This window comes from Micromonospora sp. NPDC051925 (genome assembly GCF_044548625.1).
Classification (GTDB): Bacteria; Actinomycetota; Actinomycetes; order Mycobacteriales; family Micromonosporaceae; genus Micromonospora.
On the sequence record NZ_JBIUCH010000026.1, the window covers coordinates 1 to 57,671 of the forward strand.

The window sequence follows — 57,671 nt, forward strand, 5'->3', positions numbered from 1 at the left end:
CCGAGTATGAGGCGACGGCCTATTCCCGCAGGCCAGCGAGCAAGGTAGCGTGAGATCAACTTACCGACCCTGTCCGTCAAACCGGGTCAACCCCACACGGTCACGACGCAGCAGCCTCTCCCTCGTCGCCACATTTACGCAGGAGATCGTTTACAAGTGGGTGCACCAATAATGCAGGATAGCCGCCCCCCAAGTCTTCGATTTCGCGCCTGGAAAATAGACAAATCTCGCGCAAAAAATCGTCTATCGAGACGGTCAGCACATTCGTCGAGAAGCTGCATTCGATGCGAACTTCGTCATTAGTCCTCTGAAAATTGATGCTCTGGTCGGCCTCCGTGAAGGTGTACGAGTAACTGGAGTCTATATCAAGACCAAGGGCATCCCGGGCTCCGATCATAGCGGCAACGAAATGAAGCGCCGGCACGGACCCGACCTCGGAAGCCAACACCGTTCCACCAGAGAGTATTTCAATGTCACCTGGAAAAAAGTACCAAAGCAAATCGGCGTTGCTGGCCTGGTCAGGGGAACGACGATGCTCCCAGCCAACCGGATCAGGCCGCGCCTCCCGCCTGTGGTTGATCTTTAGCGACATGCCCTACCTTTCGGCTATAGCGGGTGCATGGTGCGAACGTTACCCTCCGGGTCAACCCAGACGCGCATCCTCGTGCTTCCATTCTCGCCAATTACTCTTCCAGGTCCAAAACCATGATCATGTGCATGATTTCCAGTCACAGAATCGACGCGACTCGGTACCGGTGACCCGCTAACCGCCTCATTCGCAAGCGATCCAAAATCGTCCGGATCGAGATCCTCATGGAATTTCGTACCCGCAGCCGGAGTACCCGGACCGTGCCGCGGAAGAATGTGCGTGTCGATTACGTCATCTGTAAGCCGGACAGGGCCCCCGCAGTTGTGTACGAGGACCGGGGTGTTGCCGGCCACCACATAGTACGTGTGGAGGGTGTCGACGGTGAGGTTGTGTACCACCTCGGGTTGGGTGCGGTGGTGTGTGGCGGCTACGGCTGCTGGTCGGTGGTCGGCGGTCTCGAAGGTGTAGCCAGGTTTGAGGTCCTTGGCTTCTCGCCACTGTTGCTGGTCGGCGATCCAGAAGGGGTGCCCGGCGGTGGCGGTGATCGTCTCGGCGCGGCTGCCCTGCGGGCCGTCGACGGTGACGGTGATGTCGACAAGCTGCTTGGTGCCACTACCGACGATCAGAGCGGTGACTACTCGCGGCGCGGTCCGCCCGCTGGTCGGGTCGGTGGCCAGGACCCTGTCGCCGATCCTCACATCACGGATGGGCTTGTGGCTGCCATCGGCCATCAGGACCTTCGTGTCGCCGGTGAAGCTGTTGCCGAGGCAGCCGCCGCTCCGGCCCATGAGCCCGCGTCCGATGGTGCGCGCCTCACCGAGACCTGCGCTGACAGCCTTACCGCCGGCTGCTCTCATTCCCCCGCCCAGAGCGCGGAGCCCTGCACCGAGGGCCGCGCCTCCGACAGCCCCGGCAGCCCCACCAGCGGCACCGAAGAGCCCGCCGAGCGCGGTCTCGCCGGCGAGATCCCATCCGCGTTTGCCGTTCATGTATCCGGTGACGGCGGAGCCGACCGCTCCCGCCAGGGCACCGCAGGCGACGGCGCCGACACCGGTCCAGCCGATCGCAGCCCCGCAGCCGATGCCGACGACCGCACCGACGGCGATACCGGCGATCTCAGCGGCGTGGTCCTCGACGAACTGAGTCGCCTTGTCCCACATCTCGTTCGCGCCCTCGACAAGTGGGGCAAGGCGCTGAGCTGCCTCGAGGAACAACTTCTGCCGGAACTTGTCCGGGTCACGGATGGCTTGCTGCGTGACGGCGACGACGCTCGCCATGACCTTGATGCCGCCGGACACCAGCTTGACTCCCGCCAACAGCGGCTTGGTGAGCGCGGCCACCACCGGCAGTTTGGTGAACTTGATCGCCTGCCGGACAGCGGCCTTCGCGGCGTTCGTTACCGCCTTCTTGGCTTCGTATATTCGTTGCGCCGCGGCACGGGCTTGTTCTTTGGCCCAGTTGGTGGCGTTGGTACGGAGGTTTGTGACGCCCTCCTTGATGTTGCGGTAGGTGTTTCCGACGGCGGTCTTGGCCTTGTTGTAGAGCCTGGTGGCGCCGTTGTAGAGCATCTTCCCGAATGATCTGAGGGCGGAGATGCCCTGGTTCCAGAGCCGGGTTCCGTAGTTCCATGCCCAGGAGGCGGCGCTGCTGACGAAGTTCGTGGCGGCGTGGTAGCCGTTGCTGACCGAGCGGGCGGCCCGCTTGAGCCAGTTGGGCCAGTGACCGTCAGGGTCGTCGAAGTCCAGGGGTGCGCCGGCGGCGTAGGCGTACCGGTTGGCCAAGATCGAGTCACCGCTGGTGTAGCTGGCGCTGTCGCGGGAGGTGAAGGTGCCGGTTCCCGGGTCGTACCACCGGGCACCCATGTCGACCTGGCCGGTTTGGGGGTCGGTCCAGTCACCCTGGAAGCCGAGGTGGCCGGTGTCTCCGGTGCTGGTGATCTTCTTGCCGAACGGGTCGTACGAGGTGGAGTCGTTCAGGGTGGTCAGGCTGGTGTTGGCGGGGTCGAACGCGGCGACGACGTCGCCGTGGGCGTCGGTGAGTGAGAGCTGCTCGTCCGAGCCCTGCCCGGTGGCCAGCAGTTCGTCCGCGGGACCGCGGGCGAAGTAGTCGACACCGTCGGCGACGACATCGTCACCCAGGCCTGCATAGGTGAAGGTGGTACCGGTACGAGCCACCACCCGGTCCAGGCCGTCGTACTGGTACGTCTGGGTGATGGCGGTGGTGAGACGGTCGAAGGCGTCGAAGGCGTACTGCTCGCTGAGGCCGGAGCTGGTGCGCGACCGGAGGGTGCCACGTGGTGAATAGGTGTAGGTGTAGTCCCCGTCGGTGAGCAGCCGGTTGCGTGCGTCGTAGGTGGCGGTCTTGCTGCCGGCGCGAATCCGGTTGCCGTTGGCATCCCAGGCGTAGGTGACGGTGCCCGCCGGGCTGGTCCAGCCGGTGAGCCTGCCGGCCTTGTCGTAGGTGTAGGTGTTGTTGCCCGCACCAGCGGTGCCGCTGGTGTCCTTGCTGGTCAGATGCCCGTTCAGGTCGAAGCCGTAGGAGACGGAGGCGACGACGGCGTTGGTGGCGTTCTTCAGAGTGTCGCTGTTGACCCGACCGAGGTCGTCGTAGCCGAAGGTGCGGATGCGCCCGGCGCCGTAGTCGATCGTCTTCACCTCGCCTGCGGCGTCGTACGTCAGGTTCTGACGTTGTTCGGTGATCGAGTCGGTGAGGGAGGCGAGGCGGCCCTTGACGTAGCCGAAGGTTGCGGTGCCAGTGACGTCGGTGCGGGTGGTCATCTGCCCGTCGTCGTCGTAGCCGAAGGTGGCGGTGCCGGAGGGGCCTGAGGTCGACAGCACCGCACCGCGGTCGTCGTAGGTGTAGGTGTTCGTGCCGGTGGGGGCGCTGACGCTGGTGAGCCGGCCGGCCTTGTCGTAGCCGAGGCTGCGGGCAGCGGTGGTGGACTCTCCGCCGGAGCCGGTTTCTGCGGTGAGTCGCCCGGCGGCGTCGTAGGTGCGCTGGCGGCTGGCCTCACCGGGGGCGCTGATGCGGGTGGCGCGTCCTTCGGCGTCGTAGCCCACCGTCCAGGTGCGGTCGGGGGTGGTGGGGTGGCTGGCGGTGGATGGCTCGATGGCTGACTCTGGCAGACCGAGGGTGTTGAAGGTGTAGATGGTGGCGTTGCCGCGCCCGTCGGTGTAGCGGGTGCGGTTACCGGCCGCATCGTAGCCGAAGCTGGTGGTGATCGATTCGGTGTCGGTTACCGGTTCGATCTGCCTGACCAGGCGGTTCCCGGCGTCGTACTGGTAGGTGGTGACGACGTTGTAGGGGTCCTTCGAGGAGATCACGTTTCCGGCCTCGTCGTACCCGTATCTCTGGGTGCGCAGCACGTCGCCATCGGCATTGAGATTGGCGTCGCTGGTCAGATTGCCGAAGAGGTCGTAACTGGCACGGGTGGTGCGACCCAACCCGTCGGAGACCCGGACCTTCCGTCCGAAGTAGTCGTATCCGAAGTGGGTGATCGCGCCGTTCGGGGCAGTGGTGCGAATGAGGTCACCGACGGCGTCGTAGGTGTTGCTCGTGACCGCGCCGGTCGGTGACGTTATGGAGGTCAGGTTCGCAGCGTCGTCGTAGCCCAGCCGACGATCTGATAGGTCTACAGCCGTCAGCTGTCGCCTCAGCGCGTCGGGGAATCGTCAGACGAGCAATTCGTCCTCAGCTCAGCCCCAGCGCCCCTGCCCTGAACCGGTCGTTCTCGCATGGCGAGTCCTGGCGCATCCTGAACAGCAGAGCACTACGGAAGGGCGGGACGGGCATCCCCCGAGGGCGAGGGGCCCGGCCCGCCCGTAAGCCGCGTCGGCGCGGCCCGGTCACCCAATCAGCTCGGCTCCCCCGACAGGGAGGTCCGCCGCTGCGAGGCCATGACCAGGGAGTAGACGTACTCGCGGAGTTCACCGAAGAACGGGGTCTGCTTGGTCGCGATCTGGTCGCGGGTTCGGTCGAGGGTGACCGGCAGGTCCGCCACGACGACGGAGGGGCCCTGCGACAGCACGACCACCCGGTCGGAGAGATACACCGCCTCATCGATGTCGTGGGTCACGAACAACACCGTCGTACCCGTCTCCGCCCAGACCTTGAGCAGCAGGTCCTCCAGGCTGGCCCGGGTCTGGGCGTCCACCGTGGCGAAGGGCTCGTCCATAATCAGCATTTCCGGCCGGACGGCGAGCCCCCGGGCGATGGCCACCCGCTGCTGCATCCCGCCGGAGAGTTGCCACGGGTGCAACCCGGCCGCGTGGGCCAGGCCCACCATCTCCAGCGACTCCTGCACCCGCTGCCGGATCTCGGCACGGGGCAGACCCCGGTCCCGCAGGGGAAAGGCGACGTTCTTCTCGACTGTCAACCAGGGGAACAGCGACCGGCTGTAGTCCTGGAAGACGACCGCCACCCGTCGCGGGGGCCGGACATGCTCTCCCCACGGAACATCACCTGGCCGCCGGATATAGGCAGGAGCCCGGCGATGCACATCATGAGGGTGGTCTTGCCACAGCCGGAGGGGCCCACCACCGACACGAACTGACCGGCGTGGACGGCGAACTCGATGCTGCGCACGGCGGGCAACTCAGCGAGTACCTTCACGGCGTAACCGCGCCCCACATTCTCACCTCTGCAAGCTTTTTGGCACCACCAGCCACATAAAACACCAGGTAGTGCGCGGTCCGGACCCGGTTGCCGATCTTGTCGCCCGGGTGGGAGTGTGGGGCGCAACTGTGACCGAATCTGTGACCAAAAGATCAAGAAAAGCGGCATCTCTCAATGAGAAATGCCGCTTGACCTGCAAAAACGCAAGTGGAGCCGAGGGGACTCGAACCCCTGACCCCCACACTGCCAGTGTGGTGCGCTACCAGCTGCGCCACGGCCCCTTGCGGTCGTCCCGGTCACCCGGGCACGGAGAGAACTATACACACGCGGCCGAGCATGGTCATCTCACGGGGGGTCACCCGGATCGGTCCCGGGAGGGTCCTGCGGATCAGTTCAGCGCGACGTCCGGCGGGAAGTGCGCGACCGCCGCCATCATGCCGCCCTGCCGCCGCAGCACCATCGGCCAGAGGTCGTCCGGACGGTCGACGAAGGCGTCGCCGGGCAGTGCGTCGAGCACGAACCAGGACCCGTCCTCGATCTCCTGCTCCAGCTGCCCGGAACCCCAGCCGGAGTAGCCGGCGAAGACCCGGATGCCGCCGATGCTGTCCCGCATCCGCTCCGGGTCGGCCGACAGGTCGACGGTGCCGACCGCGCCGGAGATCGGCTGGAAACCCTTCAGCCGCCGCATCGGGTGGCGCATCCGGGCCAGGCAGATCGCCGATTCCGGCTGCACCGGGCCACCCTCGAAGAGCACCGCCGGGTGGCGGGCGAGGTCGCTCCACTCGCCGAGGACGTCCGCGACGGGGACCTCGGTGGCCCGGTTGAGCACCACCCCGAGCGCCCCACCGGCTTCGTGGGCGACCAGCAGCACCACCGTACGGTCGAAGTTCGGGTCCTTGAGGGCCGGCGTCGCGACCAGCAGCCGCCCGGTCATCGACTCCACGGCACGACCGCTGATCGCCGGTCCCTCCCCCTGCGTCTCGGACATCGTCAGCCGCGCACCGGGTCCGACAACCGGGCACCACCGACCATCCGTGCTGTCACCGCCATGCCTGGCACCATAGCCTGCACCCGGTTCGGTGGCTAAGGTCTGACCGACAGGTGATCGAGGGCGGTCCGGGGAGGGTCGATGGGTCCGACGGCGGACATCGCGGTGATCGGCGGTTCGGGGCTCTACGCGCTGCTCGACGACGCGACGGAACACCAGGTGGAGACCCCGTACGGGGCACCGTCGGACGTGATCACGGTCGCCTCGGTGGGCGGCCGGCCGGTGGCCTTCCTGCCCCGCCACGGGCGTGACCATCGCCACCCGCCGCACCTGATCCCCTACCGGGCGAATCTGTGGGCGCTGCGCGCCATGGGGGTACGCCAGGTGCTCGCCCCGTGCGCGGTCGGCGGGCTCCGCCCCGAGCTGGGTCCGGGCACGTTCGTGGTGCCCGACCAGCTGATCGACCGGACGAGCGGCCGGGTCCAGACCTACTACGACCAGGGCGCGGTGCACGTGGCGTTCGGTGACCCGTACTGCCCGGTGGGCCGGCGTACCCTGCTCGACGCGGCGGCCGGGCGGGACGTGCCGGCGGTGGACGGCGGCACGGTGGTGGTGGTCGAGGGGCCCCGCTTCTCCACCCGCGCGGAATCCCGCTGGTACGCCTCGATGGGCGGCACCGTGGTGAACATGACCGGCCACCCGGAGGCCGTGCTCGCCCGCGAACTGGCCCTCTGCTACACCTCCATCGCCCTGGTCACCGACCTGGACGCCGGGATCGAGGCCGGCGACTCGGTCACCCAGGAGGAGGTGTTCCGGGTCTTCGGCGAGAACACCGACCGGCTGCGCGGGGTGCTGCTGGACGCGGTGGCCGCCCTACCCGGCGACCGCGCCTGCCCCTGCGGCCACGCGCTGGACGGCATCAGCACCCCGTTCCCGCTGCCCTGAGCCGGCCCCCACCCCCACTACCGCACCACTCACCGCTCCCGCGCGTCGCGCCGCACCGCTCCCGCCGGCACGGCCCCGAGGAGATAGCCGGCAAAGAACCCGAAATTCCGCCTATTGCCCGATAGATTCGGCAGGTCGGGGGGCGGGTCACCCGGTCCCGGCAGACAACGGCACGGGCCGGGACACGGAGGCGGGGAGCGATGGCGACCGTCCGGGAGACCACCTACGATCTGCTCCGCGCCCTCGGCCTGACGACGATCTTCGGCAACCCCGGTTCGACCGAGGAGCCGTTCCTCCAGGACTTCCCGGCCGACTTCCACTACGTGCACGCCCTGCAGGAGGCGTCGGCGGTGGCGATGGCCGACGGCTACGCCCAGGCCACCGGGCGACCGGCGCACGTCAACCTGCACACCGCCCCGGGCACCGGCAACGCCATGGGCAACCTCGTCACCGCCTGGCACAACCGGACCCCGCTGATCGTCACCGCCGGCCAGCAGAGCCGGGAGATGCTGCTGATGGAGCCCCGGCTGGCCAGCCGGCAGCCGACCGAACTACCCCAGCCGTACGTGAAGTGGAGCCACGAGCCGAGCCGGGCGCAGGACATCCCGGCGGCGTTCATGCGGGCGTACGCCACGGCGGCGCAACCGCCGACCGGCCCGGTCTACCTCTCCCTGCCCCTGGACGACTGGCACCAGCCGGCGGACCCGCCGCCGCAGGTGCGGACGGTGGCCACCCGGTTCGCCCCCGACCCGCGTCGGCTGCGGGAGTTCGCCGCGCTCCTGGCAGCCAGCCGCAACCCGGTGCTGGTGCTCGGCGCGGCGGTCGACCGGGCCACCGCCTGGCCGGTGGCGGCGGCGGTGGCGGAGCGGCTCGCCGCGCCGGTCTGGTCCGCGCCGGCACCGGAGCGGGCCGCCTTCCCGGAGCACCACCCGCACTACCGGGGGGTGCTGCCGTACGCGATCGCCCCGCTGGCCGAGAAGCTCACCGGGCACGACGTCGTGCTGGTGGTCGGCGCTCCGGTGTTCCGCTACTACCCGCACGTGCCCGGCGACCACCTGCCGCCCGGGGCCCGGCTGCTGCACGTCACCGACGACTCGGACGAGGCGGCCCGCGCCCCGGTGGGCGACAGCCTGCTCGGTGATGCCGGGCTGACCCTGGCCGCGCTGCTGGACCTGCTCCCGGCCGCCGACCGGCCGCCGCCGGCACCCCGTCCCGCCCCGCCACCACCGGAGCCCGGTGATCCACCGGACGCGGACGCGCTCTTCGCCGCGCTGGCCGCCTGCTGGCCCACCGACGGGGTGCTGGTGCAGGAGTCGCCGTCCAACCTCGCAGCGCTGCGTCGTCGGCTACCGGTGACCCGTCCGGCGTCGTACTTCACCATGGCCAGCGGCGGGCTCGGCTACGGGCTGCCGGCGGCGGTCGGCATCGCCCTCGCGGAGCGGGACACCGGGCGGGGCCGCCCGGTGGTCGCGGTGATCGGGGACGGTTCGTTCCACTACTCGGTGCAGGCGCTGTGGACCGCCGCGCGGCTGCGGCTGCCGGTGGTGGTGCTGGTCCCGGTGAACCAGCAGTACGCCATCCTGAAGGCGTTCGCGGCGCTGAAGTCCACCCCGGGGGTGCCCGGACTGGACCTGCCGGGGTTGGATCTCACCGCGATCGCCCGGGGCTACGGCTGCGCCACCAGGGTCGTCGACGCGCTGGACGAGCTGGGCGGCGCGCTGGCCGGGGCGTTGCGCGCCGACGGGCCGACCGTGCTGGCCGTTCCGATCAGCACGGACGTACCGAAGCTCCTCTGAGGTCCCGCGCCTCAGCGGTCGCCGAGGGTGAGCACCCGGCCGCTGGCGACGTCGAGCACGGGGCGCGCGCCGAGGGGTGCCCGCAACGTCACCGTGACCGGCGTGAGCACGGCGAGCTCGATGCACTCCCCGGTGCCCTGGACCACCCCGCCGCCGACCACCACCACGTCGTCCTGCTCCCGCACCCACCCGGTGGTCCCGCTGTCGCAGGCGCCCGTGGCGACCGTGTAGGTCAACCGGACGCCGTCGACCTGCCGGAGCTGATCGGCGCCGACCACGCCGCCCGGCAGGGGTCGGGTCGGGGCGGCCGGCTCGGGCACGGCGGTGACCGCCCGGGGCGCCACCGCGAGCCGGGCCACCGTGCTGGTCAGCTCCGCCACGGTGAACAGCCAGGCCGGCACGGCGGCGACGCCCCGGCTGGTGCGCACCTCGGCGGTGCCGAGGGTCACCCCGGTGACGGTAAGGGGGAGGCAGGCGGTGGCGGCCTGGGTGGAGACTGGGTCGTCCGGCCGGGTGCCGGCGGTCGGTGCGGCGGTCCGCGCCGCCCGGGGCCGCCCCTCGCACGGCGGTGGGTCGCCCCGGTCCAGTTGCCGGTACGCCTCGGCCGCGCTGACCAGCGGGACGGTCAGGGTGCCGTCCGGAAAGCGGATCGCCGCGTCGGCGGGGACGGTGCTCGGCAGCTCGATCTGGTCCCGGTACCAGCCGGAGCGGAAGGCCGCCTCGGTGTCGGCGTTGAAGCCGGGGTCGCCGGTGAGCACCGTGGCGTCCTGCAACGGCAGGTACCCGGTCGACCAGCCGGGGCCGGGCCGCCACGCCCCGGCGACCTCGGCGGCCCGCTGCGCGAACGCCTCCCGAGACTGCCCCGGCCCACCGCCAGACCCCCCACCCCCCGGCCCCGACCCCGCCGGAGCACAAGCAGCCACGATGACCAGGAGAGGCAGAACCATCACCCTAAAACGTCGACCCATCCCCCTCAGACGCACCCCCCACCCACCCGGTTCCCACCCACCCCACCCCATCTCACCCCGCCCCTGCCCCCTCCCGCCCTCACCCCTCCCCACCCCTCCCCGGTGATCAAGAGGTTTGCGTCAAGGATCACGCGGCGGATGACGCAAACCTCTTGATCACCGGAGCGGACGGGAGGGGAGGGGGAGGCGGGGCGGGGGGAGATGCGTGTGCGCCCCGGTCCGGGGGACCGGGGCGCACACGTGGGAGTGGAGGTGCCGGGAATCGAACCCGGGTCCTTCGCCGGTTTGTCAGGGCTTCTCCGAGCGCAGCTCGCTATGCCTCTACTCGGCCCCACCGCTCACGCGAGCAAGTTGGTGTGACGGGCCCAGTCGCTGATTGATCTCGCCGCACGGACCCCGCGACCGGGTCCGATTGGCCAGCCTCCTAACTGATGCCGGTTACTGGGACGAAGGCGTTCCCAGACCGACAGACTCAGCTACTCGCCTCAGGCGGCGAGAGCGAAGTCAGCGCGATTGTTCTTGGCGCTTATAAGTTTCCGACGACCGATTCTCGAGACGACGTCGGCTTCCTCGGCTCGCTTCCCCTGTCGCTGCGTACGAAGTCGAAACCAGTCACCCCCTCGACGGGCCGCCGATGTGGCGGCACTGACAAGACTAACGCCTGCCGCAACGGGTTTCATCCCGAGGTCCGCGCCGACGCGCCGACCCGGACAAACGGGATGAACTAGTCGTCGATGCCCTTGCCGCGTCGACCGGACACCCGGGCGATCTCCCGGTCGGCGTCCCGCTTGGCTAGGTCCTGCCGCTTGTCGTACGACTTCTTGCCCTTGGCCAGGGCGATCTCCACCTTGGCCCAGCCGTCGTTGAAGTAGACCTGCAACGGGACCATGGTCAGGCCGCCCTCACGGGTCTTGCCGATCAGCCGGTCGATCTCCAGCCGCTTCAACAACAGTTTGCGGGTACGCCGGGGCTCGTGGTTGGTCCAGGTGCCCTGGGTGTACTCCGGAATGTGCATGCCGTGCAGGTACAGCTCGCCGTCGCGCTCCTGGGCGAAGGCGTCGACCAGCGAGGCCCGCCCCGCCCGCAGCGACTTCACCTCGGTGCCGGTCAACGCCATGCCCGCCTCGTAGGTGTCGAGGATGGCGTAGTCGTGGCGGGCCTTCCTGTTGGAGGCGACCACCTTGCGACCCTTTTCCCGTGGCATCCGCCCGCCACCTCCCTCCCGTTACGCCCGCCGGCCGTCCGGCCGGTGAGCGGGGATCATGCTACCCGAACGACAAGGGCCCTCCCGCGCCATTTGTTCCCGGCGCGGGAGGGCCCTCACGTCAACACCTCAGGGTGACTAGACCCGCAGGTAGAAGCGGAGCGTGACCCAGGCGGTGGCGGCGCTGATCAGGCCACCGACGCCGGCCATCAACGGGAACATCAGGAAGATGTCCGACCACTGGATCGGCGAGAGCAGCCCCTCCAACGCCTTCAACGAGCCGCTGAACAGCAACTGCTTCGCACCGATCAGCGCGACCAGGCCCAGCAACGAGCCGATCAGGCCGGCGACCACCGCCTCCAACACGAACGGCGCCTGGATGAACCAGTTGGACGCGCCGACCAGCTTCATGACCGCGACCTCACGTCGCTTGCTGTACGCGGCCACCTGGATGGTGTTCGCCACCAGCAGCAACGCGGCGATGGCCATCACCACCGCAGCGGCCAGCGCGATGTTCTGGATGGCGGTGAGCACGTTGAAGATCTTGTCCAGCAGCCGGCTCTGGTCGACGATCACGTCGACCCCCTCGGAGCCCTGGTACTGGTCGTAGATGTCCTTGTACTGCTCCGGGTTGACCAGCTTCAGCCGGAACGACTCGGGCAGCAGATCCGGCTTCACGGCGTTCACCAGGTCGGGCGCGTCCTGGTACATCTCCTTGAAGGTCTTGTACGCCTCGTCCTTGTTGACGTAGAGGACCTCCTTGACCAGGGGGTCGCTCTTCAACTTGGCATCGAGGTCGGTGCGCTGCTGCTCGGTGACGTCGGTCTTCAGGAAGATCGAGACTTCGACGTTCTTGTAGTAGAGGTCCTTCATGTCGCCGACCTGTTTGTACATCAGGCCACTGGCGCCGAGCATGGTCAGTGAGACCGCCATCGTGATGATCATCGCGACGGTCATGGTGACGTTGCGCCACAGTCCGACCAGTACCTCGGACAGGACGTACTTCATCCGCATCGGGTGTTCCTCCGGCTCTCCGGCGTGAGGTGTTCGTCGTCAGGTCGTACGGCAGGGGTGGAGCGCCGGCTCACCCGTAGACGCCGCGGGCCTGGTCGCGCACGATGCGGCCGCTCTCGATCTCGACGACCCGACGGCGCATCTGGTTCACGATGTTGGAGTCGTGCGTGACCATCACGACGGTCGTGCCGGTGCGGTTGATCCGGTCCAGCAGGCGCATGATCTCGATCGAGGTGTCCGGGTCCAGGTTTCCGGTCGGCTCGTCGGCCAGCAGGATCAGTGGACGGTTCACGAACGCCCGCGCGACGGCGACCCGCTGCTGCTCACCACCGGAGAGCTCGTGCGGATAGCGGTGCTCCTTGCCACCGAGACCGACCAGTTCCAGCACCTCGGGCACGACCCGGCGGGCCACCGCCTTGGTCTTGCCGATCACCTCCAGGGCGAACGCCACGTTCTCGTAGGCGGTGCGGTTCGGCAGCAGCCGGAAGTCCTGGAAGACGCAGCCGATGGAACGCCGGAAGTGGGGTCGCTTCCAGGAACGCATCGAGGTGACGTCCTTGCCGTTGACGACGACCCGACCCTTGTTGGGGGCGACCTCGTGCAGCAGCATCTTGATGATCGTGGACTTGCCGGAGCCGGAGGGCCCGATGAAGAAGACGAACTCGCCCTTCTCGATCGAGACGGACACGTTGTCGAGCGAAGGCCGGGACGCCTTCGGGTACGTCTTCGTCACTTGCTCAAGCTGAATCACGGGTGGTGAGTCTACGCGGTGTAACCGCAGAGCCAAGTGCCACGCCCCGGCGATGCGAGACGCGTCATCGATTCACCCGGTCAAACCGAGATCGATGACGCGCCCCGTCCACGGTCGATCACGCAGCGTCGTTGGCGAGCTGCTGCTGCTTGCGCCAACGGATACCGGCTTCGATGAAGCTGTCCAGTTCGCCGTCGAAGACCGACGACGGATTGCCGGTCTCCTGCTCGGTTCGCAGATCCTTCACCATCTGATACGGGTGCAGCACGTAGGAGCGCATCTGGTCGCCCCAGGAGCTGGTGCTGCCGGTCTTCAGGCCGGCCAGCTTCGCCTCCTCCTCCTGCCGCTTGCGCTCCAGCAGCCGGGACTGGAGCACCCGCATCGCGGAGGCCTTGTTCTGGAGCTGGGACTTCTCGTTCTGGCAGGTCACCACGATGCCGGTGGGGATGTGGGTGAGCCGCACCGCCGAGTCGGTGGTGTTGACGCTCTGCCCACCCGGGCCGGAGGAGCGGTAGACGTCCACCCGTACCTCGTTCTCCGGGATGTCGATGTGGTCGGTCTGCTCGGTGACCGGCAGCACCTCGACCCCGGCGAAGCTGGTCTGCCGACGGCCCTGGTTGTCGAACGGGCTGATCCGGACCAGCCGGTGGGTGCCCGACTCGACGCTGAGCGTGCCGTAGGCGTACGGGACCTTCACCGTGAAGGTGGCGGACTTGAGGCCCGCCTCCTCGGCGTACGAGGTCTCGTAGACCTCCGTCGGGTAGCCGTGCCGCTCGGCCCACCGCAGGTACATCCGCAGCAGCATCTCGGCGAAGTCGGCGGCGTCCACCCCACCGGCGCCCGCCCGGATGGCGACCAGCGCCTCCCGGGAGTCGTACTCGCCGGAGAGCAGGGTGCGGACCTCCATCTCCTGGATGGCCTTGGTCAGCCCGGCGATCTCGGACTCGACCTCGCCCAGCACCCCGGAGTCGGCCTCGTCCTCGGCCAGCTCCAGCAGCACCCGGGCGTCGTCCAGCCCGGACCGCAGGCTGCCCAGCTTGCTGATCTCGCCGTTGACGTACGACAACTGCGAGGTCACCTGCTGTGCCCGGGCCTGGTCGTCCCAGAGATCCGGCGCGGACGCCTGCTCCTCCAGCCGGGCCTTCTCCTCCCGCAGGCGGTCGAGGTTGAGCACCGACTCGATGTTGCGCAGGGTCGCGTCGAGTTCCTTGAGTTGTTCGGCGTAATCGGCAGCGGTCACGACAGACAAGCGTACTGTGCGTGCGGCGGTCCGCTCACGTCACACCACCTACCAGGGCGGATGATCAGCCGACCGGGGCGGTCTTGAGCCAGGACAGGGCGGCCTTGTGGTAGGCGACGGCGAACTCCAGCGCGCTGGCGTCGTAGTCGTCGCCCTCCTTCTTGGCGGTCTTCACCTGCTCCCGGACGTACGCGAGGGCCTCGGTGTGGTATTCGTTGGCCGAGGTGTACAGGTTCTTGAGCTGACTGGCCGAGTGCAGGTTGCCGAACGCGATCCGTAGGGCGATCGGGTTGCGGATGGTGTCCCGACCGGGATTCTCCGCCAGCCAACGGGAGAAGGTCCGCTTCCCTGACGCGGTGATCGCGTAGGGTTGACTCATCCGTGGGCCGGGCTTGCCCAGCCGCACGAAACCACGCTCAGCCAGCACCGGCAACTCACGGTAGACCTGACTGCGTGTCATCGACCAGTACGGCGCCAGTCGGCGCTCAGCGGCGGCCATCAGTTGGCCACCTGTCATCGGCCCCTCGTGCAACAACCCCAGCAGGGCCGCCGCGGTGGGGTTGACTCCGGAATCCGCCATGCCCTCTAAGCTGCCACTTTGCCGTCCCGGCGTCCAGGATTTCCGGATTTGCCACCCGGGAGGATTTCCAATGTGCACTGTCGGCCGACGACAGTGCTCCCAGGACCGCCCCCGACCACCCCGCCGGACGACCCGGCCGGCGGTGACCTGGGCCGGGCCGGCCGCCCCGTCGACCGGGACGATCGGCGGGCACCCGGGAAGCGCCGGCCGGGTCGCGCCGGGACCAGAGGTCGCCCGGTCAGCCCTGCCGGTCGGCTCGGCCGACGGTGGACCCGGTTCGCGGGCCACCGCCGGCCGTCGCCGGTTCAGCCCATGTGCGGGTACGTGTGGTCGGTCGGCGGCACGAACGTCTCCTTGATCGTCCGGGGCGACATCCAGCGGACCAGGTTGTGCCACGACCCGGCCTTGTCGTTGGTGCCGCTGGCGCGGGCACCGCCGAAGGGCTGCTGCCCGACCACCGCCCCGGTCGGCTTGTCGTTGATGTAGAAGTTGCCGGCCGCGTACCGCATCTTCTCGGCCACCGCGTCGACCACCCGGCGGTCGGTGGCGAAGATCGACCCGGTCAGCGCGTACGGGGCGATCGACTCGGCCTGGGCGACCACCTCGTCGAACCGGGCGTCGTCGAAGACGTGCACGCCGAGGATCGGGCCGAAGTACTCGGTGGTGAAGGTCTCGTGCCCGGCGTCGGCGCACTCGAACAGCGTCGGCCGGACGAAGTACCCGACCGAGTCGTCGGCGGTGCCACCGGCCAGCACCCGGCAGCTGTCGTTACCGGAGATCAACTCCAGCGCGGCGGTGTGCCGGGCGAACGCCCTGGCGTCGATCACCGCGCCGCCGAAGTTGCCGAATTCGGTGACGTCGCCGTAGGTCAGCGAGTCGGCGGTGGCGGCCAACCGGTCCCGCAGCCCACCCTCCCACAGCGACCGGGGGACGTACGCCCGCGAGGCGGCCGAACACTTCTGACCCTGGTACTCGTAGGCGCCCCGGATCAGCGCGGTGTGCAGGGCGTCGACGTCGGCGCTGGCGTGCGCGACGACGAAGTCCTTGCCGCCGGTCTCGCCGACCAGCCGGGGGTAGCCCCGGTAGGAGGCGATGTTCTCGCCGACGGTGCGCCACAGCGACTGGAACACCTTCGTCGAGCCGGTGAAGTGGATGCCGGCCAGGTCCGGATCGGCGAGCACCACGTCGGAGACCTCCTCACCCCGCCCGGTGACCATGTTGATCACGCCGGGCGGCAGGCCGGCCGCCTCGAACAGCCGCATGGTGAAGTGCGCGGCGAACTGCTGGGTCGGGCCCGGCTTCCAGACCACGGTGTTGCCGAGCAGGGCCGGCGCGGAGGGCAGGTTGCCGGCGATCGCGGTGAAGTTGAACGGGGTGACCGCGTAGACGAAGCCTTCGAGCGGGCGGTGGTCGAACCGGTTCCACACCCCCGGCGAGGACTGCGGCTGGGCCGCCAGCAGCTCGCGGGCGAAATGCACGTTGAACCGGAGGAAGTCGATGAACTCGCAGGCCGAGTCGATCTCGGCCTGGACGGCGGTCTTCGACTGGCCGAGCATGGTGGCCGCGTTGAGGGTGTCCCGCCACGGGCCGGCGAGCAACTCGGCGGCGCGCAGGAAGATCGCGGCCCGCTCCTCGAACGGCAGCGCCCGCCACATCGGCGCGGCGTCCTTGGCGGCCCGCACCGCGGCGCGGGCGTCGTCGTGGGTGGCGTGACCGGTGACCCCGAGCACGTGCGCGTGCCGGTGCGGCTGGACCACGTCGATCGGGTCGCCGCCGGCCATCCGCTGCGCCCCGGCGATGGTCATCGGCAGGTCGATCCGCTCGGCGGCCAGCTCGGTCAGCCGGCGCTGGAGCCGCTCCCGGTCGGCGCTGCCCGGCTCGTAGGTGCGTACCGGCTCGTTGTGCGGCTCGGGTACGGAGAACACGGCGTCCATCACAGGCTCCTGGGCGATCTCGACAGCGGCGGCGAAATCGGACCCGCAGGCACCGACCGGACGGCCGGACGCCGGACGCCACGCGGGCGAACCTGTCGCGGCGGCGGGACCTCCGGCGATTGTCCCACGCCCGCCCCGGCCGACTCTCGCCCCCGCCCACTCCGCACCATTGATCACTAGGCCCCAACGCCCGTCGGGCGACGATTCCACTTGTAGAACGGCGAGAAGCCGAAGAAAAGCAGGTCAGGTCGGCGGTACCGTCCCGTCCCCGGTGCGGCGGTGCGCCCTCCGGTTCCACGGCCCGCCGAGGGCGTTCGCACCGGGCCCGCCGTGATCCCGCCGCGGTCCACGCCCAGCCCGGGTCGGTCCTGTCCGCCCGCGTACGCTGGTTCGCGCGAGGAAAGGCCCGTCCCGGTGCCGGGGTGGCGCGGTGTCGAAGGGGAGACGATGAGCAACCAGCCCGGCAGTTCGACGGCTGCGTCCATCGACCAGGCGCCTGACGAACCGGCAGGGCGGACGGGGTACGCGCCGGGCACGCCCGTCCTGGCGGTGCTGGCGGTCGGCTGGCTGGCGGCGATGCTGTGGTCCGCCCGGGAGGCGATCCACTCGGCTGCGGTCGGTCTCACCGCGATCACCCTCTCCGCCTACGCCCTGCCCGGGGTGATCTCCGCCGCGCTGGTCGCCGGGGCGGCCGTCGCGCTGGCCGCGAGCGAGTTGGCCGCCCGCCGGCTCGGCGACCGCGCCTCGCTGCGCTTCGCGGCGGCGATCGGCGCCGGCATGCTGGTCGGGCTGGGCACCGCCCTGGCCGTCAACCTGACGTACGCCGACAACGCCACCACCAACACCATCGCCGGCACCAGCGCGGCGGCGGCCATCATCGGCGGGGCGCTCGCCGGAGCGCGTACCCCGGCACCGGTCGGCGCGATGGTCACCGCCGCGCTCGGCACCCTGATCTTCGTGGTGCTGTTCAGCCAGGCCCGCGACCCGCTGTTCGACCTGTTCGGCGCCGACGACTCCCAGGCGTCGCTGGTCGGCGCCGCGAAGTGGGTCTCCCGCACCGAGTCGCTGCTGGCCGGGCTACTGGCCGGGCTACTGGCCTTCGGCTACCTCACCTGGGCCCGCCGCCGGGCCGTCCGGCACGCCCCCGACGCCCCGGCCCCGCGCTGGCCCGCCTACCTGCTCGCCGGGGCCGGCCCCGGCCTGCTCCTGCTGCTCGCCGAGGTGATCATCCGGGTCGGCGGCCGGACCCTGCTGGACCTGGCCGGCGCGCTGAGCGAAGCGGACGCGGTGGCCCAGACCAGCCTGGGCACCTCCCGGGTCGACAACGGCATCTGGGTGCTCTTCGTGGGCGCGTTGACCGCGGTCATCCTCTTCGGCCGCACCCTCGGCCCGACCCCCCGCGACGACGAGCCCGAGGCCGTCGAGGACTGAGCCCGGCCCGGGGTGTCGCCGGCCACCACCGCACCCACCACGCCGTCCCGGCGTCGGATCAGGAAGCGGAACGGAGCAGCAGTTCCCACTCGGAGGTGTCGTACCACTCCAACTCGTGGTCCTCGACCCCGTCGACGGTGAACTGGGCGTCCGGGTCACCGGCGAGCGCCTCGGCCACCACGTCGACGGCGGCGGCCACGTCCTCGACCGCCTCGGCCCCGTCCACGTGCAACGCGGCCACCGCCGACTCCGGCACCGGCCCGTCGAGTTCCACCACGCTGGAGCCCAGCTCGCCGTCGCCCCGACCGACGGCCTTGGCGGGCAGGTCCACCGAGACCACCACTCGACGGCGGGGCGCGACCGCGTCTTCGCGCAGCAGTTGCAGGGCGTCCTGGGCGGCACGGGTGAAGGCGACGTACTCCAACTCCTCCTCGTCACCCTCGGCGTACCACTCGCGCAGCGCGGGGGTGACCGCGTGCCCGCCGCTTGCCGGCAGGCCCTGCTCCCGCAGCAGGGCCAACATCGGCACGGTCGCCGGCACGTACACCCGGACCAGCTCGTCGCCCACCGTCGTCTCCCCTACTCGTTCCCGGTCCTGCCCGTTCCCGGTCCTGCCCGTTCCCGCGACGGCCGGCGGCCGTCCCGAACGCCGATCATGCCGTACGCCGAAACCGTCATACACCGCGCACCGCCCCGGCGGAAGCCGCCGCACCGACCGGCGACCATCCCTCGTCGCCATCCGCCGCACCGACGCCGGGCTGGGCTGGGGAGGCTGTCGGTGGCAAACTGAGCCGAACGACGCCAAGCCGAGGGGTTTCCGTGGAGCCGAGGTTTCTCCTGCTCTCCGACGTGGCCGCCGAGCTGAACGTGTCGGACTCGCAGGTCTACCACATGGTGCGCAGCGGAGAACTGCCCGCCATCAAGATCGGTGGACGGGGTCAGTGGCGGGTGGAGCGCGCCCGGCTGGAGGAGTACATCCAGCTCAAGTACGCCGAGACCGCCGAGTGGGTACGCGGCAACCCGCTCACCGACCGCGACCCAGAGTGATCGCACGGCCCCGCTGAGCCATTGACCCCGAACGTTGCCATGCTCGACAATCGAGGTTGTCGGAAGCAAACGAAGGCAAACGTAAAGAACGAGGGTGTAGCGATGGCCGACTCCCGCCGTCCGGGGCCGACCCGACCGCCGATCCGGTTGCGCCCGGCCCCCGTCGCCGATCCTCCCTATGTCGACGAGGTGCCGGATCTCTGGCCCCGGCCACCCGGCCAGCTCGCCCTGGACCTGTTCGGTACGGGGCAGCCGCCCGGCCGCCCGGCCGGCCGCCGACCCGAATCCCGACCCCGTCCCGGGCACCCGACCGCCCCGCCACTGCCCCCACCCGCCACCGCCACCCCGGAGGCGACCCGCGCGGCCCACCGCTTCGTCGGCACCTGCCTGGAGATCCTCAACGGCTACCGGCCACCCGGCCAGATCCGGGCTCTGGTCGAGCCGGGACGCATCGTCGAGGTGACCGAGCAGCTCGCCCGCGCCGCGTCCCGCACCCCGCCGGCGCGTCGTCGGTCCACCCGGCCGGCCGTCCACCTGCGCCGGCTGCGGGTCTGCGAGCCGCGCACGGCGGCCGTCGAGGTGGCCGCCGTGCTCACCGGCGGCGGCCGGAGCTGGGCCATGGCGCTCCGCCTGGAACACCGCCAAGGCCGCTGGCTCTGCACCACCCTCCAGGTCCTCTAACCCCCACCCCCACCCCACCCCCACCGGGCTCGGCGGTGCTGATCAAGAGGTTCAGGTCATCCGTGGAGATCCAACTGACGCAAACCTCTTGATCACCGCAGCGGGCGGGGGTGGGGGGTAGGGGGTGGGAACGGGAGGACGCCCGTCCGCTCGGGAGAGCGGGCGGGCGGCCTTGGGGTTGGGGTCAGGCGCCGCCGTTGGGGGCGCCGTGGCAGCGCTTGTACTTGCGGCCGGAGCCGCACGGGCAGGGTGCGTTGCGGGACGGGCCGCCCTCCGCCGCCCGGTCGACCGGGCCGGTACGCCCGGCGGTGTTGGCCGCGGTGGCCTGACCGCTCGCCCCGACGGCAGCCGGGCGACGCGGCGGGCCGGCAGCGGGCCGGGCCGGGGACTGCCCTCCCCCGAGGCCGAGGGCCGGTGCCTGCTGCTCGGGACGCTCCACGGCCACCGCACCCGCCCCCGCCTCACCGTCGATGGTCGGGGCGGAGTATTGCAGGCCCTGCTGCTGCGGCGCGCGGTTGAGGCCCTTGGCCCGGATCTCGACCGGCTTCTCCAGCAGCTGGACCTCCTCGGCCTCCGGCTCCGGTTCCTGGACCTGCACCTCCAGGTTGTAGAGGAAGCCGACCGTCTCCTCCTTGATGCCCTCCATCATGGTGGCGAACATGTCGAAGCCTTCGCGCTGGTACTCGATGACCGGGTCGCGCTGGGCGTACGCCCGCAGGCTGATGCCCTCCTGGAGGTAGTCCATCTCGTAGAGGTGCTCGCGCCACTTGCGGTCGATGACCTGGAGCAGCACCATCCGCTCGAGCTGGCGGGTGGCCTCCTCGCCGAGGCTCTCCTCGCGCCGGTCGTACGCGGCGTTCGCGTCCTCCCTGAGGCGGGCGAGCAGGAAGTCCTGGTCCAGGCCGGCCCGGGAGCCGACCTCCTCCTCCAACTCCTCGACGGTGACGCCCACCGGGTAGAGCTGCTTGAGGCTCGTCCAGAGCTGGTCGAGGTCCCAGTCCTCGGCGTAACCGTCGCTGGTGGCCCCCACCACGTACGCGCCGACGGTGTCGTCGATCATGTTGCGGACCTGGTCGGAGAGATCCTCGCCGTTGAGCACCCGCAGTCGCTCGGCGTAGATCACCTGGCGCTGCTTGTTGAGCACCTCGTCGTACTTCAGGACGTTCTTGCGGATCTCGGCGTTCTGACCCTCGATCTGCGCCTGGGCGTTCTTGATCTGCCGGGTGACCATCTTCGACTCGATGGGCACGTCCTCCGGGATGTTGAACCGCTCCATCACCGCCTCGACCGCGCCGGCCCGGAACCGCTTCATCAACTCGTCCTGCAGCGACAGGTAGAACCGGGACTCGCCCGGGTCACCCTGCCGGCCGGCCCGACCGCGCAGCTGGTTGTCGATCCGGCGGGACTCGTGCCGCTCGGTGCCGAGCACGTAGAGGCCACCGGCGGCGGCGACCTCCTCGGCCTCGGCCACGCACGCCTGCTTCCAGGTGGGCAGGACCTCCTCCAACGCCTTGGCGTACTCGTCCTCCTGCTCCACCGGGTCGAGGCCGCGCTGGCGCAGCTCGCTGGCGGCGAGGAACTCGGCGTTGCCGCCGAGCAGGATGTCGGTGCCCCGGCCGGCCATGTTGGTGGCGACGGTGACCGCGCCCTTGCGGCCGGCCTGGGCGACGATCTCGGCCTCGCGGGCGTGGAACTTCGCGTTCAGCACCGAGTGCGGGATGCCCCGGCGGCGCAGCAGGGTGGACAGGATCTCGGAGTTCTCCACCGAGACGGTGCCGACCAGCACCGGCTGGCCGGCCTGGTGCCGCTCGGCGATGTCCTCGATGACCGCGTTGAACTTGGCCTTCTCGGTTTTGTAGATGACGTCGGCCTTGTCCATCCGGACCATCGGCCGGTGCGTCGGGATGGTCACCACGCCGACCTTGTAGACCTTGTTGAACTCGCCCGCCTCGGTCTGGGCGGTACCGGTCATGCCGGAGAGCTTCTCGTAGAGGCGGAAGTAGTTCTGGAGGGTGATGGTGGCCAGGGTCTGGTTTTCCTGCTTGATCTCCACCCCCTCCTTGGCCTCGATCGCCTGGTGCATGCCCTCGTTGTAGCGGCGGCCGTGCAGGATGCGCCCGGTGAACTCGTCGACGATCAGGACCTCGCCGTCGCTGACGATGTAGTCCTTGTCGCGCTTGTAGAGCTCCTTGGCCTTGATCGCGTTGTTGAGGTAGCCGACCAGCGGGGTGTTCACCGACTCGTAGAGGTTGTCGATGCCGAGCCGGTCCTCCACCTTGGCCACCCCGCGCTCGGTGACCGCGATGGTGCGCTTGGCGTAGTCGACCTCGTAGTCGCCCTCGCCGTCCTTGCCGGACTGGAGGCGGGCCACCACGCCGGCGAACTCGCCGTACCAGCGGGCGGAGTGCTCGGCCGGGCCGGAGATGATCAGCGGGGTCCGGGCCTCGTCGATCAGGATCGAGTCGACCTCGTCGACCACGGCGAAGTTGTGCCCGCGCTGGACCAGCTCGTCGCGGGACCAGGCCATGTTGTCGCGCAGGTAGTCGAAGCCGAACTCGTTGTTGGTGCCGTAGGTGATGTCGCACTCGTAGGCGGCCTTGTGCTCGGTGGCCGGCCGGTTGGGCAGCACCACGCCGACGGTCAGGCCGAGGAACTCGTGCACCTGGCCCATCCAGGCGGCGTCGCGCTGGGCCAGGTAGTCGTTGACGGTGACCACGTGCACGCCCTTGCCGGAGAGCGCGTTGAGGTAGACCGCCATGACCGAGGTCAGCGTCTTGCCCTCACCGGTCTTCATCTCGGCGATGTTGCCGAAGTGCAGCGCCGCGCCACCCATCACCTGGACGTCGTACGGCCGCTGACCGAGCACCCGGGCAGCCGCCTCGCGCACCGTGGCGAACGCCTCGGGCAGCAGGTCGTCGAGGGTCTCACCGTCGGCGAGCCGCTCCCGGTACTGATCGGTCAGTGACCGCAGCTCGTCGTCGGTGAGGTTGACGTAGTCGTCCTCGATCGAGTTGACGGCGGCAGCGATGGCCTTCAGCCGGCGCACCATACGGCCCTCGCCCGCGCGGAGGACCTTTTCCAGAATCGACACGGATCAACGCTCCCCTAGACAGTCTCGAACCATCGTAGGCGCTCCGTCGGCGCGATGGTCACTGGTGGCGGCGGTCCGGACCGACTAAACCGACATAACACTCGGCTCGGCCCGCCACCCGGCGGTTATCCGGTTACGCCCACCGCGAACGATCCGGCACGATGACTCGGATGGAGCCTGTGGAGATCATCGAGGACGGCCTGCTACTGCGTCCGTGGCTCGCCTCGGACGCGGACGACGTGCACCGGGCTTGCCAGGACCCGGACATCCAGCGCTGGACCACCGTACCGCGTCCGTACCGGTCCGAACACGCCCACGGCTTCGTCACCGGGATCGCGCCCCGCTCCTGGGCCGACGGCACCGGTGCGCCGTTCGCGGTCTGCGACGCGGCCACCGGTGACCTGCTCGGCTCCTGCGGCCTGGTCTCGATCGACCGCGCCCTCGGCTCCGGCGAGATCGGCTACTGGACCGCCCCCTGGGCCCGGGGCCGGGGGGTCACCGTCCGCGCCGTCCGGGCGGTCGCCCGCTGGGCCTTCGACGCGCTGGCGCTGCGCCGGCTGGTCTGGCAGGCCGAGGTCGGCAACCACGCCTCCCGGCTGGTCGCGCTGCGGGCCGGTTTCCAGGTCTCCGGCGAACTACGGCTCGCCCGTCCCGCCGGGGGCGGCCGGGCCGAGGGCTGGGTCGGCTCGCTGCTGCCCGGCGAGGTGCCGGCCGTCGGTACGCCCGGCCCCGCCGGGACGGGCACCCTGGACGCCCGGCGGGCCGCCGTGTTCGGCCGGCCGCAGCCCGTCCTGTTCGCCACCGCCGGGGACACCGAACTGCGGCTGCGTCCGCTGGAGGAGCGCGACCTGGACGAGGTCGTGACGACCTGCCGGGACCAGCAGACCGTCCGGTGGACCAGCGTGCCGCACCCGTACCAGCGGACCGACGCCGAGGACTACCTGACCTTCGCCGAGCTGGCCTGGGCCCGGGGCAGCGCCGCCGCCTTCGCCTTGGCCGGCCCCGACGACGCCTATGCCGGCACCGTCGACCTGCGGGTGAGCCCCACCGACCCGCTGCTGGCCGACGTCGGCTTCATGACCGCGCCGCACGCCCGGGGGCGAGGTTGGATGCCGGCCGCGCTCGGAGCGCTCGGAGCGTGGGGCGTCACCGGCCTCGGCCTGGCCCGGATCGAGTGGAAGGCCCACGTCGGCAACACCGCCTCCCGCCGGGTCGCCGAGAAGGCCGGCTTCACCGTCGAGGGCACCCTCCGGGGCGGGCTGTCCCACCGGGGCACCCGGATCGACGTCTGGATCGGCGGGCTGCTCGCCGAGGACCTGACGTGACCCCGGAGGTCGTCGAGGCCGGCCGGGTGCGGCTGCGGCCGTACCGCCCCGACGACGCCGACGAGCTGGCCGTCGGCTGCGGCGACCCGGTGAACCTCCGGTTCAACCCGACGATGCCGCAGCCGTACACCGTCACCGCCGCCCACTGGTGGATCACCGAGGGCGCCCCGGCGGCCTGGCGGGCCGGCGGGGCCGCGTACGCGATCGCCGACGCCGGCACCGACCTGCTGGTCGGCGGCATCGGGATCAGCAACCTGGTGCCGGCCCACGGTCAGGCCGAGGTGGGCTACTGGGTCACGCCCCGGGCCCGGCGGCGCGGGGTCGCCACCGCCGCCACCCGGGCCCTGGCGACCGCCGCGTTCCGGGCCGGCCTGGCCCGGCTGGAGCTGCTCACCGACGTCGAGAACCCGGCCAGCCAGCGGGTCGCGCTGGCCGCCGGCTTCCACCCCGAGGGGGTACGCCGCGCCGCCGGCCGGAGCCGTGACGGCGGCCGGCACGACCTGCTCGCCTGGGTACGCCTCGCCGACGATCCGGCCGGCCCCACCCCCCGCCGGCTGCCGGATCTGCCCGACGGCCGGCTCACCGACGGCGTGGTGACGCTGCGCCGGCTCGCGCCCGCGGACACCGACCCGCTGTATCGGCTGCACACGCTCCCCGAGGTGGTGGCCACCCGGGTCCGTCCGGTCCCGCCGACCCGGGCGGCGATCGCGCGGCGCTGCGCGGTGGCCGAGAGCGACTGGCTCACCGGCGGCTCGGCCGACTTCGCGCTGCTCGACGCGGCGACCGGCGCGCTGGCCGGCGGCTGTGCCCTGGTCTACGACGAGCCGGCCACCGGTCAGGCGATGATCGGCTACAGCCTGCTGCCCGAGGCGCGGGGCCGGGGGCTGACCACCCGGGCGGTCCGGCTGCTTGCCGGCTGGGCGTTCGGGCCGGTGGGGCTGGCCCGGCTCTGGGCCGGCACCGCACCCTGGAACCACCCCTCGCAGCGGGTACTGGAACGGGCCGGCTTCCGGCGGGAGGGGCTGATGCGCGGCCGACTCCCCGGCCGGGACGGCACCCGCGCCGACACGGTCCTCTGGTCCCTACTCCCCACCGACCCCCACTGACCCCTCACCCCCCCGTGCCCCGGCACGCCCCCCGACAACGATCAAGAGGTTTGCGTCATCCGTGGAGATCGGACGGACGCAAACCTCTTGATCACCGCTGGCGGCCGGGTGGCCGGTGGCGCGGGGGTGTCAGGTGTCGAGGGAGATGATGCCGTAGTCGTAGGCGTGGCGGCGGTAGACGACGCTGGGGCGGCCGGACTCCTTGTCGTGGAACAGGTAGAAGTCGTGGCCGACCAGCTCCATCTGGAACAGGGCGTCGTCGACGGTCATCGGATCGGCGGGGTGCAGCTTGGCCCGGGCGATGTGCCAGGGCTGATCGTCGTACTCCTCCGGGCGCTCCTCGACGGCGGTGGCGGTGGCGGTGGCCGTGCCGCCGGAGGGAGCGGGGACGTCGTCCAGGCCGGCCACCGGCAGGCCGGCGGTGGCGGCGGCGACGGAGATCGGCGCGTGCCGGCCCCGGTGTACGCGGCGGCGGTCGGCCGCCCGGCGCAGTCGGGTGTCCAGCTTGGCGATGGCGGCGTCCAGTGCGCTGTAGAAGTCGTTCGTGCAGGCCTCGGCCCGGATCACCGGCCCGCGGGAGACACAGGTGATCTCCACTCGCTGGCAGGTGTCGGACTGGCGGGGATTGCGTTCGTGGAACAGCTCCACATCGACCCGGATGAGCTTGTGATCGTAGCGTTCGATTTTCGCGAGTTTCTCCGCTACGTGTACCCGGTAATGGTCCGGCACTTCGACGTTTCGACCCTTGACCACGATGTCCACGTGACCTCCCTTTTCCGGATGGTCGGCTGATCTTCGGAATCCGGTCGAGCGCCTCGGGAGGGCCCCTGGGAGCGTCGACCGGTCATGTACGGCTGCGCCTCCTTCCACCGTCGGGGGCGGGTGGGAAACTCTTCCTACCCCCGACACGAAAACGCTAACTCCTGTTCGGCCGACAGTCACCCCCGGTTGCGGGAAACCCCAGAGAATTAACAGCAACCAACACCATGGGGTGAAACGGAAACACGAAGCGTCACCCATGCCACCGCTTTTGCGTTGCACCCAGCACAGCCGCGCCGTTTGGTGTCATTCCCGCCGCGCGCAAGGTCCGACTCACCGCGGCCAGGGTCGCCCCGGTCGTCAGGATGTCGTCCAGCACCACCACCGTCCGGCCACCCGCGCCCCGACCGGCCCACCCGGGCCGCAGCCGGAACGCCGACGCCGCCGCCTCGGCCCGTCCCGCCCGGTCCAGCTCCACCGAGTCCGGTCGGGGCAACGCCCGCACCGGCACCGCCGTCCGGGCGTCCCAGCCGGCCCGCCGCAACCGGGCCGCCGCGTGCCGCGCCAACCGGGTCAGATGGTCGCCGTAGCGCGCCCTGGCCGCCGCCGCCCGGTCCGGCACCGGCACCAGCAGCACCGGGCGGGCCGACCCCACCGACGCCGCCACCACCTCCGCCAGCAGCCCACCCAGCGGCCGGGCCAGCCCGTGCCGGCCCCGTTCCTTGTACGCCAGCAGCGCCTCCCGCAGCGGGCCCGCGTACGGGCCGAGGGCGTGACAGGGCGGCAGGTCGGGCGGGGCCGGGGTGGGCCTGGCCGGAGCCGGCCGCAGTGCGGCGAGCAGGCGGGCGCAGTCCGGGCAGCAGCCCTGTCGCAGGGGCCCGTCCCGCCGCCCGCAGCCCGCGCACCCGGTGGGGAGGACCAGGTCGGTCAGGTCCGCCCAGAGTCCACCGACGTCCCGCACGGCCGGCTCAGAACACGAAGAACGGCGCGGTCGGACTGCCCGGCCGACCACCTGCGGGCGGGGGCGTCACGTTCAGCACCTGCTCGCGCCGGATCGTCTCGGCCGAGGGCGACCGGTAGCGGTAGGCGACACCGTTGGCCTCGTACATCATCATGACGGCGGGCAGCACGTACGTCGGGTTGGCCGGATACACCGCGAGGTGGGTCACCCGAGCGCCGACGTCGGTGACCAGCGCGGCCTGCTGCGCCCCGTCCACGCCCACCTCGTACACCGCCGAGCGGTTGGTCGAACCGGCCACGGCCAGGGTGTTCTCCTGCGCCCAGTCCACCGCCGACAGGTCGGTCAACGTGGTGGCGACCTGCCGCACCGGGCCGAGCGAGACCACCCCGCCGTCGAGGCTCGCCGCGCAGAGGTAGAGCCGACCGTCGACGATCAGCGCGATCCGGTGCCCGTCCAGTGAGACGGCCACCGCGCTGACCTGGCCCGGGACGCCCACCGGCACCTGGACCATCCGGGCCCGGTCGTCGAAGCGGTAGAGCCGCCCGTCGGCCACCACCAACCCGTACGGCTGGGCCGCCCCGAGCGGGCGCAGCCAGACCGGCCGCCCGATCGCCGTGAAGGTCTGCGTCCCCGGGGTCATCACCTGCACCGGCGCGACGCCCGACCCGACCACCAGCCGCTGCCGGCCGCCGGAGGCGGTGGTCACCAGGGCGGCGAGGGTCTTCTCCTCGGCCCGCCGGAGGGCCGCCGAGACGACGTTGCGGTTGTCCTCCGCGCGGATCGGCACGACGCCGATCGTCTCGGCCTCGAAGACGAGCGGGTGGATCGCCCCGTCGTAGACGGTGAACCGCTGCGGCGCCTCGGCGAGCGGGTAGACCGGATTGGCGTTGCGGTGGGCGGCCAGGTCGTCGATGGTCACCCGGGACTGGTTGCGGGTGGTGAGCTGGAGCGGCCCGTCCAGGTCGGACAGCGACCAGGACAGCTGGATGCCGAGTTTCTCCAGCTTGCGACGGTCGTCCCCGGGCAGGTCGAGGTTCACCTCCCAACGGCCGTCGGTCTTGACCGCGTTGTTGATCAGGGCGGTCCGGTCCGGCAGCCCGCTCACGCCCTGCCGGAGCCAGTCCGACGGCCCGGCGATCAGCCACTTGACCGCCTCGCTGACCAGCCGCTCGGCCGGCACGGCGAGCGGCAGGTAGCGCTGGTCGGCGACCAGCCGGGTGGAGTCGGAGTTCCAGAAGTAGATCGTGCGGGTCTGGTAGTACTGCCGCAACGCCAGCGTGTCCAGCAGCAGCACGCTGGGTGGATCGGTGACGTAGTAGCCGCCGCTCTCCTCGCCCTCGTCGCCCGGCTCGGCGGAGCCACGCAACGAGAACTGGTACTCCGTGTCGGTCACCACCGGCGGGCCGAGCACCCCGTTGGCCCGCAGCAGCCCCACCTGTTGCACCAGCACCCGGACGGTGAGCAACCCACTGGCGTTCTCGGTGATCACCGGCTTCTCGGTCAGCCGGACCACGTTGATCGCGACCTCGCTGCCCTGCTTCTCCGCGAGCCGGTTACGGTCCTCCCGGGCGATGAACTGCTTCACCCGCGCGTACGCCCGCTCCGGCTCGCCGGCGGCGGCAGCCAGGAAGTTACGGACGAAGATCTCGCGGTCGGTGCCGCTGGCCGCCCGGGTGGGCGGTTCGCCACGGCCGGAGCTGGACGTGCCCGCCGAGACGGCGGGCCCGGACCCGTCCACCTGCACGTCGGTCTGGTCGGGGATACCACAGCCGGCCGGGACGAGCGCCAGCAGCGCGGCGCAGAGCAGCCCGGCCAGGGCTCTCCGGCGGCTCACGACCGGGCCTGCGCACGCTCGTCGGCCGCAGCGGCCGGCCCCGGGCCGATGGCCAGGACGCCACCGCCGCCGGGGCCGATGGCCAGCACGTCGCCGTCGCGGGGGCCACCGAAGGGCAGGGTGGCGTCGGCCGGCACCAGCCGCAGTGGTGAGGTGGTGAGCCGGTCGCCGGAGCGGACCGGCAGGGTGAGTCGGAACTGGGCGCCCTGCCCGGGGGCGCCCCACGCCTCCAGCCAGCCACCGTGCAGCCGGGCGTCCTCCAGGCTGATCGACAGGCCCAGCCCCGTACCGCCGGTCTGCCGGGCGCGGGACGGGTCGGCCCGCCAGAACCGGCTGAAGACCAGCTTCTCCTCGCCCGGTTTGAGCCCGACGCCGTGGTCGCGCACGGTGACCGCGACGGCGGTCTGGTCGACGCCCAGGGTGATCACCACCGGCTTCGCCTCCCCGTGCTCGACGGCGTTGCCGACCAGGTTGCGCAGCACCCGCTCGACCCGGCGCGGGTCCACCTCGGCGATCACCGGGGTGGTCGGCACGTCCAGCTCGATGGTGACGCCGACCCGTTCGGCGAGCCCGGCGAGGCGGTCGGCGACCCGGTGCACCACCGGCACCAGGTCGGTCGGCTCGGAGTCGAGCATGGCGAAGCCGGCGTCGAAGCGGCTGATCTCCAGCAGGTCGGTGAGCAGTTCCTCGAACCGGTCCAGCTCCGCCTGGAGCAGCTCGGCGCTGCGTGCCACGGCCGGGTCGAACTCGTCCCGCTCGGCGAAGATCAGGTCGGCGGCCATCCGGACGGTGGTCAGCGGGGTACGCAGCTCGTGCGACACGTCGGAGGTGAACCGGCGCTGGAGGCGGGACATCTCCTCCAGGCGCAGGATCTGCCGTTGCAGGTTGGTCGCCATCTGGTTGAAGGAGGCGGCGAGCAGGGCGAGATCGTCCTCGCCGTTGACCACCATCCGCTGGTCGAGCAGTCCGGCGGAGAGCCGCTGGGCGGTCCGCGCGGCCACCCGGACCGGGGTCACCACCAGCCGGGTGACCAGGGCGGCGAGCAGGCCGAGCAGGAGCACCAGGGCCACCCCGGTGGCCAGCACGGTGGACCGGGCGTCGGCGGCGGTGGCGTCCTGCCGGTTGAGCGGGACGAGGTAGTACAGCTCCAGCTGGCCGAAGCGGGTCGGCACCGGGGAGCCGTAGACCAGGTATTTGGTCCGCCCACCGGTGAGCCGGCCGGTCCGGACCTGGTGGGCCACCTTGCCGTCGGCGACGGCGGCCCGCAGCTCCCGGCTGACCAGTGGCCGGACGTCCATCGCCGGGGAGGTGCGGGTCTCGATGATGCCGGCGTAGTTGTCGGCGGTGATCGCCACCACCACTCCGCTGGTCTGCTGCGGGTCGCCCCCGGCCAGGTAGTTGACCGTGCCCTCGATGGTGTCCTGGAGCTGCGCCTCCTGCGGCTGGCTGTAAAGGTTGAACTGCTTGGCCGAGTAGTCGCTGCCGTTGCGCAGCCGCAGCAGCACGTCGGTCTCGGCGTTGTCGAGCAGGATGTTGGTGATCTTGTCGGCGATCAGGTACGCGAAGCCGCCGACCAGCAGGCTGGACACCACAAGCGTGATGGTCACCACCCGGACCTGCAAGGACCGCCGCCAGGTCTGACGCAGGCCGGCGGTCACCCGCAGGGAGCGCCCCACCAGCACACGGCGCAGCGCCCGCGCGGCGGGACGCCAGCCGGCGGGGTGCTCGGGGGTGGGGTGCGGTGCGCTGGTCACGGTGCAGACCAGGCTATCCGGTGCCCGCCTTGTAGCCCACGCCCCGCACGGTCAGGATGATTTCCGGCCGCTCCGGGTCCGGTTCGATCTTGGCCCGGAGCCGTTGCACGTGCACGTTGACCAGCCGGGTGTCCGCCGCGTGCCGGTAACCCCAGACCTGCTCCAGCAGGACCTCCCGGGTGAAGACCTGACGCGGCTTGCGGGCGAGCGCGACCAGCAGGTCGAACTCCAGCGGCGTCAGCTTCACCTCCTCGCCGTCCCGGCTGACGGTGTGCGCCGGCACGTCGATGGTGATCTGGTTGCCGGGCGGGCCGATGGTCAGCATCTCCGGTGCGACGTCTTCGCCCCGGCGCAGCCGGGCCCGCATCCGGGCCACCAGCTCCTTGGGCTTGAACGGCTTGACCACGTAGTCGTCGGCACCGGACTCGAGGCCGAGCACCACGTCGACGGTGTCGCTCTTGGCGGTCAGCATGACGATCGGCACGCCCGACTCGCCACGGATGGCCCGCGCCACGTCGATACCGCTCATTCCGGGCAACATCAGGTCAAGCAACACAATATCGGGACGACTGTCGCGGAACGCGGCCAACGCCCGTTCCCCGTCGGCGACGAAGGAGGGCAGGAAGCCCTCGCTGCGCAGGACGATGCCGAGCATCTCGGCGAGCGCGGGGTCGTCGTCGACCACCAGTACCCGGGCTCTCATGGGGTTTATGTTTCCATCCCCGTTCAGTTGGTGGGATCGGCGTCTGGATGGCACGGTACTGCCGGGAGAGGTGCCACCGCACGTCCCACGCGCGATATCTCCCCCGATGCCCGCATCGGTGGGCCGTACGGTGGTGCCACCCGGCCGGTCAGGTCGTGTCACCATGATCCCCGGGCAGGTCGCCGCCCGCCAGCCACCATCCGCAGGAGTACGCGTGCCCGACGTCGGCCCGACCGCCGTGCTCCCCCGGCGTCCGCTCACCGTCGGCGAACTGCTCGACTCCGCCGTACTGCTGCTGCGGGCCCAGGGCCGGGTGCTGGTCCCGCTGGCCGTCCTGCTCGCCGCCGGTGAACAACTGCTGCTGCTCCCGCTGCGCCGGCTCGCCGACGCCGTACCCCCGGTGTGGTGGAGCGACAGCGGGGCGTTTCCCCTCTGGTGGCTACTGCTCGCGGTGGGCGCCGCCAGCGAGGCGGTGATCGTCCTGCTGCTCGGCAACCCGGCCGCGCGGGCGGCCGGCGCGGCGTTGCTCGGTCGCCGGGTCGGCGTCGGGGAACTGCTCCGCCCGGCCGGGGCGCGCTGGGGCGTCACCCTGCTGCTCGCCCCGGTGGTCGGCCTGCTGATGCTGATCGCGGCGCTGCTCGGCCCGGCCTGGCTGGTCGGCTACGGCCTGCTCGGCTCGGTCGCCGCGGCGGTGGTGCTGGACCGGAGGCCCGGGGCGTCGGCGGTGGTCCGGGCGGCCCGCATCGCGATGCGGGGTCGGGTCGCCGCCGTCCGGGTGCTCGGCTACCTCGGCTGGTGGGTGCTGCGGGTCGGCCTGGCCCTCGGCCTCTTCTTCGGCGTCGACTCGCTGCACCTGATCGACCTGACCGACCCGACCGTCCGCGTCGCCGCCACGATGCTCGCCTGGGCGGCGGTGAACAGCGTCGCCTACCCCGCCCTGGCCTGCCTGGACGCGGTGGTCCACCTGGACACCCGGATGCGCACCGAAGGGCTGGACATCCAGCTCGCCCGTACCCCTGCCGGGCTCGTCGCGGCCGGCCTGCCGGCGGCCGACCGGTGAGCCGATGGTGGACGGAGGCCGTCGCGGCGCTCGGCGACGTCCTGCCGCTGCCGCTGGCGGCGCTGCTGCTGGTGCTGGTCGCCGGTCTGGCCGCGCTCGCCTGGTACCACTTCCCGGCCTGGGTACCCCGTCGACTGCCCCGCTGGCGACTGCCCCGGCTCCGGCTGCCCCGCTGGCGGCGTCGACGCCGGACGGAGCGGCCCGCCAGCGCCACGGCCACTGCCGGGCTGCCCCGTCCCCGGGCCGGCGACGACGCCACCCCCGCCGGCCCCGGGCGCTCCCTGGCCGACCGGCTGGCCGCCGAGGGCCGGTACGCCGAAGCCGTCCGGGAACGGCTGCGCGACATGGTCCGCCGGCTGGTCGCCGTCGGTGCGGTCGCACCCCGCCCCGGGATGACCGTTACCGAGCTGACCGACGCGGCGGCCCGCGCCCGCCCCCTGGTCGACCCGCCGCTGCGCGCCGCCGGGGCGATCTTCGCCGAGCTGTGGTACGCCCAGCGTCCGGCCGCCGCCGGGCACGACCGGCGGATGCGGGAACTCGCCGACGAGCTGGACCGGGCGCTCGCCACCCCACCGGCGGACGGGGGCACGCCGTGACCCGGCCCACCGCCGGTCCCCCACCGGCCGCCCCGCCGGCCGGCCCTCTCCCCACAGCCGCCCCGACGGCCGGCCCTCTCCCCACAGCCGCCCCGACGGCCGGGCCACTCCCCACAGCCGCCCGGACGGCCGCACCGGTCCGGCAGCGGCGACGCCGGCACCGGGTGATCCTTCCGCTGGCGTTGGCCGCCGCGCTGATCGTCGGCACGCTCGGTGCCCACGCCCTGGACCAGCCCGACCCGACCGATCCCGGCTTCCTGTCCCCGGTCGCCACCGACGACGACGGTGGCAGCCGGCTGGCCGACGCGCTGCGCACCCGGGGCGTCACCGTCCAGCGGGAGACCGGCCTGCTGCCTGCGCTGCTCGCCCTCGACGACGGTCCGGCCACCCTCTTCGTCCCGGCCCCGGAACTGCTGCACCCGGACACCCTCGGCGCACTGGACGAGCTGCCGGCCGGGCGTCGACTGGTCCTCGTCGACCCGTCCCGCCGGGTGCTGGAAGCTGCCGACCTGCCGCTGGTGCCGACGAACCGTCGGTGGGCCACCCGGGCGGTCGGACCGGCGACCGACGGCCGGCCCTGCCCGCTGCCCGAGGCGACCCGGGCCGGCGTCGCCGCCGCCGAGCTCCAGCGGTACGCCGCCGCGCCCGACGTGCCGGTCACCCTCGATCGTTGCTACTCCGCCGGCCTGGTCCGGCTCCCCGGCCGGACCGAGGTGGTGGTGATCGGTGCCAGCGACCCGTTCCGCAACGACCGGATCGCCGAACGGGGCAACGAGGCGCTCGGCACCGGCCTGCTCGGCGTACACGACCGGGTGGTCTGGCTGGACCTGGACGGTCCGGCACCGGCACCGACGTTCGGCCGTACCGACGGCAGTGGAGAGCCCGCCTGGTCACCCACCCCCGGCGGCTCGACCGAGTACGACGGCGGCACCGGCACCGCCGAGGGGGAACCCGACGGTTCCGGCACCTCCTCCGGCAACCGGGGCGGGCCGGGCGACGCGCCGGACTCGGCAGGCGGCCCACCACCGGACCGCCACCCGCTGCTGGACGCCTTCCCGCCCTGGTTCTGGGCACTGCTGATCCAGCTCGCCCTGGTCGCCCTGCTGGTCGTGCTCTGGCGGGCGCGCCGGCTCGGCCCGCCGGTCAGCGAGCCGCTGCCGGTCGAGGTCCGCTCCACCGAGACCGTCCTCGGTCGGGCCCGGCTCTACCAGCAGGCCCGCGCCCGGGGCCCGGCCGCCGCCACCCTGCGTGCCGCCGCGCTGGACCGGCTGCGCGGTCGGCTCGACCTGCCCGCCACCACCACCCACGAGGAGTTGGCCGCCCGGGTGGCCGAGCGGGCCGGCGGCACCCCGGCGCAGATCCGCGAGCTGCTGTACGGCGCGCCGCCGCAGACCGACGCCGAACTGCTGGAGCTGGCCCGGTCGCTGGACCGGCTGGCCCGTACCGTGGCGGCACCCGCCGACCGTCCGACCGAAGGAGACCCCCGGTGACCCGACCCGCCACCACCGCCGAGCCCACAGCCGGCCCGGACGACGCACGGGCCGCCCTGCACCGGCTGCGCACCGAGGTGGCCAAGGCGGTCGTCGGCCAGGACGCCGTGGTCACCGGCCTGGTGATCGCCCTGCTCTGCCGGGGCCACGTGCTGCTGGAGGGGGTGCCGGGGGTGGCCAAGACGCTGCTGATCCGGACCGTCGCCACCGCCCTCGACCTGGACTCCAAGCGGGTCCAGTTCACCCCCGACCTGATGCCCGGCGACGTCACCGGTTCGCTGATCTTCGACCCGCGCACCGCCGCGTTCACCTTCCGGGAAGGGCCGGTCTTCACCAACCTGCTGCTCGCCGACGAGATCAACCGGACGCCACCCAAGACCCAGTCGGCGCTGCTGGAGGTGATGGAGGAGCGCCAGGTGTCGGTCGAGGGCGCCCGCCGGCCGCTGCCGGACCCGTTCATCGTGGCCGCCACCCAGAATCCCGTCGAGTACGAGGGCACCTACCCCCTTCCCGAGGCGCAGCTGGACCGGTTCCTGCTCAAGCTGACCGTGCCGCTGCCCAACCGGGACGAGGAGTTGGGAGTGCTGCGCGCCCACCACGCCGGCTTCGACCCGCGTGACCTCGGCGCGGCCGGCGTACGCCCGGTGGCCGGCGCGGCCGACCTGGCCGCCGCCCGGGAGTCGGTCGGCCGGGTGCACGTGGCCGAGCCGGTGCTCGGCTACATCGTGGACCTGTGCCGGGCCACCCGGGCCACCCCGGCGCTGGAGCTGGGCGCGTCGCCCCGGGGTGCGACCGGGCTGCTGAGCACGGCGAAGGCGTGGGCCTGGCTGGCCGGCCGGGACCACGTCACCCCCGACGACGTGAAGGCCACCGCCCGCCCCACGCTGCGGCACCGGCTGCGGCTGCGCCCCGAGGTGGAGCTGGAGGGGGTCGGGGTCGACGCGGTGCTGGACACGGTGCTGGCCACCGTGCCGACCCCGCGATGACCTGGCGGGCGGCCCTCCTGCTGCTGGCGGGCGTGCCCACCCTGCCGCTCTGGCCGGACCCGTTGTCCGGGGTGGCCGTGATGACCGGTGCGGTGCTGCTGCTCACCGCCGTGGACTGGACGCTCGCCGCCCCGCTGCACGGCGTCACCGTCGACCGGGAGGGTGACCGCGCCGTCCGGCTCGGCCACCCCGCGACCGTCGCGCTGCGCCTGACCAACACCTCCGGCCGCACGCTGCGCGCCCAGGTACGCGACGTCTGGGTGCCGTCCGCCGGGGCCCGTCCGGACGTACCACCGCACCGGGTGTCCCGGGTCGGACCCGGCGGGGTGCTGGTGCTGCCCAGCCGGCTCACCCCCACCCGACGCGGCGACCGGCCGGCGGTGACCGTGGCGGTGCGCTCGCTCGGGCCGCTCGGGTTGGCGTTCCGGCAGCGGTCCGGCCGACCGGCCGCCCCCGGCTGGACGCTGCGGGTGCTACCCCGGTTCGACTCGCGTCGGTACCTGCCGGAGAAGCTGTCCCGGCTGCGGGTCATCGACGGCACCCAGGTCGCCCGGGGGCGGGGCCAGGGCACCGAGTTCGACACCCTGCGCGAGTACGTGGTCGGCGACGACGTCCGGTCGATCGACTGGCGGGCCAGCGCCCGCCGCTCGGACGTGCTGGTCCGCACCTGGCGGCCGGAGCGCGACCGCCGGCTGGTCTGCGTGTTGGACACCGGCCGCACCTCGGCGGTACGCGTCGGCGACGAGCCCCGGCTGGACACCGCCATCGACGCGGCGCTGCTGCTGACCGCGCTGGCCTCCCGGGCCGGCGACCGGGTCGACCTGCTCGCCGCCGACGCCCGGATCCGGGCCACGGTCACCGGCAGCGGCCGACCGGCCCTGCTCAACCGGCTGGTGAACGCGCTCGCGCCGCTGCACCCGGCACTGGTGGAGACCGACTTCGAACTGATCGTCGCGGAGATCCTGCGGCGGGACCGCCGACGCAGCCTGGTGGTGCTCTTCACCGCCCTGGAGGCGGGTGCGCTCGCCGACGGCCTGCTGCCGGTGCTGCCCCGGCTGGCCGCCCGGCACCGGGTGGTGGTGGCAGCCGTGCACGACCCGGTGCTCACCGCGCTGACCACCGGCACGCCGGTGCGCCGCGAGGACGCCTACGCCGCCGCGGCCGGCTGGCGGGCGCTCGCCGAGCGGGACCGGGTCCGCGCCGCCCTCGGCCGGTACGGCGTGACCGTGGTGGACGCCCCGGCGGACCGGCTCGCCCCCGCCCTGGCCGACACCTACCTCCGCCTCAAGGCCCTCGGCCAGCTCTGAGGGTCAGGACGGGCGGTGGGTGGGGCGTCAGGCGCGGGTGGGCCAGAGTTCGGCCAGCCACGGGTCGGTCCGCTCGGCCGGTACGCGTTCGGCGGCGACCGCCCGGCGACCGAGCAGCACCACGTACGCCAGGAAGCCCAGCCACACCGTCGCGCCGACGCCCACCCGCAGGGCCACCGGCGCCGGCGACGGGGTGACGAACGCCTCCAGCAGCGCGGAGATCGCGAAGAGCCCGACCAGACCCACGGCGACCAGGATCGCCGACCGGCCCGCCTCGGCGACCGCCCGGCCCCGGCCCAGGTGCTCCGGGGGCGAGATCCACGCCCAGGCGGTCCGCAGTCCCACCCCGGCCGCGACGAAGACCCCGGTCAGCTCCAGCAGCCCGTGCGGGGTGATCAGTCCGAAGAAGACGTCGGCCCGGCCGTAGGAGACCATCACCCCGCCCACCACGCCGACGTTCAGCACGTTCTGCCACAGCAGGTAGAACACCGGCACGACCAGGATCCCCGACGCCAGGCACTGGGCGGCGATCCAGGCGTTGTGGGTCCACAGGTGGAAGGCGAACGTCGGTGCGGAGAACTCGGTGTAGTAGCCGGCGAAGCCGGAGTCGACCAGGTCGGCGGCGGCGTCCCGGCCGATGAACGCGGCAGCGGTGCCCGGATTGGCCGCGACATACCAGATGAGGAAGCCGCTGAGCAGGCTGAACCCGGTCGCCACCGCACACCACCACGGCCAGGCCCGGTACACCGCGCCGGGGAACCCGACGGCGACGAACCGCCCGACGGCGGCCCAGGACGGCCGACGGCGGCCGGTGATCCGGGCGCGGGCCCGCAGCACGAGCTGGGATAGCCGGCTGACCAGGGCCGGGTCGGGCGCCCGGCTGCGCAGCGCCGACAGGTGGGTGGCGGTGCGCTGGTAGAGGACGATCATCTCGTCGATCTCGTCGACGTCGAGCCGACGGCGGTCGCAGAACAGCTCCAGCCGCCGCCACTCGTGACTGTGCTCGGCGACGTACGCGTCGAGATCCACTGGTCCTCCCCCGTCCCGCGCCCATAGTGTTCACTGTCCCGGTGAGAGCGCAACCACCGGTGCCGGCCGGCACCGGCCCGGCCGGCCGCTGGGCGGACGCCGGTCTGGTCAGCGGCGAGGCCGTCGAGCTGGACGTCCGGGCGGCGCGACTCGGTTCCCGGGTGCTGGCGCTGCTGATCGACGTCGTCGGTCAACTGCTCTGCGCGGCCCTGCTGGCCCTGACCCTGACCCCGCTGGTGCTGATCCTGCTCCCCGACCCGGTGGTGGACCGGGCCCTCACCGGCGCGTTGGAGACCCTCGGCCTGGTGCTGGTGGTGGTCGGCTACCCGGTTGCCTGGGAACGCCTCAACCACGGCCGTACGCCCGGCAAGCTCGCGGTGGGGCTCCGGGTGGTCAGCGCCGACGGCGGGCCGGTGGGGCTGCGCCAGTCGTTGACCCGGGCGCTGGTCGGGGCGGCCGTGGAGTGGCCGGGGCTGGTGCTGCCGCTGCTGAGCTGGGTGGCCGGGGCGACGGTGATGCTGACCGACCCGCGCGGCCGGCGGCTGGGCGACCTGGTGGCCGGCACGATGGTGGTGCACACCCGGACCACGCAGACCTGGCGACCGGCCCCGCGGATCATTCCGCCGTTGGCCGGCTGGGCGGTCACCCTGGACCTGACCCGGCTCGACGACGCGCTGGCCCTGGCCGTACGGCAGTACCTGACCCGGGGCGATCAGATCGTCGAACCGTACCGGAGCCGGTTGGCCCGGGAGCTGTGGCGCGAGGTGGCGGCGGTGACCTCCCCGACGCCGCCGCCCGGCGTACCGGAGTCGCTGCTGCTGGCGGCGGTGCTGGCCGAACGGAACCGGCGTGGCGCGCTGCGGCTGCGCCGCAACCGGGCACTCACCGCCACCCTCTGGTCCGACCCCGACCGGGTGGGTACGGACAGCACCGGGTCGCCGCTCAGGTGAACAGGGCGCGACCCCACCAGTCGGTGGCGTCCCGGACCCCGGGTGGGCAGGCGAAAACGGCACTGGACACGTGCCGCAGGTACTCGTTCATCGCGTCGTTGCGGGCGAGCTGGGTCTGGATCGGCACGAACTGCCGGCGCGGATCCCGCTGGTACGCCATGAAGAACAGCCCGGCGTCGAGCCGACCCAACCCGTCCGAACCGTCGACGTAGTTGTAGCCCCGACGCAGCAGGCTGGCACCGTTGTTACTGCTGGGGTGGGCGAGCCGCACGTGCGAGTCCGCGGCGATCACGGGCTTCCCGTCGTCGCCCTTCGCGGCGAAGTCCGGCTTGTCGAACTCGTCCTTGCGGCCCAGCGGAGCCCCGCTGCCCTTGGTCCGGCCGACGATCTGTTCCTGCTCGGCCAGCGAACTGCGGTCCCAGGTCTCGATCTGCATCCGGATCTTGCGGGTGACCAGGTAGGACCCGCCGGTCATCCAGCTCGTACCGTCGTCCGGCTGGACCCAGAGCTGGTCGCGCAGCAGCCCGGCGTCCTCGGCCTTCAGGTTGGCGGTGCCGTCCTTGAAGCCGAAGAGGTTACGCGGGGTGGCCTGGCCCTGCGCGGTCGACGAGGTACGCCCGAAGCCGAGCTGGGACCAGCGGACGCTCACCACGCCCATCCCGATCCGGGCCAGGTTGCGGACGGCGTGCACCGCCACCTGCGGGTCGTTCGCGCACGCCTGCACACACAGGTCGCCACCGGAGATCTCCGGAAGCAGCGCGTCGCCGGCGAAGTGCGGCAGGTCGGCGAGCCCGGCGGGTCGCCGACCGGCGATGCCGAACCGGTCCCGGCCCTGCGCGTCGCGGAACAGCGTCGCGCCGAAGCCGACGGTCAGGGTCAGCTGCGACGGGGGCAGGCCCAGCGCCTCGCCGGTGTCGTCCGGCGGGGCCTCCGGCGCACCGCCGACGGCACCGATCACCCCGGCGTCCTTGCCGCTGGTCATCCGGGCGGCGGCGGCCGTCCACTCCTGGAGCATCGCGACCAGCCGGTCCCGGTCCTTGGTGACCACGTCGAAGGCGACGAAGTGCAGTCGGTCCTGGGCCGGGGTGGTGATCCCGGCCTGGTGCTCTCCGTGGAACGGCACCGCCCCGGCCGCCCCGTCGTTCGCGACGGCCCGGTCGCCGTCGCGGGCCAACGCGCCCGCTCCGGCGGCCACCCCGGCCACCCCGGCGACCCCGACCCCGGCGAGGGTGATCGCCCGCCGCCGGGACAGCCGCCGCCGACCACGGCCGGCGGTGCTGCTCTGCTCGCTCATCGACTCTCCTGGACGGGACCGGCCACCATCGGGCGGCGGCGACCTTGCTGACCCGCCGTCACCGGGCGACGGCGGCGGCGACCTTGCTGATCGGCTCGGCGAGGGCGTTGATGCTGTCCGACAGCTCCTTGAGCTCGGCCTTGCTCAGCTGGGGGTGCAGCTTCCAGCCGTCGCCGTCGCGGTGCTTGCCGAGCGCCGCCTCCACGTTGGCGAACTCCTTGTCGAGTTGGGTGACCAACTCCGGGGAGCGCTGCTCCAGCGCGGGGCGCAGCGCGGCGATGGCGGCCTTGGAACCCTCCAGGTTGGCGTTGAAGTCCCAGAGGTCGGTGTGCGAGTACCGCTCCTCCTCACCGGTGATCTTCCCACTGGCCACCTCGTCGAGCAATGCCTTGGCACCGTTGGCGAGTTGGAGCGGGGTGAGCTTCTCGGCGTTGGCCCGCGCCACGATCTCCTTGACGTCGGCCAGCAGCCGGTCGGCGATCGGGCCGTCCTTGCTGATGTCGCCGGTGGTCCAGAGGTCCTTCTCGATCCGGTGGAAGCCGGTGAACTCCATCCCCTCCTCGATGACCTCCTCCCGGCCGTCGATCTTGGGGTCGAGGTCGCCGAAGCTCTCCGCGACCGGCTCGATCCGCTCCCAGTAGGTGCGGGCCACCGGGTACAGCGCCTTGGCCTTCGCCACGTCGCCGGCCTTGACCGCGGTGACGAACTCCTCGGTCTTGGTCAGCAGGGCGGCGGTCTGGCTGGTCACGTACCGCTGGTAGCTGGCGGTCGCCTCGGTCAGTGCGGCGTCCGGGGCGACGGTCGCGGCGGTGCCGCTGACCTTCAGCGCGCCCCGGATGCCCCGGCCGCTCATCCCCGGCTTGCAGGCCGTCTCGTACGTCCCCGCGGGCAGTTCCACCCGCAGCTCCCGGCTGAGCCCCGGGGCGATGTTCTCCACCTCGCCCATCACCCGGTCACCGGCGGCGTAGACGTAGAACTCGTTCACCTTGCTACCGGAGTTGGTCACCGTGAAGGTCGCCTGGCCGGCGTTCAGGTCGGTGACGTCGACCTCGCACGCGCTGTCCGTGGCCTTGACCTTGACCGCGTTGCCGGTGCCGGCGTCCTGCTGGTCGTCCTTGCCGCCGCAGGCGGTGACGCCGGTGACGGCCAGTGCGCCGACGGCGGCGAGCACCAGGAAACGGGTGGTACGCATCGTTGCTTGTCTCCTCGGAAGGGCGGTGGATCAGACGCGTCGCGACCCGGCCGGCTGGGCCGTGGTCGTGGGGCCGTCGGTGGTGGGGGCCGGGACGGGACCGTCGCCGGTCGGGTCGACGGCGGGCGCGGCCGACCCGGCCTCGTCGGTGGCCGCGCTGGCGGGCCGCCCGGCCGCGGTGGCGGGCGCGGGCTTCGCGGGGGTCGCCGGCTTGCGCAGGAACAGCACCAGCACCGGTACGGCGTAGGCGACCCAGGCGACCGTCTCCAGCACGCTCGGCGCGGCGGTGACGTTGAACATGCCGGCGAGCAGGGCGGCGTACCAGGTGCTGGGGTCGAGCACCGGGGTGATGTCGAAGGCCAGGTCGTTCAGGCCGGGCAGCACGCCGGCCTCCTGGAAGTCGTGCACGCCGTACTTGAGGATGCCGGCGGCGACCAGGATCAACAGCGCCCCGGTCCAGGTGAAGAACGTGGACAGGTTGATGCGCAGGGCGCTGCGGTAGAGCAGGAAGCCGATCCCGACGGCGGTGACGATGCCGCCGATCAGGGCCAGCAGCGGCCCGGAGCCGGTGCCACCGGTCGCGCTCTGCGCCGCCGAGTAGAAGATCAGGGCGGTCTCCAGGCCCTCCCGGACCACCGCGAGGAAGGCCATCCCGGCCACCGCGAGGGAGCCGACGGCGAGCGCCTCGGTCAGTTTGCCGCGCAGCTCACCGGCGATCGTCCGGGCGGCCCGCCGCATCCAGAAGATCATCCAGGTCACGAAGACGACGGCGGCGACCGAGGTGACGGCCTCGAACAGCTCCCGGTCCTCGGAGCGGGCGAGCAGCGAGGTCGAGGTGTACTCGATGAGCCAGCCGAAGAGGACCGAGAGCGCCACGGCGAACCCGACACCGGCCCAGACCTGGGGCAGCCGGTCGCGCCGCTGCGACTTGACCAGAAAGGCGACCAGGATGCTGACGACGAGCGTCGCCTCCAGGCCCTCCCGCAGGCCGATCAGGTACGTGGCGAACATCGGTACTCCGTGTCGTGGTCAGGCATGCCTCAGGTTACTTAGGGCAGCCATACCTTCCTCCTGATCCAGGATCGCGTCAAGTCGTTCGTGACAGCTTCCTCCTGGTCGGGGGCCTGTGGGACGCCCGCCGCAGGCCGTCACCGCCCGTCCCGCCATCGCCTGCGGGAACTCCCGCGCCGCCGAGGGCGATCCACCACCGCCCGAGAGCGTCCACCCGCCGCCGAAGGCTGTGCAGCCGCAGCCTGACGTGGCAGTATCCGGGACACCCCCCAGGACAGGACAGGCCCGTGCCAGACGCGCCCCGCAGCCCCCTCCGCCGCCCACCGGGCACCCCGCCGCCCGGGGCTCCCGCCCGGTGTGCGCTTCGCCACTGTCAGCCGGGACGGCACCGGTGAAGGGCTTCGGCCCGTGGCTGGCCGTACTCGCGTTGGTGATCGTCCTCAACGCGCTCCGGCTGCGCCCGCTGGCCGCGATCGTCTCCCTCGCCTGGCTCGCGTGGTGCGTGTGGACCTGGGTCCGCCCGGCCCGCCGCAACTCCGAAGCACCCTGACCCCGCACCGGGACGGCGCGGAAAGGGACGGGGCCGGCCGCGATAGCGGCCGACCCCGTCCCCCGTCAGATGATGGCGTGGCTCAGTAGCGGTAGTGCTCCGGCTTGAACGGGCCTTCCTGGGAGACCCCGAGGTAGGCGGCCTGCTCCTTGGTCAGCTCGGTCAGGCGGGCGCCGAGCGCACCCAGGTGCAGCCGGGCGACCTTCTCGTCCAGGTGCTTGGGGAGCACGTAGACGCCGGTCGGGTACTCGTCGGTCTTGGTGAACAGCTCGATCTGGGCGATCGTCTGGTTGGCGAACGAGTTCGACATCACGAAGCTCGGGTGGCCGGTGGCGTTGCCCAGGTTCAGCAGGCGGCCTTCGGAGAGCACGATGATGGCGTGGCCGTCGTCGAAGCGCCACACGTCGACCTGCGGCTTGATGTTCTCCCGGGTGACGTCCGAACGCTTCATCAGGCCGGCCATGTCGATCTCGTTGTCGAAGTGGCCGATGTTGCCGACGATGGCCTGGTGCTTCATCCGGGCCATGTGCTCGTTGGTGATGACGTCGAAGCAGCCGGTCGCGGTGATGAAGATGTCGGCCTGCTCGACCACGTCCTCCAGGGTGGCGACCTGGTAGCCGTCCATCGCCGCCTGGAGCGCGCAGATCGGGTCGACCTCGGTCACCACGACCCGGGCGCCCTGGCCGCGCAGCGACTCGGCGCAGCCCTTGCCCACGTCGCCGTAGCCAAGCACGACGGCCATCTTGCCGCCGATCAGCACGTCGGTGGCCCGGTTGATGCCGTCGATCAGCGAGTGCCGGCAGCCGTACTTGTTGTCGAACTTGCTCTTGGTCACCGAGTCGTTGACGTTGATGGCCGGGAAGAGCAGCCCGCCGGACCGGTGCATCTCGTAGAGCCGGTGCACACCGGTGGTGGTCTCCTCGGTGACACCCTTGATGCCGGACGCGATCCGGGTCCAGCGCTGGTCGTCCTCGGCGAGGCTGCGGTGCAGCACCTGGAGGATGACCGCGAACTCCTCGGAGTCGGCGGACTCGACCGGCGGGACCGCCCCGGCCTTCTCGAACTCGACGCCCTTGTGGACCAGCAGGGTGGCGTCACCACCGTCGTCGAGGATCATGTTCGGGCCCTGCCCGTCCGGCCAGGCGAGCACCTGCTCGGTGCACCACCAGTACTCCTCCAGGCTCTCGCCCTTCCAGGCGTAGACCGGGACGCCAGCCGGCGCCTCGGGGGTGCCCTCGGGGCCGACCACGATCGCCGCAGCGGCATGGTCCTGGGTGGAGAAGATGTTGCAGGACGCCCACCGGACCTGCGCGCCGAGGGCGACCAGCGTCTCGATCAGGACGGCCGTCTGAATGGTCATGTGCAGCGAACCGGTGATCCGGGCACCGGCGAGCGGCTGGGCGTCGGCGAATTCACGGCGGATGGCCATCAGGCCGGGCATCTCGTGCTCGGCGAGGCGGATCTCCTTGCGCCCGAACTCGGCGAGCGACAGATCCGCCACCTTGTAGTCGCCCTCGGCGAGGGTGCTCGGCCGGGCGCCGCTGTGCGACGCCGGGAGGGTACTGGTCATGAAGGCTCCTGTCGGACGATGGCTGCGCGACCATCCACCTTACGCTCGCGCCCGAACGGCGTACGGCGGGCCGCCCCGGGACAGCACACGGGGCGGTCGGCGGTGGACAGAATCTCCGCCCACCTGCCGGCCGCCCCGTGCATCCCCCCGGTTTGGTTCCCCCGCGCGCCACCGGACCTTCGTCGCGATAACGCTGCGCACACATAGGGTTACATTGCGCCACGTCGTCGTCAAGCTAATTCGGGAAAGTCGGACTTGTGGCGTGTCGGGGTTTTCACCAGTTTCTGCTGGCTGCGACGAACCGGTCGCCTGTTGCTCGGGCTGCGGGCCGACTGTCGCCCGTACCGTCAGAGGCCGCAGGTGGCGACGAACGCCTCACCCGCACCGGAGACGACCAGGGTCGCCCCGGCGGCCGTGCCCACGGCGGCCTGCCCCGGCCCCAGCGTCACCGTGCCGGCCCCGTCGTCCGCCGCGACCCTGCCCCGGTGGCAGAGCACCACCCGGGGACCGGGCAGCGGCAGCCGGGCCTCCGGGCCTTCCTCGTCCACCGTCACCCGATGCAGCGCGAAGTCGTCCACCGGCACCGGCCAGCAGATCACCCCGGGAGCTACCTGGCGCGCCACGAGCACCGGATCGTCAAGCACCTCGAAGCGCAGCACCCGCAGCAACTCGTCGACGTCCACGTGCTTCGGGGTCAGCCCCCCGCGCAGCACGTTGTCACTGGCTGCCATGATCTCCACGCCGCTACCCTGCAGGTAGGCGTGCAGGTTGCCGGCCGGCATCCAGATCGCCTCCCCCGGCGTCAGCCGGACGTGGTGCAGCAGCAACGCCACCAGCACCCCCGGGTCGGCCGGGTAGCGGGCGGCCAACTCCCGGGCCAGCTCCGCATCCGGCCCCGCGACGTCCGCTGTGCGCACCGCGTCGACCAGCCCGGAACGGTCCGCTTCCGGCCAGCTCAGCAGCATCCGTACGGCCTCCCGCAGCCCCGTCGGCCCGGCCCGCAGCGCGGCCACCACCGGGGCCAACCCGGGTACGCCGAACCCGGCCAGCGCCGCCGCCGACAATTCCGGGTCACGGAACCCGCAGAGCGCGTCGAACGGCGTCAGCGCGACCAGCAACTCCGGCTTGTGGTACGGATCGACGTAGTTGCGCGGCCCCTTCGCCCGGCCCGCCTCCGCAGCGTGCCCGACCCGGGCCTGCTCGGCGTCCGGATGGGCCTGGAGACTCAACGGGGCGTCCGCGGCGAGCACCTTCAACAGGAACGGCAGTCGGGTGCCGAACCGGCCGACCACCTGGTCGCCGAGCCAGTGGCCCGGCTCGGCGACCAGCAGGTCGGTCAGGATCACCCGCTCACCGTCCCGCTCGACCGTGGCCGGGCCGCCCGGGTGGGCACCCAACCACAGCTCCGCCTCCGGGCCGGCGCTGGGCACCGGTCGCCCCTGCAACTCGGCGATCGCCGAGCGGGATCCCCAGGCGTAGTCGCGGATCGACCCGTACAGCAGTTCCACGCTCAGCCTCCGGCCCGCCCGGCCACCTCACCTGACTCGCTCGGCGACGCTTGCGCGGCGGTCGGCGCGGCCGTGCCGGTGCCGGCCCGCTCGGCGGCGACGCTGTAGATGTCCGGCTCCAGGTAGATGACCCGGGCGATCGGCACGGCCGCGCGAATCCGCGCCTCGACCGCGTTGATCCCCCTGGCCAGTTCCTCGGCGCTCTCACACGCCGGGACGCCGATCTTCGCGGCCACCATCAGCTCCTCCGGGCCGAGGTAGAGCGTCTTCATGTGGATGATCCGCTCGACCTCCGGGCCGCCGGTGACGGCCCGCTCGATGGTCGCCAGGTCGCCCGGGTCGGCGCCCTCACCGAGCAGGAGGCTCTTCGTCTCGATCGCCAGCACGATCGCGATGATCACCAGCAGTACGCCGATCATCGCGGTGCCGGCCGCGTCCCACATGCCGTTGCCGGTGATCAGCGTCATCCCCACGCCGAACAGCGCCAGCACCAGACCGACAAGCGCGCCGAGGTCCTCCAGCAGCACCACCGGCAACTCCGGCGCCTTCGCCCGACGGATGAAGTTCACCCAGGACTGGCTGCCCCGGGTGTGGTTGGACTCCTTGATCGCCGTACGGAAGGAGAAGCCCTCCATCACGATGGCGGACAGCAGCACCGCCACCGGCACCCACTGCCACGCGGTGATCGGGTGCGGGTCGGCCGCCTTGTGCCACGCCTCGTAGAGCGCGAAGAGGCCACCGAGGCTGAACAGCACGATCGACACGATGAACGCGTAGATGTAGCGCTCCCGGCCGTACCCGAAGGGGTGCTGCGGGGTGGCCGCCCGCTTGGCCCGCTTGCCGCCGAGCAGCAGCAACGCCTGGTTGCCCGAGTCGGCCACCGAGTGGATCGACTCCGCCAGCATCGACGACGAACTCGTCAGCAGGAACGCGATGAACTTGGTGATCGCGATGCCGACGTTCGCCAGCAGGGCGGCGATGATCGCCTTCGTTCCGCCGTTCGCGCTCACGTCGCCGCCCCGCTCCGCGACGCGGCGACGTGACACGCCGCGCTACTGAGCCCCATGGCTCGCTCGCTGCGCTCGCTCACGCCGCCGCCCCGCTCCGCGACGCGGCGACGCGACACGCCGCGCTACTGAGCCCCATGGCGCGGTCCCTGCGTTCGTTCACTGGTTCGACAGCTCCTTCATTTCGGTGACGGCCGGGACGGCCATCGGGTCCAGCCCGTGGGCCAGGGCCAGATAGATCGACGCGAAGTCGGGCACCGCGACGAGTGAGGCGAGTCGTTCCAGCGCGGAACCGCCCTCGGCGGTGACCACGTCGCAGCGCACGCCGCGCCGTTCGGCGAGGGTCTGCACCGCGTCGGCGCGGCGCTCCTCGACGGCGAGCGGCTCGTCGGTGTCCTCGTCGGCGTTGAGGCCACCGTCGCGCAGCAGCACCAGCCGCAGCCGGGTCGGGTCGGGTTCGACCTCGTCCGGGTCGGCGAAGATGTCCCGCGTCGACTCCACCAGGCCGCCGAAGACGCCGTCGAGTAGGCCGACCCGGCCCCGGCCGGCCTCACCCAGCGCACCGGTGACCACCGGGTAGCGGGCGTTGGCCGACAGCGTGTCACCGAAACGGCGGGCCGCCACGGTGGCCAACGGGGACGAGCCCCAGACGATCGGAATCGACCCGGCCAGCCCGAGGGCCAGCGACTTCGCCGGGTTGACGAAGGACTCGGCGGTCGACCGACACCGGTCGGCGTCGGCGTCCAGCCGGGCCGCCGTCTCGGCCAGATCCGCCTCGTTGACCTTCACCAGGCCGAGCGTACGGGCGGCGAGCAGGACCGGCACGGTGAGCGCCCAGAGGCTGGCGCGGGCCGGGGCGCGACGGGGCACCGGGATGAACGGCGCGCGGGCCCGCTCGGCCACCGACTGCAACTGCGAGTCGGGTGCGCCGACCGCGACCAGTCGGGCGCCCCGGCGGTGCGCCGCCTCGGCGGCACCCAACGCCTCCGGGCTACGACCGGAGGCGCTGACCGCGATCACCACGTCGGCCGCACCGACCCAGCCGGGCACCCCGGCGCTGCGGTGCGGGATCACCGGCACCGGGCAGCGCGGCCCGGCGACCGTGGCGAGCACGTCCCCGGTACGCCCGGCGGTGCCGATGCCGGCGATGACGACCGCCCGGGGGCGGCCCTCGTCCTCCAGCAGCGCCAGGTTGGCCTCGGCGGCCAGCGCGGCGGACTCCCGCACCTGGGCCCCGGCGGAGGCGGTGAAGCGCAGCATCCCACCCGGGTCATGGGTGGCCACCGCGTCCGGGTTGTCCAGGATCGATTCGTCAGCCACCCGTCGGCCGCTGACGCCGGCCGTTCCGTCCATCACCGCTGCGCCTCCGGCCCGCCACGCGCCTCGTCCAGCAGCAGCACCGGCACGTCGTCGCGCACCTCGAAGATGCGACCGCACTGCGTGCAGGTGAGGGTCTGGGCCTGAGCGTCGTAGTCCAGCGGTGCGTGGTGTGTGTCCGGGCAGGCGAGGATCTCGAGCAACTGCGGGTCCAGGGCCACGGCGCGGCTCCTTCCACGTGTGTGGTCTGTGCCGGTCGGCGGTGCCGACCGGCGCAGGGGATCTTATCGGCGAACCCGCTCCAGCACCTCGTCGCGCAGCGAGGTCATCCGCTCCTCGGTCGGGCCCTCCACGTTGAGTCGCAGCAACGGCTCGGTGTTGGACGCGCGCAGGTTGAACCAGGCGCCGTCGGGGAAGCGCAGGGTGAGCCCGTCCAGCTCGTCGACCTCCGCCTCCGGGTACGCGGCGCGCACCTCGGCGACCCGGGCGGCCTGGTCGGTCACCGTGGAGTTGATCTCACCGGAGGCGACGTACCGTTCGTAGACGCTGGCCAACAGCGACAGCGGCTGGGACTGCTCGCCCAGCGCGGCCAGGGTGTGCATGGCGGCGAGCATGCCGGTGTCGGCGAACCAGAAGTCCCGGAAGTAGTAGTGCGCGGAGTGCTCGCCACCGAAGATCGCGTTGGTACGGGCCATCTCGGCCTTGATGAAGGAGTGACCGACCCGGGCCACCACCGGCTCACCACCGTGCTCCCGGATGATCTCCGGCACCGCCCGGGAGGTGATCAGATTGTGGATCACCGTGGAGCCCGGATGCTTGGCCAGCTCGCGGGCGGCGACCAGGGCGGTGATCGCCGACGGGGAGACCGGCTCGCCCCGTTCGTCGATCACGAAGCAGCGGTCGGCGTCACCGTCGAAGGCCAGGCCGAGGTCGGCGGAGTGCGCCACCACCGCGCGCTGGAGGTCGACCAGGTTCTTCGGGTCGAGCGGGTTGGCCTCGTGGTGGGGGAAGGTGCCGTCCAGCTCGAAGTAGAGCGGAACGATCTCCAGCGGCAGGGCCGGCAGCGCCGAGTCGCCGAGCACACTCGGCACCGTGTAGCCGCCCATGCCGTTACCCGCGTCCACCACCACCTTCAGCGGACGGATGGTCGACAGGTCGACCAGCTTGCGCAGGTGGGCCGCGTAGTCGGGAAGCAGGTCGCGCCGGTCGACCGGGGCCGTCGGGGTGGCGGTGGGCCGGGTGCCGCCGTCCAGCAGCGCCTGGGCCCGGACCCGGATGTCGGCCAGCCCGCTGTCCTGGCCGATCGGACGGGCCCCGGAGCGGCACATCTTGATGCCGTTGTACTGCGCCGGGTTGTGGCTGGCGGTGAACATCGCCCCGGGCAGGCCCAGCGCGCCGGAGGCGTAGTAGAGCATGTCGGTGGAGGCCAGCCCCAACTCGATCACGGCCCGCCCCTCGGCCCGGACGCCTGCGGCGAAGGCGGCAGCCAGCCCCGGGCCGGTGTCCCGCATGTCGTGCGCGATCAGCACGGCGTCGCCGGGCTCGTCGGCGGCGTTGAGCACCTGGGTGAAGGCGGCCCCGAGGGCCTCGGCAGCCCGCTCGTCCCACTGGTCGGGCACCGTCCCACGGACGTCGTACGCCTTCACGATCTGGGACAGGTCAGACACCGGTGTCAGCTCCTCGGCAGGGGTCGTCAACGACCCTGAGCGTATCGGAGCGGCGGCGTCCGCCCCGTCCTAGCCGGGGAGCTGGGGCATGATCGTCGTCCCGTCACCGCCGGTGGAGGGCGTCGAGGCCGGCCGACCCTGAGCGGGTGGGGCCGAGACCGGCCGACCCTGGGCAGGCGGGGCCGAGACCGGCCGACCCTGAGCGGGTGGGCCCGAGACCGGCCGACCCTGGGCAGGCGGAGCCGAGACCGGCGGGGGCGAGGCCGGCGGGGGCGAGGCCGGGCGGGCGCCGTACACGCCGCCGGCCGGACGCGGGGTGGGTGCTACGGCTGGGTAGGTGCCGGGCGCCCCGTACAGGCCACCGGGGCGGGCCGGGGTGGGCTGCTGCTGCCCCCCGTACACCTGGCCGGAGGGCGTCGGCGGCGTGCTCGGCACCGCGCCCCCGGAGCGGTAGATGGTCGGGCTCGGGTTGCGGGGCTGCGGCAGGGCCGGGAAGTCACCCGGGTCGGCGGCACGGGACCGGTCGGCACGGGACCGGAAGATCAGCAGGACGATGAGCCCGGCGCCCAGGACCACCAGGGCGATGCCGGCGTACATGATCATGGATCCTCCGCAGGTCTGTGCGGCGGTGGCGGCCCGGCCGGCGGACGGGACGGCGAGCGCGGCCTGCGTCGCCGCCAACTCCGTCGCGGGCGCAACGGTGGTCGCGGCGGGGGTGGACGTGGGCTTCCTGGTCGGGGTCGGACTCGGGGTCGGGGTGCTGGCAGCCTGCCCGCCGACCCTGGACGTGTCGGCGCCCCGGCCGATCAGCCGGCCGACCGCGGTCGTCGCCTCACCGACCACGTCCAGCCGACCCGCCGGCGCTCCGGCGAGGAACGCCACCCGGTAACGGACGGTGATGCTCTTTCCCTTGCACAACGTCGGATCTGCCGGCGAGGTACGGGAGACCCGCACCACGCCACCGTCACCGGAGACGGGCACGGCGGACCAGCGCGCCCCGACGTTCACCTCTACCCGCACCTGATCTGCGGTAACCCCGGTCAGGCTCAGCCCCAGCCCGGTCCGCAGCAGCACGCACCCGTCGGTGCGTCTGCGCACCTCGATGGAGACCGCGCCCGGGGAGCCGCCGGCGGCGAAGCCAGCCGAGGCACGGACCTTCACCCGGTCCGAGTCCGCATACGCGGGGAACGCGCCGACCGCCACCAGGCCACCGAGCAGCGCGCCGACGATCAGCGCCCGCGTCACCTGCCGACGCACGGACATCTCCCACCTCACCCTCCGGCCCCGGCGGGGGCCGCCGGTCAGGTTACTACCAGGTCAGCGGCCCTCCCGGCGGCAGAGCGCCCCGCATGTGTGCCGCATTACCCACCATGCCGCCGGTGCGATGCCGGATGGCCGGGCCGGCGGTGCTCGCCCGCTCGGCCGGCGCCGGCCTGATCGGTGGCGGTGGCGGTGGCGAGGGTGTCGCGGCAGAGCCGGTCGGCGGTACGGGTGGTCTCCGGCAGTCGGTAGCGCGGAGTCAACGCGAGCACCTGGTCGACCGCGTTGTCCAGACTCATCCGATGCCCGACGCTGACGAAGACCGGCTTCACCCCGTCCCGGGTACGCAGCACCCGCCCGACCACCTCACCGCCGTCGACCAGCGGGGCACCGTCCCCCCGGCGCGGACCTGGCCCGGTCCACTCGCCGACCAGCGGGGTCTTGCCCACCCCGATCGCCGGGAGCCCGGTCACCACCCCCAGGTGGCAGGCCAACCCGAAGCGGCGCGGGTGGGCCAGCCCGTGCCCGTCACAGACCAGCAGCTCGGGACGGGTGGTGAGCCGATCCAGGGCAGCCAGCAACGCCGGCAGTTCCCGGAAGGCGAACAGCCCCGGCACGTACCCGAAGGCGGGCCGGCCGACGCTTACCGCCCGGTCGACCACCTCCAGGTTCGCGGCATCGAGCACGGTCACCGCCGCAGCGAGCAGGTCACCGCCCTCCGCGTACGCCACATCGAGGCCGGCCACCGTCGCAGGCCGACGGGGCCCCGGCCCGACCAGGTCCGCGCGCGGTCGCAACCGATCCTGTACGGCCACCGCCTCGGCGACCGTCAACTCCTGTGGCCCGGTGCCACACCCAGGTTCCGGTCGCACGCCCGGCTCAGCTCCGCCCATCCTCGTCCTTCTTCTTGTCGAAGGCACCGAAGGCGATGGCGAAGGCCGTACCGATGGAGATCCCGAACGCCACGCCGATGGCGTCCTGAAACATGATCCACCCGACGACGATGCCGAGGAGCAGACCCGCCACCCAGGCGGTGGTCCGACGCTTCCTGGCAGCGGGATCGGTCATCGCTGCACCCTATCCGGGCACCGCAAACAGCCCATTTCGCCCGCACAGCCCACTCTCTGCTCTGCCAGGGCCTCACCCCTCCGCGAGGTGGGGGTCGGCACCGGGGACACCGGCGCGCTGCAGCTGTTCCTCGAACATGACAAAGGTCTTACGACGGATTCCCTGCACCAAGGCGATCTCCCGCGAAGTGGGGTACCGGCCCTCACGTGCTTGCATGTCGGTGATTGCGGCGACTGTCTCGTACAACGCGTGAACTGGACCAGAACCCTCTAGATGACGGGCACGCTCCTGCTCGGTCAGTTGGATGAACTCGTCACGCGACAGCACGTCGATGTTGTCGTCACGGCCGAACAGAATCGTGTCGATAAGGCTGTTCGCCGGCAACCAACTCCCACCATCGGTAGCCAGTCGCCACGCGGCGGCTCCCCCCTCAGGGGTTTCCACGATTTTGACCGGAGACTCGTAGTAGCTGACGAACATCGGAAGCCTCAGGCCATGCGCCTGTCCCACCATGTCAGCCTTCCCTTCCAGCGCTCGTCGCTGCCCAGAATGCCTGCTGCGCGCGTACCAGAAGACCGTCGCGGATCATCCTCTCCCGCGGAGTCAACGGACGCCCGTCAGCCTCCGCTATCGCCTCAAGATCACGTCTGACCTCGTAGAGTGAATGCTCCCACTCAGCCACACCATCCACTGCGGCGAGATGAAAGCGCAACTCGGCGATGTGGCCGTTGGACATCCGCAAGCTCAACAGAATGTCGCGGTAGCCGCTGAACTGTGGACGCATGAACCGATCCTTGATGTTGACCACGACGATTCCGAACCTGCTCGACAACTCCTTCAGGGCTTCATATACGTCATCGAGATGCTGAAACTCAACCTTTGCGGCAGCGAGATCCTTGAGCTTTGAGGCGTCGTTCTCGTACTCGACGAGCTTGTCCAAGACTCGCTGGTGACCCTTCGGCGCTCTCCGCCAGCCAGCTCGACCACGGCCTTCCGCTAGGTCCGAGGCTAGAATGTTGAGCTCCTGCTGCGCCTCCTCAGCGTGAGCAAGTAAACGTGACACGTATCCGTTTCGATATTCCTCGTCGTGCCGTCGAGACAGATCAAATCCCGCCTGATAGGCAGGCTGACGAGAGGCCGACATCCGAAGAGAAAGCGCCGTCTGAGCTTCAGTCAGTCTGGTGGGGATAGGCATTGGCCCGTCCTCGACCAGAGGCGCGACTTGCCGGGTGGCGAGGTCCTCGGCCACCGCACCCAGGACCTCCAAAGCTTGCGGGTTAGCGGCGAGGTGGTGCAGGGTCAACGGGCGTGCTGTCAGCGAGTTGGCCAGTTCGGGCGTTGCCAGGATCATGCGGGCGAGGTCTGGTCGCTGCGCCAACTGCCGGACGAGCGTCTCGGCGAGCATCCGCTGTCCGTCGGGCGGGTTTCGCCAGGTCTCGTCGAGCATCCGCACGACCCTCGGATCACCGAGCAGCCTCGCCACGTCTGCCGCGCCGGACTCGTCCAGGTGCGGGACGAGTCGTTGGATCGTCGGGGCGTCTGCGTGTGCGGAAATCTCCGCAGGGCTCAGACCAGCGTTGAGGACGCCGTCGAGGTCCGCGCCACTGGACAGCAACTCCTGCACCCGATTGGCAGAGCGTCCCGGCGGCGGCTGATCGGCCGCCCGCTGCGCTTCCTCATCGGGACGGGGTGCAGCGGGTTCCGGCGGTTGATCGCTGGTCCCGGGTGGCGGTCCCGGGTGCTCGGCAGATCCAGGCCCATCGAGCAGGTGCATCCGGTTGATGTACGGGTCGCCGTACCCCTGCTCCTCGTCGGGCACCGGAGGGTGGTCGGGCAGGTCAGGATGGACGCTGAACCGTCCCCGCGCCAGCCCGCCCAGCGGCATCGGGCGGCCGTCCCTGTCGAGCACCAACGCGTCGACGCCGACGACGTTGTCGGGGTGTCTGCGACCGACGTGGGCATAGAGCGGGCGGTCCTGAACCGCTCCTCCCTGCGGGTCGAGGTAGAGCACCGTACCGTTCTGGTTGAGCGCCACCCAGGCGTGCGAGCCGCCGTCCTCCCACTCGGTGATCAGGAAGGCGTAGCTGCCGTGACCGCCGAGGATGAGCTGGTCATGCAGGTTGCGGTAGCCCCGTTCGACGGACTGGCGCAAGGCTGCCGGCCCCGGCGTGGCACCCTCGTCGAGCGCGAACAGCTTCTGGAAGCGTCCGCCGGTGACCTCCTCGACCCGGCCGGGTCCACCGGACTCGCCGTTGACCGGACGCCGGATGTCGCCCTGCAGGTAGCCGTCGAAGGTACGGGGCGCGGACACCCTGGGCCGGCCGTGCAACCACGTCTCGTACAGGGACAGGGTGCAGTCCAGGCAGTTGATGCCCCGGGTCGGGTCGGCCTGCGGCCCACCGTCGTTGGCCAGCGCGAACCACCCACCCTGCCGGGGATCGGCGGTACGCACGACACTGCCGTCCGGATGGCGAGGCATCGCCCGTTCGAGGTCCGTCTGGTGCAGGGCGAGCGGAGGCCGTAGCCCGCCGAACTGCCCGTACCGACGAGAACGGTCGATGGGCGGCGGGTCGTCGTCGCCGGTCAGCGCCGACCGGTCCCCCGTCTCGACCCCACCGACCGCCAACTCGGCCACATCGTCGTTGATTCGGGAGAAGTCAGCCGCATCCTCTACGAAGACCGCCTGTGGGACCACCCTGCCGGCAAGGATGTCCACAGCGAGATCCCGTTGGCCGTTCGCGTCACGCTGTGCCTGGTTGGCAATCCCTTGGAACCAGTTGGCCAGCGCCGATCGGCCCTCGCGCCTGAGTTCGAAGCCTCGACGGGCAGCACGTTGCGCGACTGTCTCGTGCCTGCGGGCCGCCTTCTTTCTGCGGGTCGCTGCGTCCGTGCGCCGCCGGTCTTCGAACCAGTGTCGCTGCGACTCGAAGTAGCCCTGATAACGGCGCCGTTCGAGCGCTTCCCGTTCAGCCGCCCACCTGGCGGCGTACCACTGGGGTGTCCTCGGGCGAGGTGGCTCGTCGCTCTCGGGCGGCACCGGGGCGACCGGCTGCGTGGCCGACGGGTTTGTCGGCCTGGGTGCCAGCGCATCCAGAAGTGGAAGCCGCCTGCCACCCTCTCGGTCAGCCCCGCCATTGTCGACGGCGGGCGTCCCCGCCTCGCGGGCAGCCGGCGGGACATCGGACCCCGTAACTGGTGGAGCGCCGTGAGCCATTGAATTCGCCGTCGGTGTCGACCCGAGCGAGACACCGGCTGCTGGTCCGGGTGAGGTGGCGGTCGAGATCGTCCGTCCCGGGTGGAAATCGGATGCCGGCGTCGACACCGCAGCGGCTCCCACCGGCGGTACGACGGATGCCGTCAGGTTTCCAGTCGGGTTGCCCTGAGCAGTTTCGACGCCACGAGGTGCGGCGACTGCAGCGGCCGTCGTCGTCGCGGCCTCGGCGGGTCGGGCTACCGAGAGCGGGGAGGCCGCCTGGTCGGCGGTGACCGACAACAGCGTGGGACTCGACGCTACCGACTCTGCAATCGGCGCCGCAGCAGCGGCTACCAGCGGACGGACAGCAGATTCGTGCCCTGCGGGAGGCGTTGCCGAGTTCGGGCCCGCCTGCCCGTCGAACGGGCTGACGCCAGCAGTTGTCCGGCTGTCGTCAGTCGCCGCCAGCGCGTCGCGCAGCTGGGGCGTCTCGACCACAACGTCTCGCACCCCACCGGCTACGACGGTCGGGGCGGCCGGCGCGGCGTCGCGCTGCTCGGGAACGCCCGCGGACAACGTCCGCTCGTGACCTTCTACCTGAACCGGCGGTGGTGGGATCGGGAAGTCGGCGGACACCTGGAAAGCCTCGGCCAGCGAGTGCAGCCGACCGTCGAGTCGGGCGTGCAGCGCGGCATCCGCCTGGCCGGTCGCCGAGCCGCTGACCCCGGAGACGGCGGCCCGGGTCGCATCCTCCAGCGACATCGCTCCCTGGCCGGTGGCCAGGCCCGCCGCGCCCTCCGCGAGCACCTCACCGGTCATCTCGCGGCCGAAGTGCTCACCGATCCGGGCCCCACGCCCGGTGGCATGCCGCCCGAGGCCCGCCAGCGGCGCGACCGCGCCGCCGGCCAGCCCACCGAGCGCCGACGCACCGAGATCGGCGAGGTCAAGGCCGTGCCGCCTTCCGGTGGAGTTCTGGTACGCCTGCGTCGCCAGACTGACGCCGGCCTCCTCACCCGCCTCGAACACGCCCCCCTTGAGCGCCCGCTTGCCGAGCCCGCGCATCCCGTCCCTGGCCACCTCCTTGGCGGCCCGCTCGCCCGCTTCCTTGAGGCCCTGCCGCAGCGCCTTCTTGGCCAGTTGGGCCATCAGCCGACGGAAGATCTGCTGGACCACCAGCCGGCTGGCGGTGACCGCCGCACCGGCTGCGGGCGAGGCGGCCCCGGCGGTGAGCGCGGCGGCGACGGCGAGCGCCAGCAGCTCCACGACCAGGATGCCGAGTTCGATCCACACCTCGAGCTTGGCGGCCTCGATGTCGCAGCCGCACTCCTCGACCAGCCGGCCCAGATCGGTGCTGACCGCGAGCAGCACCGGCAACGGGGCCTCGTCGCCCTCGGCCAACCTCCGCCAGGCAGCCTCGAACGCCTCGGGCACCGCCCCGACCCCGCCGTATCCGCTGCGTACCTCGGTGGCGGCGACGACCGCGTCGTCGCGCGGGCCGGCCAGGGCACCCGCCACGGCATACCACTGGTCGGCGAGGTCCCAGACGGCGCGTTCGTTCCCCTCCGGCCATTCCACGCCGACCACCCAGTCGAGCGCCTCGTAGGCCCAGCCCGGCAGATCCCACGGGCTGTAGTCGAGGGGGTGCGGGATCGGGCTCGGCAGCACGCTCACGACTCTTCCCCGCAGTTCAGCGTCGGCGGTCGCGGGGGGCGGTCACCCCGTCGAGGCGTCGGCCGCTCACCGCGTCGGTCTGCACGTTGGCGTCGACCGAGGTGACCACGTCGGTGCCGAGCCCTTCCAACGACCGGCCGAGGCCGGCCCAGGCACGCAGCAACGTCTCCTCGTATGACCGGTAGCTCTTCTCGAAGGCCGCGCCGATGTCGTCCCGGCCCCACGGGCGGGCGTCGCTGGCTGCCGCGATCTCGCCGCCGAGGGCGGCGCGTCGGGCCGACATCGACTCGCCGGCCAGGTGCAGATCGCTGCCGCCCCGCCGGGCCCGGCCCGGATCGAGCCAGAGCTGCCCCTCAGTCATGCCGCTCCCCCTCCCGCCGGAGCAACGCGTCGGCCCGCCCGAGCAGCGCGCCGAAATCCCCCGTACGCAGGAACTCCACCGACCCCGACCCGGCCGGCAGGTGCGCGGCGACCAACTCCTGGGTGGCCGTCGCTGCGGCGGCGGTGGCCCGGTGCACGGTCGTGGTGATCTTCCGGCTCAACGCCTGGTGATCGCGGTCGTGATAGACGGCACCGGTCAGTTCCACCGAGATCAGCTCACCCCGTGCGCCCACGGTCGCGGTGACCTGG

48 protein-coding genes, 1 tRNA gene, 1 other RNA gene and 2 pseudogenes (1 of these 52 running past the window's edge) are annotated in these 57,671 nt (G+C 71.7%); 14 read left to right on the forward strand and 38 right to left on the reverse strand.

Features of this window, described 5'->3' with window-relative positions:
* Positions 1 to 100: 100 nt before the first annotated feature.
* The 6 genes and pseudogenes from ACIG87_RS28075 to ACIG87_RS28100 all read right to left on the reverse strand — a co-directional run bounded on the left by ACIG87_RS28075 (position 101) and on the right by ACIG87_RS28100 (position 6,191).
* A complete protein-coding gene (locus tag ACIG87_RS28075; protein WP_396854541.1) occupies positions 101 to 592 on the reverse strand; it encodes a hypothetical protein in 492 nt (163 codons plus the stop codon).
* Between the two features lie 14 nt (positions 593 to 606).
* Positions 607 to 4,032, reverse strand: coding sequence for a polymorphic toxin-type HINT domain-containing protein (locus ACIG87_RS28080; RefSeq protein ID WP_396854542.1), 3,426 nt, complete (start codon positions 4,030 to 4,032; stop codon positions 607 to 609).
* Positions 4,033 to 4,245, reverse strand: a pseudogene (locus ACIG87_RS28085) (hypothetical protein); the annotation flags it as partial.
* Positions 4,246 to 4,442: 197 nt separating this feature from the next.
* Positions 4,443 to 5,371 (reverse strand): annotated as a pseudogene (locus ACIG87_RS28090) (ABC transporter ATP-binding protein).
* Between the two features lie 40 nt (positions 5,372 to 5,411).
* Positions 5,412 to 5,484 (reverse strand) — tRNA-Ala (locus ACIG87_RS28095).
* A 107-nt stretch (positions 5,485 to 5,591) separates the two neighbouring features.
* Entirely contained in the window at positions 5,592 to 6,191 is a 600-nt protein-coding gene (locus ACIG87_RS28100; protein ID WP_396854544.1) for a YqgE/AlgH family protein, read from the reverse strand.
* Between the two features lie 141 nt (positions 6,192 to 6,332).
* On the opposite strand from ACIG87_RS28100, the gene ACIG87_RS28105 reads away from it, so the two are divergent.
* On the forward strand, positions 6,333 to 7,136 hold the full coding sequence (locus ACIG87_RS28105) for an S-methyl-5'-thioadenosine phosphorylase (protein WP_396854545.1): 804 nt from the start codon (positions 6,333 to 6,335) through the stop codon (positions 7,134 to 7,136).
* 200 nt (positions 7,137 to 7,336) lie between these two features.
* A complete protein-coding gene (gene mdlC, locus ACIG87_RS28110) occupies positions 7,337 to 8,932 on the forward strand; it encodes a benzoylformate decarboxylase (protein ID WP_396854547.1) in 1,596 nt (531 codons plus the stop codon).
* Between the two features lie 11 nt (positions 8,933 to 8,943).
* On the opposite strand, the gene ACIG87_RS28115 is transcribed toward mdlC, so the two are convergent.
* The 8 genes from ACIG87_RS28115 to pruA all read right to left on the reverse strand — a co-directional run bounded on the left by ACIG87_RS28115 (position 8,944) and on the right by pruA (position 16,623).
* Entirely contained in the window at positions 8,944 to 9,900 is a 957-nt protein-coding gene (locus ACIG87_RS28115; protein WP_396854549.1) for a hypothetical protein, read from the reverse strand.
* Between the two features lie 244 nt (positions 9,901 to 10,144).
* Positions 10,145 to 10,520, reverse strand: a transfer-messenger RNA (tmRNA) gene (gene ssrA, locus ACIG87_RS28120).
* A 104-nt stretch (positions 10,521 to 10,624) separates the two neighbouring features.
* Complete coding sequence (smpB, locus tag ACIG87_RS28125; protein ID WP_396854551.1) at positions 10,625 to 11,104, reverse strand: SsrA-binding protein SmpB; 480 nt, start codon at positions 11,102 to 11,104, stop codon at positions 10,625 to 10,627.
* A gap of 138 nt (positions 11,105 to 11,242) precedes the next feature.
* The gene (gene ftsX / locus ACIG87_RS28130; RefSeq protein ID WP_396854553.1) at positions 11,243 to 12,118 is read right to left on the reverse strand and encodes a permease-like cell division protein FtsX; all 876 of its coding nucleotides are present in this window, start codon (positions 12,116 to 12,118) and stop codon (positions 11,243 to 11,245) included.
* 70 nt (positions 12,119 to 12,188) lie between these two features.
* Positions 12,189 to 12,869, reverse strand: coding sequence for a cell division ATP-binding protein FtsE (gene ftsE, locus ACIG87_RS28135; RefSeq protein WP_030331491.1), 681 nt, complete (start codon positions 12,867 to 12,869; stop codon positions 12,189 to 12,191).
* Between the two features lie 118 nt (positions 12,870 to 12,987).
* The gene (gene prfB / locus ACIG87_RS28140) at positions 12,988 to 14,109 is read right to left on the reverse strand and encodes a peptide chain release factor 2 (protein ID WP_396854555.1); all 1,122 of its coding nucleotides are present in this window, start codon (positions 14,107 to 14,109) and stop codon (positions 12,988 to 12,990) included.
* 64 nt (positions 14,110 to 14,173) lie between these two features.
* Positions 14,174 to 14,689, reverse strand: a complete 516-nt coding sequence (locus tag ACIG87_RS28145) for a PadR family transcriptional regulator (protein WP_396854557.1) — start codon at positions 14,687 to 14,689, stop codon at positions 14,174 to 14,176.
* A gap of 305 nt (positions 14,690 to 14,994) precedes the next feature.
* Complete coding sequence (pruA, locus tag ACIG87_RS28150; protein WP_396854559.1) at positions 14,995 to 16,623, reverse strand: L-glutamate gamma-semialdehyde dehydrogenase; 1,629 nt, start codon at positions 16,621 to 16,623, stop codon at positions 14,995 to 14,997.
* A 447-nt stretch (positions 16,624 to 17,070) separates the two neighbouring features.
* Between pruA and ACIG87_RS28155 the strand changes: the two genes are divergently transcribed.
* The gene (locus ACIG87_RS28155) at positions 17,071 to 18,054 is read left to right on the forward strand and encodes a hypothetical protein (RefSeq protein WP_396854561.1); all 984 of its coding nucleotides are present in this window, start codon (positions 17,071 to 17,073) and stop codon (positions 18,052 to 18,054) included.
* Between the two features lie 58 nt (positions 18,055 to 18,112).
* On the opposite strand, the gene ACIG87_RS28160 is transcribed toward ACIG87_RS28155, so the two are convergent.
* Entirely contained in the window at positions 18,113 to 18,622 is a 510-nt protein-coding gene (locus tag ACIG87_RS28160; protein ID WP_396854563.1) for a DUF6912 family protein, read from the reverse strand.
* A 251-nt stretch (positions 18,623 to 18,873) separates the two neighbouring features.
* Here ACIG87_RS28160 and ACIG87_RS28165 point away from each other — a divergent pair, with 251 nt between their 5' ends.
* Together ACIG87_RS28165 and ACIG87_RS28170 are read left to right on the forward strand one after the other, a co-directional pair.
* Positions 18,874 to 19,101: a helix-turn-helix domain-containing protein gene (locus tag ACIG87_RS28165; RefSeq protein WP_067306191.1), complete on the forward strand. Its 228-nt coding sequence runs from the start codon at positions 18,874 to 18,876 to the stop codon at positions 19,099 to 19,101.
* Positions 19,102 to 19,203: 102 nt separating this feature from the next.
* Complete coding sequence (locus ACIG87_RS28170; protein WP_396854565.1) at positions 19,204 to 19,782, forward strand: Rv3235 family protein; 579 nt, start codon at positions 19,204 to 19,206, stop codon at positions 19,780 to 19,782.
* 184 nt (positions 19,783 to 19,966) lie between these two features.
* On the opposite strand, the gene secA is transcribed toward ACIG87_RS28170, so the two are convergent.
* The gene (gene secA, locus ACIG87_RS28175; RefSeq protein WP_396854567.1) at positions 19,967 to 22,873 is read right to left on the reverse strand and encodes a preprotein translocase subunit SecA; all 2,907 of its coding nucleotides are present in this window, start codon (positions 22,871 to 22,873) and stop codon (positions 19,967 to 19,969) included.
* 170 nt (positions 22,874 to 23,043) lie between these two features.
* Here secA and ACIG87_RS28180 point away from each other — a divergent pair, with 170 nt between their 5' ends.
* Both ACIG87_RS28180 and ACIG87_RS28185 read left to right on the forward strand, forming a co-directional pair.
* Entirely contained in the window at positions 23,044 to 24,198 is a 1,155-nt protein-coding gene (locus ACIG87_RS28180) for a GNAT family N-acetyltransferase (protein ID WP_396854569.1), read from the forward strand.
* Positions 24,195 to 25,304 (forward strand): GNAT family N-acetyltransferase, encoded by a 1,110-nt coding sequence (locus tag ACIG87_RS28185; RefSeq protein ID WP_396854571.1) that lies wholly within the window; start codon positions 24,195 to 24,197, stop codon positions 25,302 to 25,304. The genes ACIG87_RS28180 and ACIG87_RS28185 overlap by 4 nt, the downstream gene beginning before the upstream one ends.
* Before the next feature lie 129 nt (positions 25,305 to 25,433).
* Here the strand turns inward: ACIG87_RS28185 and hpf are convergent, their stop codons facing one another.
* The 5 genes from hpf to mtrA all read right to left on the reverse strand — a co-directional run bounded on the left by hpf (position 25,434) and on the right by mtrA (position 31,315).
* Positions 25,434 to 26,066, reverse strand: a complete 633-nt coding sequence (gene hpf / locus ACIG87_RS28190) for a ribosome hibernation-promoting factor, HPF/YfiA family (protein WP_396854572.1) — start codon at positions 26,064 to 26,066, stop codon at positions 25,434 to 25,436.
* A 250-nt stretch (positions 26,067 to 26,316) separates the two neighbouring features.
* Positions 26,317 to 27,024 carry a ComF family protein gene (locus tag ACIG87_RS28195; protein ID WP_396854574.1) on the reverse strand — a complete coding sequence of 236 codons (708 nt, stop codon included), beginning with the start codon at positions 27,022 to 27,024 and terminating at the stop codon, positions 26,317 to 26,319.
* Positions 27,025 to 27,031: 7 nt separating this feature from the next.
* Positions 27,032 to 28,858: an LpqB family beta-propeller domain-containing protein gene (locus ACIG87_RS28200; RefSeq protein ID WP_396854576.1), complete on the reverse strand. Its 1,827-nt coding sequence runs from the start codon at positions 28,856 to 28,858 to the stop codon at positions 27,032 to 27,034.
* A complete protein-coding gene (gene mtrB / locus ACIG87_RS28205; protein ID WP_396854663.1) occupies positions 28,855 to 30,534 on the reverse strand; it encodes an MtrAB system histidine kinase MtrB in 1,680 nt (559 codons plus the stop codon). Before mtrB ends, ACIG87_RS28200 begins: the two co-directional genes overlap by 4 nt.
* Positions 30,535 to 30,625: 91 nt before the next feature.
* Positions 30,626 to 31,315: an MtrAB system response regulator MtrA gene (gene mtrA, locus ACIG87_RS28210; protein WP_067306208.1), complete on the reverse strand. Its 690-nt coding sequence runs from the start codon at positions 31,313 to 31,315 to the stop codon at positions 30,626 to 30,628.
* Between the two features lie 214 nt (positions 31,316 to 31,529).
* On the opposite strand from mtrA, the gene ACIG87_RS28215 reads away from it, so the two are divergent.
* The 5 genes from ACIG87_RS28215 to ACIG87_RS28235 all read left to right on the forward strand — a co-directional run bounded on the left by ACIG87_RS28215 (position 31,530) and on the right by ACIG87_RS28235 (position 36,754).
* Positions 31,530 to 32,375, forward strand: a complete 846-nt coding sequence (locus tag ACIG87_RS28215) for a hypothetical protein (protein WP_396854579.1) — start codon at positions 31,530 to 31,532, stop codon at positions 32,373 to 32,375.
* Positions 32,372 to 32,971, forward strand: a complete 600-nt coding sequence (locus ACIG87_RS28220; protein WP_396854580.1) for a DUF4129 domain-containing protein — start codon at positions 32,372 to 32,374, stop codon at positions 32,969 to 32,971. The genes ACIG87_RS28215 and ACIG87_RS28220 overlap by 4 nt, the downstream gene beginning before the upstream one ends.
* A 164-nt stretch (positions 32,972 to 33,135) precedes the next feature.
* Positions 33,136 to 34,461, forward strand: a complete 1,326-nt coding sequence (locus ACIG87_RS28225) for a DUF4350 domain-containing protein (protein WP_396854581.1) — start codon at positions 33,136 to 33,138, stop codon at positions 34,459 to 34,461.
* Positions 34,458 to 35,447, forward strand: a complete 990-nt coding sequence (locus ACIG87_RS28230; protein ID WP_396854582.1) for an AAA family ATPase — start codon at positions 34,458 to 34,460, stop codon at positions 35,445 to 35,447. Before ACIG87_RS28225 ends, ACIG87_RS28230 begins: the two co-directional genes overlap by 4 nt.
* Positions 35,444 to 36,754 (forward strand): DUF58 domain-containing protein, encoded by a 1,311-nt coding sequence (locus ACIG87_RS28235; RefSeq protein ID WP_396854584.1) that lies wholly within the window; start codon positions 35,444 to 35,446, stop codon positions 36,752 to 36,754. Before ACIG87_RS28230 ends, ACIG87_RS28235 begins: the two co-directional genes overlap by 4 nt.
* Positions 36,755 to 36,781: 27 nt before the next feature.
* On the opposite strand, the gene ACIG87_RS28240 is transcribed toward ACIG87_RS28235, so the two are convergent.
* Positions 36,782 to 37,783 carry a stage II sporulation protein M gene (locus ACIG87_RS28240; protein WP_396854586.1) on the reverse strand — a complete coding sequence of 334 codons (1,002 nt, stop codon included), beginning with the start codon at positions 37,781 to 37,783 and terminating at the stop codon, positions 36,782 to 36,784.
* Between the two features lie 41 nt (positions 37,784 to 37,824).
* Here ACIG87_RS28240 and ACIG87_RS28245 point away from each other — a divergent pair, with 41 nt between their 5' ends.
* Positions 37,825 to 38,733 (forward strand): RDD family protein, encoded by a 909-nt coding sequence (locus ACIG87_RS28245; RefSeq protein ID WP_396854587.1) that lies wholly within the window; start codon positions 37,825 to 37,827, stop codon positions 38,731 to 38,733.
* On the opposite strand, the gene efeB is transcribed toward ACIG87_RS28245, so the two are convergent.
* The 3 genes from efeB to efeU are packed head-to-tail and all read right to left on the reverse strand — an operon-like array spanning position 38,726 to position 42,230.
* The gene (gene efeB, locus ACIG87_RS28250; protein WP_396854589.1) at positions 38,726 to 40,027 is read right to left on the reverse strand and encodes an iron uptake transporter deferrochelatase/peroxidase subunit; all 1,302 of its coding nucleotides are present in this window, start codon (positions 40,025 to 40,027) and stop codon (positions 38,726 to 38,728) included. The genes ACIG87_RS28245 and efeB overlap by 8 nt on opposite strands.
* A 58-nt stretch (positions 40,028 to 40,085) precedes the next feature.
* Complete coding sequence (gene efeO, locus ACIG87_RS28255) at positions 40,086 to 41,219, reverse strand: iron uptake system protein EfeO (RefSeq protein ID WP_396854591.1); 1,134 nt, start codon at positions 41,217 to 41,219, stop codon at positions 40,086 to 40,088.
* 30 nt (positions 41,220 to 41,249) lie between these two features.
* Positions 41,250 to 42,230, reverse strand: a complete 981-nt coding sequence (efeU, locus tag ACIG87_RS28260; protein ID WP_396854593.1) for an iron uptake transporter permease EfeU — start codon at positions 42,228 to 42,230, stop codon at positions 41,250 to 41,252.
* 391 nt (positions 42,231 to 42,621) lie between these two features.
* Here efeU and ACIG87_RS28265 point away from each other — a divergent pair, with 391 nt between their 5' ends.
* Positions 42,622 to 42,780 (forward strand): hypothetical protein, encoded by a 159-nt coding sequence (locus ACIG87_RS28265; RefSeq protein ID WP_396854595.1) that lies wholly within the window; start codon positions 42,622 to 42,624, stop codon positions 42,778 to 42,780.
* An 82-nt stretch (positions 42,781 to 42,862) separates the two neighbouring features.
* Here the strand turns inward: ACIG87_RS28265 and ahcY are convergent, their stop codons facing one another.
* The 13 genes from ahcY to ACIG87_RS28330 form a co-directional block, all read right to left on the reverse strand.
* Positions 42,863 to 44,350, reverse strand: a complete 1,488-nt coding sequence (gene ahcY, locus ACIG87_RS28270; RefSeq protein ID WP_396854597.1) for an adenosylhomocysteinase — start codon at positions 44,348 to 44,350, stop codon at positions 42,863 to 42,865.
* A gap of 347 nt (positions 44,351 to 44,697) precedes the next feature.
* Entirely contained in the window at positions 44,698 to 45,858 is a 1,161-nt protein-coding gene (gene manA, locus ACIG87_RS28275; RefSeq protein WP_396854599.1) for a mannose-6-phosphate isomerase, class I, read from the reverse strand.
* 2 nt (positions 45,859 to 45,860) lie between these two features.
* The gene (locus tag ACIG87_RS28280) at positions 45,861 to 46,868 is read right to left on the reverse strand and encodes a cation diffusion facilitator family transporter (protein WP_396854665.1); all 1,008 of its coding nucleotides are present in this window, start codon (positions 46,866 to 46,868) and stop codon (positions 45,861 to 45,863) included.
* Between the two features lie 156 nt (positions 46,869 to 47,024).
* Entirely contained in the window at positions 47,025 to 48,221 is a 1,197-nt protein-coding gene (locus ACIG87_RS28285; RefSeq protein ID WP_396854600.1) for an SIS domain-containing protein, read from the reverse strand.
* Positions 48,218 to 48,403 carry a Trm112 family protein gene (locus tag ACIG87_RS28290; protein ID WP_088642951.1) on the reverse strand — a complete coding sequence of 62 codons (186 nt, stop codon included), beginning with the start codon at positions 48,401 to 48,403 and terminating at the stop codon, positions 48,218 to 48,220. Before ACIG87_RS28290 ends, ACIG87_RS28285 begins: the two co-directional genes overlap by 4 nt.
* A 63-nt stretch (positions 48,404 to 48,466) precedes the next feature.
* Positions 48,467 to 49,849, reverse strand: a complete 1,383-nt coding sequence (locus tag ACIG87_RS28295) for a phosphomannomutase/phosphoglucomutase (RefSeq protein WP_396854603.1) — start codon at positions 49,847 to 49,849, stop codon at positions 48,467 to 48,469.
* 69 nt (positions 49,850 to 49,918) lie between these two features.
* Positions 49,919 to 51,112, reverse strand: coding sequence for a hypothetical protein (locus ACIG87_RS28300; RefSeq protein ID WP_396854605.1), 1,194 nt, complete (start codon positions 51,110 to 51,112; stop codon positions 49,919 to 49,921).
* A 98-nt stretch (positions 51,113 to 51,210) separates the two neighbouring features.
* The gene (nfi, locus tag ACIG87_RS28305) at positions 51,211 to 52,002 is read right to left on the reverse strand and encodes a deoxyribonuclease V (protein ID WP_396854607.1); all 792 of its coding nucleotides are present in this window, start codon (positions 52,000 to 52,002) and stop codon (positions 51,211 to 51,213) included.
* Positions 51,989 to 52,177, reverse strand: a complete 189-nt coding sequence (locus ACIG87_RS28310) for a hypothetical protein (protein ID WP_396854609.1) — start codon at positions 52,175 to 52,177, stop codon at positions 51,989 to 51,991. The genes nfi and ACIG87_RS28310 overlap by 14 nt, the downstream gene beginning before the upstream one ends.
* A 72-nt stretch (positions 52,178 to 52,249) precedes the next feature.
* A complete protein-coding gene (locus ACIG87_RS28315) occupies positions 52,250 to 52,690 on the reverse strand; it encodes a hypothetical protein (RefSeq protein WP_396854611.1) in 441 nt (146 codons plus the stop codon).
* Between the two features lies 1 nt (position 52,691).
* On the reverse strand, positions 52,692 to 57,041 hold the full coding sequence (locus tag ACIG87_RS28320) for a toxin glutamine deamidase domain-containing protein (RefSeq protein WP_396854613.1): 4,350 nt from the start codon (positions 57,039 to 57,041) through the stop codon (positions 52,692 to 52,694).
* A gap of 16 nt (positions 57,042 to 57,057) precedes the next feature.
* A complete protein-coding gene (locus ACIG87_RS28325) occupies positions 57,058 to 57,402 on the reverse strand; it encodes a hypothetical protein (RefSeq protein ID WP_396854614.1) in 345 nt (114 codons plus the stop codon).
* Positions 57,395 to 57,671, reverse strand: the 3' portion of a protein-coding gene (locus tag ACIG87_RS28330; protein ID WP_396854615.1) for a YbaB/EbfC family nucleoid-associated protein. 155 nt of this gene lie beyond the right edge of the window; only the last 277 of its 432 coding nucleotides appear in the window; its start codon lies off the right edge, out of view — the gene reads right to left on this strand; the stop codon is at positions 57,395 to 57,397. The genes ACIG87_RS28325 and ACIG87_RS28330 overlap by 8 nt, the downstream gene beginning before the upstream one ends.

Coding starts and splice junctions, on each gene's coding strand:
- ACIG87_RS28075 (WP_396854541.1), bottom strand. CDS start 592: ATGTCGCTAAAGATCAACCACAGGCGGGAGGCGCGGCCTGATCCGGTT.
- ACIG87_RS28100 (WP_396854544.1), bottom strand. CDS start 6,191: ATGTCCGAGACGCAGGGGGAGGGACCGGCGATCAGCGGTCGTGCCGTG.
- ACIG87_RS28105 (WP_396854545.1), top strand. CDS start 6,333: ATGGGTCCGACGGCGGACATCGCGGTGATCGGCGGTTCGGGGCTCTAC.
- mdlC (WP_396854547.1), top strand. CDS start 7,337: ATGGCGACCGTCCGGGAGACCACCTACGATCTGCTCCGCGCCCTCGGC.
- ACIG87_RS28115 (WP_396854549.1), bottom strand. CDS start 9,900: ATGGGTCGACGTTTTAGGGTGATGGTTCTGCCTCTCCTGGTCATCGTG.
- smpB (WP_396854551.1), bottom strand. CDS start 11,104: ATGCCACGGGAAAAGGGTCGCAAGGTGGTCGCCTCCAACAGGAAGGCC.
- ftsX (WP_396854553.1), bottom strand. CDS start 12,118: ATGCGGATGAAGTACGTCCTGTCCGAGGTACTGGTCGGACTGTGGCGC.
- ACIG87_RS28145 (WP_396854557.1), bottom strand. CDS start 14,689: ATGGCGGATTCCGGAGTCAACCCCACCGCGGCGGCCCTGCTGGGGTTG.
- pruA (WP_396854559.1), bottom strand. CDS start 16,623: ATGGACGCCGTGTTCTCCGTACCCGAGCCGCACAACGAGCCGGTACGC.
- ACIG87_RS28155 (WP_396854561.1), top strand. CDS start 17,071: ATGAGCAACCAGCCCGGCAGTTCGACGGCTGCGTCCATCGACCAGGCG.
- ACIG87_RS28170 (WP_396854565.1), top strand. CDS start 19,204: ATGGCCGACTCCCGCCGTCCGGGGCCGACCCGACCGCCGATCCGGTTG.
- ACIG87_RS28180 (WP_396854569.1), top strand. CDS start 23,044: ATGGAGCCTGTGGAGATCATCGAGGACGGCCTGCTACTGCGTCCGTGG.
- mtrA (WP_067306208.1), bottom strand. CDS start 31,315: ATGAGAGCCCGGGTACTGGTGGTCGACGACGACCCCGCGCTCGCCGAG.
- ACIG87_RS28235 (WP_396854584.1), top strand. CDS start 35,444: ATGACCTGGCGGGCGGCCCTCCTGCTGCTGGCGGGCGTGCCCACCCTG.
- efeB (WP_396854589.1), bottom strand. CDS start 40,027: ATGAGCGAGCAGAGCAGCACCGCCGGCCGTGGTCGGCGGCGGCTGTCC.
- efeO (WP_396854591.1), bottom strand. CDS start 41,219: ATGCGTACCACCCGTTTCCTGGTGCTCGCCGCCGTCGGCGCACTGGCC.
- efeU (WP_396854593.1), bottom strand. CDS start 42,230: ATGTTCGCCACGTACCTGATCGGCCTGCGGGAGGGCCTGGAGGCGACG.
- ahcY (WP_396854597.1), bottom strand. CDS start 44,350: ATGACCAGTACCCTCCCGGCGTCGCACAGCGGCGCCCGGCCGAGCACC.
- ACIG87_RS28300 (WP_396854605.1), bottom strand. CDS start 51,112: ATGTCCGTGCGTCGGCAGGTGACGCGGGCGCTGATCGTCGGCGCGCTG.
- nfi (WP_396854607.1), bottom strand. CDS start 52,002: ATGGGCGGAGCTGAGCCGGGCGTGCGACCGGAACCTGGGTGTGGCACC.
- ACIG87_RS28310 (WP_396854609.1), bottom strand. CDS start 52,177: ATGACCGATCCCGCTGCCAGGAAGCGTCGGACCACCGCCTGGGTGGCG.
- ACIG87_RS28315 (WP_396854611.1), bottom strand. CDS start 52,690: ATGGTGGGACAGGCGCATGGCCTGAGGCTTCCGATGTTCGTCAGCTAC.
- ACIG87_RS28325 (WP_396854614.1), bottom strand. CDS start 57,402: ATGACTGAGGGGCAGCTCTGGCTCGATCCGGGCCGGGCCCGGCGGGGC.